The sequence below is a fragment of the Pseudomonas qingdaonensis genome, assembly GCF_018398475.1.
Classification (GTDB): domain Bacteria; phylum Pseudomonadota; class Gammaproteobacteria; order Pseudomonadales; family Pseudomonadaceae; genus Aquipseudomonas; species Aquipseudomonas palmensis.
Map to the genome: position 1 here is coordinate 1,325,236 of NZ_CP074676.1, position 53,273 is coordinate 1,378,508.

General features: G+C 62.4%; 64 protein-coding genes and 2 pseudogenes (2 of these 66 only partly in view). 49 read left to right on the plus strand and 17 right to left on the minus strand.

Annotated elements, in window-relative coordinates; translation table 11 throughout:
• From pyrH to ispD, 21 genes are all read left to right on the plus strand, one after another.
• Positions 1-681, plus strand: the 3' portion of a protein-coding gene (gene pyrH, locus KH389_RS05950) for a UMP kinase (protein WP_038614006.1). Its footprint begins 63 nt before the window's first position; the window shows 681 of its 744 coding nt (coding positions 64-744); its start codon lies beyond the left edge, outside the window; it ends in the stop codon at positions 679-681.
• A complete protein-coding gene (gene frr, locus KH389_RS05955; protein ID WP_043863254.1) occupies positions 678-1,235 on the plus strand; it encodes a ribosome recycling factor in 558 nt (185 codons plus the stop codon). The genes pyrH and frr overlap by 4 nt, the downstream gene beginning before the upstream one ends.
• 18 nt (positions 1,236-1,253) lie before the next feature.
• Entirely contained in the window at positions 1,254-2,009 is a 756-nt protein-coding gene (uppS, locus tag KH389_RS05960) for a polyprenyl diphosphate synthase (protein ID WP_043863255.1), read from the plus strand.
• Positions 2,009-2,824: a phosphatidate cytidylyltransferase gene (locus KH389_RS05965; protein ID WP_054915002.1), complete on the plus strand. Its 816-nt coding sequence runs from the start codon at positions 2,009-2,011 to the stop codon at positions 2,822-2,824. Before uppS ends, KH389_RS05965 begins: the two co-directional genes overlap by 1 nt.
• Positions 2,821-4,011, plus strand: a complete 1,191-nt coding sequence (gene ispC, locus KH389_RS05970; RefSeq protein WP_043863257.1) for a 1-deoxy-D-xylulose-5-phosphate reductoisomerase — start codon at positions 2,821-2,823, stop codon at positions 4,009-4,011. Before KH389_RS05965 ends, ispC begins: the two co-directional genes overlap by 4 nt.
• Positions 4,012-4,068: 57 nt before the next feature.
• Entirely contained in the window at positions 4,069-5,421 is a 1,353-nt protein-coding gene (gene rseP / locus KH389_RS05975; RefSeq protein ID WP_213607022.1) for an RIP metalloprotease RseP, read from the plus strand.
• Positions 5,422-5,495: 74 nt separating this feature from the next.
• Positions 5,496-7,844, plus strand: a complete 2,349-nt coding sequence (gene bamA, locus KH389_RS05980; protein ID WP_043863259.1) for an outer membrane protein assembly factor BamA — start codon at positions 5,496-5,498, stop codon at positions 7,842-7,844.
• Between the two features lie 45 nt (positions 7,845-7,889).
• On the plus strand, positions 7,890-8,393 hold the full coding sequence (locus KH389_RS05985) for an OmpH/Skp family outer membrane protein (protein ID WP_043863260.1): 504 nt from the start codon (positions 7,890-7,892) through the stop codon (positions 8,391-8,393).
• Positions 8,394-8,395: 2 nt separating this feature from the next.
• Positions 8,396-9,451, plus strand: coding sequence for a UDP-3-O-(3-hydroxymyristoyl)glucosamine N-acyltransferase (gene lpxD, locus KH389_RS05990; RefSeq protein WP_058541488.1), 1,056 nt, complete (start codon positions 8,396-8,398; stop codon positions 9,449-9,451).
• A gap of 112 nt (positions 9,452-9,563) precedes the next feature.
• On the plus strand, positions 9,564-10,004 hold the full coding sequence (fabZ, locus tag KH389_RS05995; protein ID WP_038613986.1) for a 3-hydroxyacyl-ACP dehydratase FabZ: 441 nt from the start codon (positions 9,564-9,566) through the stop codon (positions 10,002-10,004).
• Positions 10,001-10,777, plus strand: a complete 777-nt coding sequence (gene lpxA, locus KH389_RS06000; RefSeq protein WP_088514540.1) for an acyl-ACP--UDP-N-acetylglucosamine O-acyltransferase — start codon at positions 10,001-10,003, stop codon at positions 10,775-10,777. Before fabZ ends, lpxA begins: the two co-directional genes overlap by 4 nt.
• Position 10,778: 1 nt before the next feature.
• Positions 10,779-11,906, plus strand: coding sequence for a lipid-A-disaccharide synthase (gene lpxB / locus KH389_RS06005; protein ID WP_213607023.1), 1,128 nt, complete (start codon positions 10,779-10,781; stop codon positions 11,904-11,906).
• The gene (gene rnhB, locus KH389_RS06010; RefSeq protein ID WP_210014264.1) at positions 11,907-12,536 is read left to right on the plus strand and encodes a ribonuclease HII; all 630 of its coding nucleotides are present in this window, start codon (positions 11,907-11,909) and stop codon (positions 12,534-12,536) included. It abuts the gene before it with no gap.
• Positions 12,537-12,638: 102 nt separating this feature from the next.
• On the plus strand, positions 12,639-16,160 hold the full coding sequence (dnaE, locus tag KH389_RS06015; protein WP_213607024.1) for a DNA polymerase III subunit alpha: 3,522 nt from the start codon (positions 12,639-12,641) through the stop codon (positions 16,158-16,160).
• 106 nt (positions 16,161-16,266) lie between these two features.
• Entirely contained in the window at positions 16,267-17,214 is a 948-nt protein-coding gene (locus KH389_RS06020; RefSeq protein WP_043863266.1) for an acetyl-CoA carboxylase carboxyltransferase subunit alpha, read from the plus strand.
• 63 nt (positions 17,215-17,277) lie between these two features.
• Positions 17,278-18,561: a tRNA lysidine(34) synthetase TilS gene (gene tilS / locus KH389_RS06025; RefSeq protein ID WP_213607025.1), complete on the plus strand. Its 1,284-nt coding sequence runs from the start codon at positions 17,278-17,280 to the stop codon at positions 18,559-18,561.
• A gap of 271 nt (positions 18,562-18,832) precedes the next feature.
• Positions 18,833-20,461 carry a CTP synthase gene (locus KH389_RS06030; protein WP_043863268.1) on the plus strand — a complete coding sequence of 543 codons (1,629 nt, stop codon included), beginning with the start codon at positions 18,833-18,835 and terminating at the stop codon, positions 20,459-20,461.
• Between the two features lie 3 nt (positions 20,462-20,464).
• Positions 20,465-21,310, plus strand: coding sequence for a 3-deoxy-8-phosphooctulonate synthase (gene kdsA / locus KH389_RS06035; RefSeq protein WP_213607026.1), 846 nt, complete (start codon positions 20,465-20,467; stop codon positions 21,308-21,310).
• Between the two features lie 155 nt (positions 21,311-21,465).
• Positions 21,466-22,755: a phosphopyruvate hydratase gene (eno, locus tag KH389_RS06040; protein ID WP_043863270.1), complete on the plus strand. Its 1,290-nt coding sequence runs from the start codon at positions 21,466-21,468 to the stop codon at positions 22,753-22,755.
• A gap of 160 nt (positions 22,756-22,915) precedes the next feature.
• A complete protein-coding gene (gene ftsB, locus KH389_RS06045; protein WP_043863271.1) occupies positions 22,916-23,194 on the plus strand; it encodes a cell division protein FtsB in 279 nt (92 codons plus the stop codon).
• Positions 23,191-23,901 carry a 2-C-methyl-D-erythritol 4-phosphate cytidylyltransferase gene (gene ispD, locus KH389_RS06050; protein ID WP_213607027.1) on the plus strand — a complete coding sequence of 237 codons (711 nt, stop codon included), beginning with the start codon at positions 23,191-23,193 and terminating at the stop codon, positions 23,899-23,901. The genes ftsB and ispD overlap by 4 nt, the downstream gene beginning before the upstream one ends.
• A 94-nt stretch (positions 23,902-23,995) precedes the next feature.
• Here the strand turns inward: ispD and KH389_RS06055 are convergent, their stop codons facing one another.
• Positions 23,996-24,892, minus strand: coding sequence for a LysR substrate-binding domain-containing protein (locus KH389_RS06055; protein ID WP_123752971.1), 897 nt, complete (start codon positions 24,890-24,892; stop codon positions 23,996-23,998).
• 106 nt (positions 24,893-24,998) lie between these two features.
• On the opposite strand from KH389_RS06055, the gene KH389_RS06060 reads away from it, so the two are divergent.
• From KH389_RS06060 to rpoS, 8 genes are all read left to right on the plus strand, one after another.
• On the plus strand, positions 24,999-26,111 hold the full coding sequence (locus KH389_RS06060) for an S-(hydroxymethyl)glutathione dehydrogenase/class III alcohol dehydrogenase (RefSeq protein WP_043863274.1): 1,113 nt from the start codon (positions 24,999-25,001) through the stop codon (positions 26,109-26,111).
• 8 nt (positions 26,112-26,119) lie between these two features.
• Positions 26,120-26,968 carry an S-formylglutathione hydrolase gene (gene fghA, locus KH389_RS06065; protein WP_043863275.1) on the plus strand — a complete coding sequence of 283 codons (849 nt, stop codon included), beginning with the start codon at positions 26,120-26,122 and terminating at the stop codon, positions 26,966-26,968.
• A 76-nt stretch (positions 26,969-27,044) separates the two neighbouring features.
• Positions 27,045-27,518: a 2-C-methyl-D-erythritol 2,4-cyclodiphosphate synthase gene (gene ispF / locus KH389_RS06070; protein WP_043863276.1), complete on the plus strand. Its 474-nt coding sequence runs from the start codon at positions 27,045-27,047 to the stop codon at positions 27,516-27,518.
• Positions 27,515-28,573 (plus strand): tRNA pseudouridine(13) synthase TruD, encoded by a 1,059-nt coding sequence (gene truD / locus KH389_RS06075; RefSeq protein WP_213607028.1) that lies wholly within the window; start codon positions 27,515-27,517, stop codon positions 28,571-28,573. Before ispF ends, truD begins: the two co-directional genes overlap by 4 nt.
• Positions 28,561-29,310 carry a 5'/3'-nucleotidase SurE gene (gene surE / locus KH389_RS06080; RefSeq protein ID WP_043863278.1) on the plus strand — a complete coding sequence of 250 codons (750 nt, stop codon included), beginning with the start codon at positions 28,561-28,563 and terminating at the stop codon, positions 29,308-29,310. The genes truD and surE overlap by 13 nt, the downstream gene beginning before the upstream one ends.
• A complete protein-coding gene (locus KH389_RS06085) occupies positions 29,310-29,987 on the plus strand; it encodes a protein-L-isoaspartate(D-aspartate) O-methyltransferase (RefSeq protein ID WP_162484879.1) in 678 nt (225 codons plus the stop codon). The genes surE and KH389_RS06085 overlap by 1 nt, the downstream gene beginning before the upstream one ends.
• Positions 29,988-30,161: 174 nt before the next feature.
• The gene (locus tag KH389_RS06090) at positions 30,162-31,022 is read left to right on the plus strand and encodes a peptidoglycan DD-metalloendopeptidase family protein (protein ID WP_213607029.1); all 861 of its coding nucleotides are present in this window, start codon (positions 30,162-30,164) and stop codon (positions 31,020-31,022) included.
• A 108-nt stretch (positions 31,023-31,130) separates the two neighbouring features.
• Positions 31,131-32,138 (plus strand): RNA polymerase sigma factor RpoS, encoded by a 1,008-nt coding sequence (gene rpoS / locus KH389_RS06095; RefSeq protein WP_054914992.1) that lies wholly within the window; start codon positions 31,131-31,133, stop codon positions 32,136-32,138.
• Between the two features lie 536 nt (positions 32,139-32,674).
• On the opposite strand, the gene fdxA is transcribed toward rpoS, so the two are convergent.
• The 14 genes and pseudogenes from fdxA to KH389_RS06165 all read right to left on the minus strand — a co-directional run bounded on the left by fdxA (position 32,675) and on the right by KH389_RS06165 (position 42,000).
• Positions 32,675-32,998 (minus strand): ferredoxin FdxA, encoded by a 324-nt coding sequence (gene fdxA / locus KH389_RS06100; protein WP_043863281.1) that lies wholly within the window; start codon positions 32,996-32,998, stop codon positions 32,675-32,677.
• Between the two features lie 139 nt (positions 32,999-33,137).
• On the minus strand, positions 33,138-35,705 hold the full coding sequence (mutS, locus tag KH389_RS06105; RefSeq protein WP_213607030.1) for a DNA mismatch repair protein MutS: 2,568 nt from the start codon (positions 35,703-35,705) through the stop codon (positions 33,138-33,140).
• A gap of 50 nt (positions 35,706-35,755) precedes the next feature.
• Positions 35,756-36,733: a tyrosine-type recombinase/integrase gene (locus KH389_RS06110; protein WP_213607031.1), complete on the minus strand. Its 978-nt coding sequence runs from the start codon at positions 36,731-36,733 to the stop codon at positions 35,756-35,758.
• An 11-nt stretch (positions 36,734-36,744) separates the two neighbouring features.
• Complete coding sequence (locus KH389_RS06115) at positions 36,745-36,942, minus strand: DUF4224 domain-containing protein (protein WP_213607032.1); 198 nt, start codon at positions 36,940-36,942, stop codon at positions 36,745-36,747.
• A gap of 53 nt (positions 36,943-36,995) precedes the next feature.
• Positions 36,996-37,316, minus strand: a complete 321-nt coding sequence (locus tag KH389_RS06120; RefSeq protein WP_213607033.1) for a hypothetical protein — start codon at positions 37,314-37,316, stop codon at positions 36,996-36,998.
• Positions 37,313-37,477 (minus strand): hypothetical protein, encoded by a 165-nt coding sequence (locus KH389_RS06125; protein WP_213607034.1) that lies wholly within the window; start codon positions 37,475-37,477, stop codon positions 37,313-37,315. Before KH389_RS06125 ends, KH389_RS06120 begins: the two co-directional genes overlap by 4 nt.
• Entirely contained in the window at positions 37,474-38,208 is a 735-nt protein-coding gene (locus KH389_RS06130) for a hypothetical protein (protein ID WP_213607035.1), read from the minus strand. The genes KH389_RS06125 and KH389_RS06130 overlap by 4 nt, the downstream gene beginning before the upstream one ends.
• A complete protein-coding gene (locus KH389_RS06135; RefSeq protein ID WP_213607036.1) occupies positions 38,205-38,348 on the minus strand; it encodes a hypothetical protein in 144 nt (47 codons plus the stop codon). Before KH389_RS06135 ends, KH389_RS06130 begins: the two co-directional genes overlap by 4 nt.
• Entirely contained in the window at positions 38,345-39,007 is a 663-nt protein-coding gene (locus KH389_RS27240; RefSeq protein WP_244988683.1) for a hypothetical protein, read from the minus strand. Before KH389_RS27240 ends, KH389_RS06135 begins: the two co-directional genes overlap by 4 nt.
• Before the next feature lie 151 nt (positions 39,008-39,158).
• Positions 39,159-39,308: pseudogene (gene csrA, locus KH389_RS27245) on the minus strand (carbon storage regulator CsrA); the annotation flags it as partial.
• A 60-nt stretch (positions 39,309-39,368) separates the two neighbouring features.
• Positions 39,369-39,968 (minus strand): Lcl C-terminal domain-containing protein, encoded by a 600-nt coding sequence (locus KH389_RS06150; RefSeq protein WP_213607038.1) that lies wholly within the window; start codon positions 39,966-39,968, stop codon positions 39,369-39,371.
• A gap of 137 nt (positions 39,969-40,105) precedes the next feature.
• Complete coding sequence (locus KH389_RS06155) at positions 40,106-40,621, minus strand: Rha family transcriptional regulator (protein ID WP_213607039.1); 516 nt, start codon at positions 40,619-40,621, stop codon at positions 40,106-40,108.
• Between the two features lie 96 nt (positions 40,622-40,717).
• Positions 40,718-41,113, minus strand: a complete 396-nt coding sequence (locus tag KH389_RS06160; protein WP_213607040.1) for a helix-turn-helix domain-containing protein — start codon at positions 41,111-41,113, stop codon at positions 40,718-40,720.
• A gap of 128 nt (positions 41,114-41,241) precedes the next feature.
• Positions 41,242-42,000, minus strand: coding sequence for a S24 family peptidase (locus KH389_RS06165; protein WP_213607041.1), 759 nt, complete (start codon positions 41,998-42,000; stop codon positions 41,242-41,244).
• 98 nt (positions 42,001-42,098) lie between these two features.
• Between KH389_RS06165 and KH389_RS27685 the strand changes: the two genes are divergently transcribed.
• The 19 genes and pseudogenes from KH389_RS27685 (at position 42,099) to KH389_RS06255 (ending at position 51,807) form a co-directional block, all read left to right on the plus strand.
• On the plus strand, positions 42,099-42,425 hold the full coding sequence (locus tag KH389_RS27685; RefSeq protein ID WP_213607042.1) for a transcriptional regulator: 327 nt from the start codon (positions 42,099-42,101) through the stop codon (positions 42,423-42,425).
• Positions 42,422-42,967, plus strand: a complete 546-nt coding sequence (locus KH389_RS06175; protein ID WP_213607043.1) for a KilA-N domain-containing protein — start codon at positions 42,422-42,424, stop codon at positions 42,965-42,967. Before KH389_RS27685 ends, KH389_RS06175 begins: the two co-directional genes overlap by 4 nt.
• 125 nt (positions 42,968-43,092) lie before the next feature.
• Positions 43,093-43,413 (plus strand): hypothetical protein, encoded by a 321-nt coding sequence (locus KH389_RS06180; RefSeq protein ID WP_213607044.1) that lies wholly within the window; start codon positions 43,093-43,095, stop codon positions 43,411-43,413.
• Positions 43,410-43,721, plus strand: a complete 312-nt coding sequence (locus KH389_RS06185; protein ID WP_213607045.1) for a hypothetical protein — start codon at positions 43,410-43,412, stop codon at positions 43,719-43,721. Before KH389_RS06180 ends, KH389_RS06185 begins: the two co-directional genes overlap by 4 nt.
• Positions 43,718-43,984, plus strand: coding sequence for a hypothetical protein (locus tag KH389_RS06190; RefSeq protein ID WP_213607046.1), 267 nt, complete (start codon positions 43,718-43,720; stop codon positions 43,982-43,984). The genes KH389_RS06185 and KH389_RS06190 overlap by 4 nt, the downstream gene beginning before the upstream one ends.
• Positions 43,981-44,466, plus strand: coding sequence for a Cro/CI family transcriptional regulator (locus tag KH389_RS27550; RefSeq protein ID WP_338053204.1), 486 nt, complete (start codon positions 43,981-43,983; stop codon positions 44,464-44,466). The genes KH389_RS06190 and KH389_RS27550 overlap by 4 nt, the downstream gene beginning before the upstream one ends.
• Positions 44,463-45,212 carry a Rha family transcriptional regulator gene (locus tag KH389_RS06200; RefSeq protein WP_213607047.1) on the plus strand — a complete coding sequence of 250 codons (750 nt, stop codon included), beginning with the start codon at positions 44,463-44,465 and terminating at the stop codon, positions 45,210-45,212. Before KH389_RS27550 ends, KH389_RS06200 begins: the two co-directional genes overlap by 4 nt.
• Entirely contained in the window at positions 45,209-45,520 is a 312-nt protein-coding gene (locus tag KH389_RS06205) for a hypothetical protein (RefSeq protein WP_213607048.1), read from the plus strand. The genes KH389_RS06200 and KH389_RS06205 overlap by 4 nt, the downstream gene beginning before the upstream one ends.
• Positions 45,517-46,080 (plus strand): hypothetical protein, encoded by a 564-nt coding sequence (locus KH389_RS06210; protein ID WP_213607049.1) that lies wholly within the window; start codon positions 45,517-45,519, stop codon positions 46,078-46,080. Before KH389_RS06205 ends, KH389_RS06210 begins: the two co-directional genes overlap by 4 nt.
• Positions 46,077-46,304, plus strand: a complete 228-nt coding sequence (locus KH389_RS06215) for a hypothetical protein (RefSeq protein WP_213607050.1) — start codon at positions 46,077-46,079, stop codon at positions 46,302-46,304. Before KH389_RS06210 ends, KH389_RS06215 begins: the two co-directional genes overlap by 4 nt.
• A gap of 45 nt (positions 46,305-46,349) precedes the next feature.
• Positions 46,350-46,448, plus strand: a pseudogene (locus KH389_RS27555) (helix-turn-helix domain-containing protein); the annotation flags it as partial.
• Between the two features lie 297 nt (positions 46,449-46,745).
• Entirely contained in the window at positions 46,746-47,066 is a 321-nt protein-coding gene (locus tag KH389_RS27560; protein WP_338053215.1) for a hypothetical protein, read from the plus strand.
• A gap of 73 nt (positions 47,067-47,139) precedes the next feature.
• Complete coding sequence (locus KH389_RS06225; protein ID WP_244988685.1) at positions 47,140-47,871, plus strand: ATP-binding protein; 732 nt, start codon at positions 47,140-47,142, stop codon at positions 47,869-47,871.
• Positions 47,868-49,280 (plus strand): replicative DNA helicase, encoded by a 1,413-nt coding sequence (locus tag KH389_RS06230; RefSeq protein WP_213607052.1) that lies wholly within the window; start codon positions 47,868-47,870, stop codon positions 49,278-49,280. The genes KH389_RS06225 and KH389_RS06230 overlap by 4 nt, the downstream gene beginning before the upstream one ends.
• Positions 49,267-49,821, plus strand: a complete 555-nt coding sequence (locus KH389_RS06235) for a hypothetical protein (protein WP_213607053.1) — start codon at positions 49,267-49,269, stop codon at positions 49,819-49,821. Before KH389_RS06230 ends, KH389_RS06235 begins: the two co-directional genes overlap by 14 nt.
• The gene (locus KH389_RS06240) at positions 49,818-50,381 is read left to right on the plus strand and encodes a hypothetical protein (protein ID WP_244988686.1); all 564 of its coding nucleotides are present in this window, start codon (positions 49,818-49,820) and stop codon (positions 50,379-50,381) included. Before KH389_RS06235 ends, KH389_RS06240 begins: the two co-directional genes overlap by 4 nt.
• A complete protein-coding gene (locus tag KH389_RS06245; RefSeq protein WP_213607054.1) occupies positions 50,378-50,677 on the plus strand; it encodes a hypothetical protein in 300 nt (99 codons plus the stop codon). The genes KH389_RS06240 and KH389_RS06245 overlap by 4 nt, the downstream gene beginning before the upstream one ends.
• Positions 50,674-51,222, plus strand: a complete 549-nt coding sequence (locus KH389_RS06250; protein ID WP_213607055.1) for a hypothetical protein — start codon at positions 50,674-50,676, stop codon at positions 51,220-51,222. Before KH389_RS06245 ends, KH389_RS06250 begins: the two co-directional genes overlap by 4 nt.
• Positions 51,223-51,582: 360 nt before the next feature.
• Entirely contained in the window at positions 51,583-51,807 is a 225-nt protein-coding gene (locus KH389_RS06255; protein ID WP_054915224.1) for a hypothetical protein, read from the plus strand.
• 290 nt (positions 51,808-52,097) lie between these two features.
• Here KH389_RS06255 and KH389_RS27690 read toward each other — a convergent pair whose 3' ends face one another.
• Both KH389_RS27690 and KH389_RS27250 read right to left on the minus strand, forming a co-directional pair.
• The gene (locus KH389_RS27690) at positions 52,098-52,286 is read right to left on the minus strand and encodes an ECs_2282 family putative zinc-binding protein (protein WP_420831955.1); all 189 of its coding nucleotides are present in this window, start codon (positions 52,284-52,286) and stop codon (positions 52,098-52,100) included.
• Positions 52,287-52,702: 416 nt separating this feature from the next.
• Positions 52,703-52,936 (minus strand): DUF6555 family protein, encoded by a 234-nt coding sequence (locus KH389_RS27250; protein WP_009685285.1) that lies wholly within the window; start codon positions 52,934-52,936, stop codon positions 52,703-52,705.
• Positions 52,937-53,057: 121 nt separating this feature from the next.
• On the opposite strand from KH389_RS27250, the gene KH389_RS06265 reads away from it, so the two are divergent.
• On the plus strand, positions 53,058-53,273 hold the 5' portion of the coding sequence (locus KH389_RS06265) for a chemotaxis protein (protein WP_095064330.1). 156 nt of this gene lie beyond the right edge of the window; 216 of the gene's 372 nt are visible here — the first part of the coding sequence; its start codon is at positions 53,058-53,060; its stop codon lies off the right edge, out of view.

The following is a 53,273-nucleotide window of genomic DNA, read 5'->3' on the forward strand; positions in this document are numbered from 1 at the left end:
GAGGCCCTGATGGGCTCGGAAGAGTTCGGCATCGACCCCAAGGTGCTGGATCGCATGGCGCTGGAAGTCGGCCAGCTGGTCGGTATCGGTGTGCAGGTCGGCCTGGTGATCGGTGGCGGCAACCTGTTCCGTGGCGCGGCGCTCAGCGCAGCGGGCATGGATCGCGTTACCGGCGACCACATGGGTATGCTGGCCACGGTAATGAATGCGCTGGCCATGCGCGATGCGCTGGAGCGCGCCAACATCACCGCCATCGTCATGTCGGCGATCTCCATGGTAGGCGTGACCGATCACTATGATCGCCGCAAGGCCATGCGCCACCTGAACTCGAAAGAAGTGGTAATTTTCGCGGCCGGTACCGGCAACCCGTTCTTCACCACCGACTCCGCCGCCTGCCTGCGCGCCATCGAAATCGATGCCGACGTGGTATTGAAGGCAACCAAGGTCGATGGTGTATACACTGCAGACCCATTCAAAGACCCGCATGCCGAGAAGTTCGATCATCTTACCTACGATGAAGTGCTGGATCGCAAGCTGGGCGTGATGGACCTGACAGCTATCTGTCTGTGCCGAGACCACAAGATGCCGTTGCGCGTCTTCAACATGAACAAGCCTGGCGCCCTGCTGAACATCGTGCATGGTGGCGCTGAAGGGACCCTGATCGAGGAAGTTCAAAAATGATCAACGAAATCAAGAAAGACGCCCAAGCGCGTATGCAGAAATCCCTGGAGTCTCTGGCTTATGCGTTCGGCCAGATTCGTACCGGCAAGGCACACCCCAGCATCCTGGCAAGCGTGATGGTGCCTTACTACGGTACCGACACCCCGATCAGCGGCGTGGCCAACGTCACCGTGAAAGATTCGCGCACCCTGCAAGTCGTGGCGTTCGAGCGCAACATGCTCGCTGCCGTCGACAAGGCCATCCAGAGCGCCGGTTTGAATCTCAATCCGACCAACCTGGGTGAGCTGCTGCTGATCAGCATGCCAGCCCTGACCGAAGAAACCCGCAAGGGCTTCACCAAGCAGGCGCGCAGTGCAGCCGAAGACGCGCGCGTTGCTGTGCGCAACATTCGCCGCGATGCTCTGGGTGAACTGAAGAAGCTGGTCAAGGACAAGGAAATCAGTGAAGACGAAGAGCGTCGCGCCATTGCTGATATCGACAAGCTGACCAAAGATACCGAGGCCCAGATCACCAAGGCCACCGAAGAGAAAGAAAAGGACCTGATGGCCGTTTAAGGGCCGGGACTTTTTTCAATGGAAAAGACCAAGCAGGGTGTGCCTCCATCGGTGCCGCGCCATGTCGCGATCATCATGGATGGAAATAATCGCTGGGCGAAGAAGCGCCTGTTGCCCGGCGTTGCCGGGCACAAGGCAGGCGTGGATGCGGTGCGCGCGGTCATCGAGGTGTGCGCCGAGGCCAAGGTCGAGGTCCTGACCCTGTTCGCGTTCTCCAGCGAGAACTGGCAGCGCCCGGCCGACGAGGTCGGTGCGCTGATGGAGCTGTTCTTCTCGGCGCTGCGCCGCGAGGCCAGGCGGCTCAACGAGAACAACATCAGCCTGCGCATCATCGGTGATCGCTCGCGCTTTCACCCTGAATTGCAGGCTGCCATGCGCGAGGCCGAGGCGCTGACCGCAGGCAGCAATCGCTTCATCCTGCAGATCGCCGCCAACTACGGTGGTCAGTGGGATATCGCCCAGGCCGCCCAGCGCCTGGCGCGTGAAGTGCAGGCCGGGCATCTGCGCCCGGAAGACATCACCCCCGAGTTGCTGCAGCCGTGCCTGGCGACAGGCGATCTGCCGTTGCCCGACCTGTGCATCCGCACCGGTGGCGAGCACCGCATCAGCAACTTCCTGCTGTGGCAGCTGGCGTACGCCGAGCTGTATTTCTCCGACCTGTTCTGGCCGGACTTCAAACACGAGGCCATGCGCACTGCATTGGCCGATTTCGCTTCGCGCCAGCGCCGCTTCGGTAAAACCAGCGAGCAGGTCGAGGCTGGAGCCCGTGCTTAATGCTTAAACAACGCATCATCACTGCGCTGATTCTGTTGCCGATTGCCCTGTGCGGGTTTTTCCTGCTCGACGGGGCGAACTTTGCCTTGTTCATCGGCCTGGTGGTCACCCTTGGGGCCTGGGAATGGGCCCGCCTGGCCGGGCTGATCGCCCAGGGCCTGCGCGTTGCCTATGCCGTGGTGGTCGCCGGCCTGCTGATGCTGCTGCACCTGATGCCGGAGCTGGCACCCTGGGTGCTGGGCGTTTCGGTGCTGTGGTGGGCGCTGGCCACCTGGCTGGTGCTGACCTACCCGCGTACCAGCGAGCTGTGGGCCAGTGTGGCCTGCCGCCTGCTGATCGGCCTGCTGGTGCTGTTGCCGGCCTGGCAAGGCCTGGTGCTGATCAAGCACTGGCCCCTGGGCAACTGGCTGATCATGGCGGTGATGGTCCTGGTATGGGGCGCCGATATCGGCGCCTACTTCTCGGGCCGGGCCTTTGGCAAGCGCAAGCTGGCGCCGCAGGTCAGCCCCGGCAAGAGCTGGGAAGGTGTCTACGGTGGCCTGGCGCTGAGCCTGGTGATCACGGCGGTGGTGGGCGTGACCCGCGAGTGGAGCGCCGGCGAGCTGATCCTCGGTCTGTTCGGTGCCGCCGTCGTGGTACTGGTGTCGGTGGTCGGCGACCTGACCGAAAGCATGTTCAAGCGCCGTTCCGGAATCAAGGACAGCAGCAACCTGCTGCCGGGGCATGGTGGGGTACTGGATCGCATCGACAGCCTCACGGCTGCCATCCCGCTGTTTGCCGTGCTGCTGTGGGCCGCCAACTGGGGCGCGCTGTGAGCCGCCCGCAACGGATCACGGTGCTGGGCGCCACAGGTTCCATTGGCCTGAGCACACTGGACGTGATTGCCCGTCACCCCGAGCGCTACCAGGCCTATGCCCTGAGCGGCTATTCGCGCCTGGGCGAGCTGCTGGCCCTTTGCCTGCGCCATGCTCCGGTGTTTGCCGTGGTGCCGGGCGATGAGGCCGCGCAGCAGTTGCAGGCCGACCTGCGTGCTGCGGGGTCGAGTACCGAGGTGCTGGTGGGCGAGCAGGGCCTGTGCCAGGTGGCGGCCGACCCGCAGGTGGATGCGGTGATGGCGGCCATCGTCGGTGCGGCGGGGTTGCGTCCGACCCTGGCCGCAGTGGAGGCGGGCAAGAAGGTGCTGCTGGCCAACAAGGAGGCGCTGGTGATGTCCGGCGCCCTGTTCATGCAGGCCGTGCAGCGCAGTGGTGCGGTACTGCTGCCGATCGACAGCGAGCACAACGCGATCTTCCAGTGCCTGCCCGGTGACTATGCCCGCGGCCTGGCCCAGGTGGGTGTGCGGCGCATCCTGCTGACCGCTTCCGGTGGTCCGTTTCGTGAAACGCCGCAGGCCGAGCTGGAGCACGTCACCCCGGAGCAGGCCTGTGCGCACCCGAACTGGTCCATGGGGCGCAAGATCTCCGTCGACTCGGCCAGCATGATGAACAAGGGCCTGGAGCTGATCGAGGCGTGCTGGCTGTTCGATGCCAGGCCTGCCCAGGTCGAGGTGGTGGTCCACCCGCAAAGCGTGATTCACTCGCTGGTCGACTACGTCGATGGTTCGGTGCTGGCGCAGTTGGGCAACCCCGACATGCGCACGCCGATCGCCAACGCCCTGGCCTGGCCGCAGCGCATCGACTCGGGTGTGGCGCCGCTGGACCTGTTCGCCGTTGCCCGCCTGGATTTCCAGGCGCCGGACGAGCAGCGCTTTCCGTGTCTGCGCCTGGCGCGTGAAGCGGCGGACGCCGGCAACAGTGCCCCTGCGATGCTCAATGCGGCCAATGAAGTGGCCGTCGAGGCATTTCTTCAGCGGCGCATCCGCTTCCCGCAGATCCCGAGTATCATCGAGCACGTGCTCAACCAGGAAGCGGTCGTTGCCGTGCCGACGCTGGAGGCGGTGTTTGCAGCCGACCAGCGTGCACGCAGCCTGGCCGGGCACTGGTTGGATCGTCACGGGGTCTGAGGTGCGACGTCGCCACGGGTTGCGCCCGCTCCCGCTGAACGCTATTCGGAGAAAGACATGAGTGCGCTCTACATGATTATCGGCACCCTGGTCGCATTGGGCGTGCTGGTCACCTTTCACGAGTTCGGTCACTTCTGGGTGGCGCGGCGCTGCGGCGTCAAGGTTTTGCGGTTTTCCGTAGGGTTCGGCATGCCGCTGGTGCGCTGGCATGACCGCCATGGTACCGAGTTCGTGGTGGCCGCCATTCCCCTGGGCGGCTACGTGAAGATGCTCGACGAGCGCGAAGGCGAAGTGCCTGCCGACCAGCTGGAGCAGTCGTTCAACCGCAAGAGCGTGCGCCAGCGCATCGCTATCGTCGCCGCCGGCCCCATCGCCAACTTTCTGCTGGCCATCGTGTTCTTCTGGGCACTGGCCATGCTTGGCAGCCAGCAGGCGCGGCCGGTCATCGGCGTGGTCGAGGCTGGCAGCCTGGCGGCTGCCGCAGGCCTTAGCGCCGGCCAGGAGATCGTCGCGGTCGACGGCAAGCCGACCAACGGCTGGGCAGCGGTCAACCTGCAGCTGGTGCGCCGGCTGGGTGAAAGCGGCGCGCTGCAGGTCAGCGTGCGTGAAGAGGGTGCCAGCACCGACAGCAGCCATGTGCTCAAGCTCGATGCCTGGCTCAAGGGTGCCGACGAGCCCGACCCGATCCGCTCCCTGGGCATCCGCCCATGGCGCCCGGCGCTGGTGCCGGTGCTGGCCGAACTTGATCCCAAGGGGCCGGCCCAGGCCGCCGGTCTGAAAACCGGCGACCGCCTGCTGGCACTCGACGGCAAGGCGCTTGACGATTGGCAGCAGGTGGTGGACACCGTGCGCGGCCGTGCCGGCAGCCGCATCGTGCTGAGCGTGGCGCGTGACGGGGCGACGCTGGAGTTGCCGGTAACCCTCGCCAGCCGTGGCGAAGGCCAGAATGCCAGTGGTTACCTGGGGGCGGGCGTGGCGCCGGTGGAGTGGCCTGCGGCCATGTTGCGCGAGGTCAGTTATGGCCCGCTGCAGGGCCTGGGCGAGGGTGTTTCGCGCACCTGGAACATGAGCGTGCTGACCCTCGATTCGCTGAAGAAAATGCTGTTCGGCGAGCTCTCGGTAAAAAACTTGAGCGGACCGATAACCATTGCTAAAGTGGCGGGCGCTTCGGCCCAGTCCGGCGTTGGGGATTTCCTGAATTTCCTCGCCTACCTGAGCATTAGCCTGGGGGTTCTTAATTTGCTGCCCATTCCTGTACTGGATGGGGGGCATTTGCTGTTTTACCTGATCGAATGGGCGCGTGGTCGTCCGCTTTCGGATCGGGTGCAAGGTTGGGGGGTCCAGATCGGTATCAGTTTGGTAGTCGGGGTGATGTTGCTTGCCCTGATCAACGATTTGGGTCGACTGTAACGCTTCGCTCAATTGCGAACCTGCCGCGTCCCGCGGTGGGTCGTTTATTGCCAGTTGGAATAAGAAAGGACTTCATGAAACGTCTGCTGCTAACTGCGGTTCTCGCCGTACTGATGATCGCTGAAGTTCACGCCGAGTCCTTCACCATCTCCGATATTCGTGTCAATGGTCTGCAGCGGGTTTCCGCGGGCAGCGTGTTCGGCGCCTTGCCATTGAACGTTGGGGACGAGGCCGATGATCGGCGCCTGGTGGATTCCACCCGTGCGCTGTTCAAGACCGGCTTCTTCCAGGACATCCAACTGGGTCGCGACGGCAACGTCCTGATCATCACCGTGGTCGAGCGTCCTTCCGTCTCGAGCATCGAGATCGAAGGCAACAAGGCCATCAGCACCGAAGACCTGATGAAGGGTCTGAAGCAGTCGGGCCTGGCCGAAGGTGAAATTTTCCAGCGTGCCACCCTCGAAGGTGTGCGCAACGAGCTGCAGCGCCAGTACGTGGCCCAGGGCCGCTACTCGGCCGAGGTCGACGCCGAGGTGGTGCCGCAACCGCGCAACCGCGTAGGTCTGAAAATCAAGATCAACGAAGGCACCGTCGCTGCCATCCAGCACATCAACGTGGTGGGCAACACCAAGTTCAGCGACGACGAGCTGGCCAGCCTGTTCGAGCTCAAGACCACCAACTGGCTGTCGTTCTTCAAGAACGACGACAAGTATGCCCGCGAAAAACTGTCCGGTGACCTTGAGCGCCTGCGCTCCTACTACCTGGACCGCGGCTACATCAACATGGACATCGCCTCCACCCAGGTGTCGATCACCCCGGACAAGAAGCACGTCTACATCACCGTGAACGTCAACGAGGGCGAGAAGTACACCGTTCGTGACGTCAAGCTGTCCGGCGACCTGAAGGTGCCGGAAGACCAGGTCAAGGCACTGATGCTGGTGCAGCCTGGCCAGGTGTTCTCGCGCAAGGTGATGACCACCACCTCCGAGCTGATCACCCGCCGCCTGGGCAACGAAGGCTATACCTTCGCCAACGTCAACGGCGTGCCGCAGCCTCACGATGACGACCACACCGTCGACATCACCTTCGTCGTCGACCCGGGAAAGCGTGCCTACGTCAACCGCATCAACTTCCGTGGCAACACCAAGTCCGAGGACGAAGTGCTGCGCCGCGAGATGCGCCAGATGGAAGGTGGCTGGGCATCGACCTACCTGATCGACCAGTCCAAGACCCGCCTCGAGCGCCTGGGCTTCTTCAAGGAAGCCAACGTCGAGACCCCGGCCGTACCGGGCACCGACGACCAGGTCGACGTGAACTACAGCGTCGAAGAGCAGGCATCGGGTTCGATCACCGCCAGCGTCGGTTTCGCGCAGAGCGCCGGCCTGATCCTGGGTGGTTCGATCAGCCAGAACAACTTCCTGGGTACCGGTAACAAGGTCTCCATCGGCCTGACCCGTTCCGAATACCAGAGCCGCTACAACTTCGGCTTCGTGGACCCCTACTGGACTGCCGATGGCGTGAGCCTTGGCTACAACGCCTTCTACCGCACCACCGACTACGACGACCTCGACGTCGACGTGGCCAGCTATGCGGTGGACAGCCTGGGTGCGGGCGTCAGCGTCGGCTACCCGATCAGCGAGACTTCGCGCCTGACCTTCGGCCTCACCGCCCAGCAGGACAAGATCAAGACCGGTCGCTACACCGTTGACGAGATCTTCGACTTCGTCAAAAAGGAAGGCGACAACTACCTGAACTTCAAGGCATCGGCCGGCTGGTCGGAGTCCACCCTGAACAAGGGCGTGCTGGCTACCCGTGGTCACTCCCAGAGCCTGGTGCTCGAGGCGACCACCCCGGGCAGCGACCTGTCGTTCTTCAAGCTTGACTACCGTGGCCAGCTGTTCAAGCCGATCAACAACGACTACACCCTGCGTCTGCACACCGAACTGGGCTACGGCGACGGCTTCGGCGGCACCTCGGGCCTGCCGTTCTACGAGAACTACTACGCCGGTGGCTTCAACTCCGTGCGTGGCTTCAAGGACAGCAGCCTGGGCCCGCGCAGTACCCCGAGTAAAGGCAACAACCCTGGCACTGCGCGCGACCCGGACCAGGACCCACTGCCGTTCGGCGGCAACGTGCTGGTGCAGGGCGGCGTGGAACTGCTGTTCCCACTGCCGTTCGTCAAGGACCAGCGTTCGCTGCGCACCTCGGTTTTCTGGGACGTGGGTAACGTGTTCGACACCAACTGCGGCTCCAAGCCGGATTGCGAGAAGGTCGGCCTCAGCGGCCTGGCCAGTTCGGTCGGCCTGGGCGTGACCTGGATTACTGCACTGGGCCCGTTGAGCTTCAGCCTGGCGATGCCGGTCAAGAAGCCGGACGATGCCGATACCCAGGTGTTCCAATTCTCTCTGGGCCAGACCTTCTAAGGGTCTGCCCCGCGTAAACGACAACGGATTCTGTAGGAGTGCATCGTGCGTAAGTTGACTCAACTGGCTGTACTGGCTGCGACCCTGATCGCGACCCCGGCATTTGCCGAGATGAAAATTGCCGTCCTGAACTATCAGATGGCGCTGCTGGAATCGGACGCGGCCAAGAAGTACGCGGTCGATGCGGAGAAGAAATTCGGCCCGCAACTGACCAAGCTGAAAAACCTGGAAAGCAGCGCCAAGGGCATCCAGGACCGTCTGGTCAAGGGTGGCGACAAGATGGCCCAGGGCGAGCGCGAGCGTCTGGAGCTTGAATTCAAGCAAAAGGCCCGTGACTTCCAGTTCCAGTCCAAGGAGCTGAACGAAGCCAAGGCCGTTGCCGACCGCGAGATGCTCAAACAGCTCAAGCCCAAGCTCGACGGCGCAGTGGAGGAAGTGATCAAGAAGGGTGCTTTCGACCTGGTACTCGAGCGTGGCGCGGTCATTGATGTCAAGCCTCAGTACGACATCACCCGCCAGGTCATCGAGCGCATGAACCAGTCCCGTTGAACATGACTGCGACCATGAAACTCGGCCAGCTGGCCGAGTTCCTCGGGGCCACCCTCAGTGGCCCGGCGGAGCTCGACATCACTGGCCTTGCGACCCTGCACGAGGCTGGCCCGGGACAATTGAGCTTCCTGGCCAACCCGCAGTACCGCAAATTCCTGCCTGAGAGCAAGGCCGCTGCGGTCCTGCTCAAGGCTGCCGATGCCGAGGGCTTTGCCGGTCACGCGCTGATCGTTGCAGATCCCTACCTGGCCTACGCACGTGTTTCCCACCTGTTCGATCCAAAGCCCAGGGCTGTGGCGGGAGTTCATCCCAGCGCCGTGGTGGCTGCAGACGCACAGGTCGATGCCAGCGCCAGCATCGGTGCCTGTGCAGTGATCGAAAGCGGGGCGCAGATCGGCCCTGGCGTGACCATCGGTGCCCACTGCTTCATCGGTGCGCGCAGCGTGATCGGCGAAGGCGGCTGGCTGGCCCCGCGTGTCACGCTGTACCACGATGTGCATATCGGCAAGCGTGTGGTGATCCAGTCCGGCGCCGTGCTGGGGGGTGAAGGTTTCGGTTTCGCCAATGAAAAGGGCGTATGGCAGAAGATTGCCCAGATCGGCGGCGTGAGCATCGGCGACGATGTCGAGATCGGCGTGAACACCGCCATCGACCGCGGTGCACTGGCCGATACCCGTATCGGCAATGGCGTGAAACTCGACAACCAGATCCAGATCGCCCATAACGTACAGGTCGGCGACCACACGGCAATGGCCGCGTGTGTCGGTATTTCCGGCAGCACCAAGATCGGCAAGCATTGCACCATCGCCGGCGGTGTCGGCATGGTCGGGCATATTGATGTGTGTGATGGGGTGTTCGTCTCCGGGATGACCATGGTCACCCGTTCCATCACCGAGCCAGGTGCCTATTCGTCCGGTACGGCCATGCAGCCGCTGGGTGAGTGGCGCAAGAGTGCCGCGCGCATTCGCCAGCTGGATGAGATGGCCAAACGTCTTCAACAAGTGGAAAAGCGACTCGAGGCCGTGACCTCGGGCGACAAAGCTTCATCAGAAGGCTGATACCATTTCCTGATCAAGAGCGCCCAGCCGCTAGACTGCGCTCCTTGATTTGCTAAAGGAGCGCCGCTCGAACGTGCGCGCTCCCTATCTTTACTACAGGCTTCCCCCCGAAATGATGGACATCAACGAGATTCGCGAATATTTGCCTCACCGTTACCCGTTCCTGCTGGTGGACCGGGTGGTGGACTTGGACGTAGAGGCCCAGCGCATTCGTGCCTACAAGAATGTCAGCATCAACGAGCCTTTCTTCAACGGTCACTTCCCGGCGCACCCGATCATGCCCGGCGTGCTGATCATCGAAGCGATGGCCCAGGCAGCCGGCATCCTCGGTTTCAAGATGCTGGACGTCAAACCCGCGGACGGTACCCTGTACTACTTCGTCGGTTCCGACAAGTTGCGCTTTCGCCAGCCGGTGCTGCCGGGTGATCAACTGATCCTCGAAGCCAAGTTCATCAGCTGCAAGCGCCAGATCTGGAAGTTCGAGTGCCAGGCGTCGGTGGACGGCAAGCCGGTATGCTCGGCCGAGATCATCTGCGCGGAACGCAAACTATGAGTTTGATTGACCCTCGGGCAATCATCGATCCATCGGCAAAGATTGCCGACGGCGTCGAGGTCGGCCCATGGTCGATCGTCGGTGCCGGGGTCGAGATCGGGGAAGGGACCGTGATTGGTCCGCATGTGATTCTCAAAGGGCCGACCCGCATCGGCAAGCACAACCGCATCTACCAGTTCTCCTCTGTCGGCGAAGACACCCCTGACCTCAAGTACAAGGGTGAACCGACGCGCCTGGTGATCGGCGACCACAACGTGATCCGCGAAGGCGTGACCATTCACCGTGGCACCGTGCAGGACCGTAGCGAAACCACCCTGGGTGATCACAACCTGGTCATGGCCTATGCCCATATCGGGCACGACAGCGTGATCGGCAACCACTGCATCCTGGTCAACAACACCGCGCTGGCCGGGCATGTGCATGTGGGCGACTGGGCGATACTGTCCGGGTTTACCCTGGTACACCAGTTCTGCCATATCGGCGCCCACAGCTTTTCCGGCATGGGTACCGCCATCGGCAAGGATGTGCCGGCCTTCGTCACCGTGTTCGGCAACCCGGCCGAGGCGCGCAGCATGAACTTCGAAGGCATGCGCCGTCGCGGTTTCAGCGATGAAGCTATCCATGCCCTGCGCCGCGCCTACAAGGTGGTGTATCGCCAGAACCTGACGGTCGACCAGGCTATCGCCGAACTGGCCGAGCCCGCCCAGCAGTTCCCCGAGGTCGACCTGTTCGTCAAGTCGATCCAGAACTCCGCCCGCGGCATCACCCGCTGACATGGCGCAACTCTGTGTAGCGCTGGTGGCAGGCGAAGCCAGTGGCGATATTCTTGGCGCCGGCCTGATGCGTGCACTCAAGGCCCGCCTTCCGCAGGTACGCTTTATCGGCGTCGGCGGCCCATTGATGGAAGCCGAGGGGCTGAGTTCCTACTTTCCCATGGAGCGCCTGGCCGTCATGGGCCTGGTCGAAGTGCTGGGTCGCCTGCGCGAGCTGCTCAAGCGCCGCAAGCTGCTGATCCAGACGCTGATCGAGCAGAAGCCGGACGTGTTCATCGGTATCGATGCGCCCGACTTCACCCTCAACATCGAACTGAAACTGCGCCAGGCCGGCATCAAGACCGTGCACTACGTCAGCCCTTCTGTTTGGGCCTGGCGGCAGAAGCGTGTGCTGAAGATCCGCGAAGGCTGCGACCTGATGCTCACGCTGTTTCCGTTCGAGGCGCGGTTTTATGAAGAGCAGGGCGTGCCGGTGCGTTTCGTCGGCCACCCGCTGGCCGATACCATCCCGCTGCAGGCCGACCGCACTGCAGCGCGTGAAGCGCTGGGCCTGCCCGACGGACCCTTGGTGGCCCTGATGCCAGGCAGCCGTGGCGGCGAAGTAGGGCGCCTGGGTGCACTGTTTCTGGATACCGCACAGCGGCTTCGCGAGCTGGTGCCGGGGGTGCGCTTCGTCTCGCCCTGCGCCAACCCGGTGCGCCGTGCCCAGCTCGAACAGATGCTCGAAGGCCGCGACCTGCCACTGACCCTGCTCGACGGTCAGTCGCACCAGGCCCTGGCGGCCTGCGATGCGGTATTGATCGCCTCGGGCACCGCTACCCTGGAGGCGCTGTTGTTCAAGCGACCCATGGTGGTGGCGTACCGCGTGGCCCCGGTGACCTACTGGATTCTCAAGCGCCTGGTCAAAAGCCCTTATGTATCGCTGCCCAACCTGCTGGCCCAGCGCCTGCTGGTGCCCGAACTGCTGCAGGAGGCCGCCACCAGCGAGGCCCTGGCGCAGACCCTGGCACCACTGGTGAGCGGTGGCGAGCAGCAGACCGAGAGCTTCGATCAGATTCACCGTACCCTGCGCCGCGATGCCTCCAACCAGGCAGCCGACGCGGTACTGGCCTTGCTGGAACATCGATAAATGCAAATCGGACTGGATTTCAACCTGGTCGAAGACCTGGTCGCCGGGGTTGACGAAGTCGGCCGCGGCCCGCTGTGTGGCGCGGTGGTGACCGCTGCCGTGATCCTCGACCCGAGCCGGCCGATCCTGGGCCTGAACGATTCGAAAAAACTCACCGAGGCGCGCCGCGAAAAGCTCTTCGACGAGATCTGCGAGAAGGCCCTGAGCTTTCACATCGCCCGCGCCGAGGTCGACGAGATCGACCAGCTGAACATTCTGCATGCCACCATGCTGGCCATGCAGCGCGCGGTCGAAGGCCTGCACATCACGCCCAAGCTGGCACTGATCGACGGCAACCGTTGCCCCAAGCTCAACGTGCCATCAGCGCCGGTGGTCAAGGGTGACAGCCAGGTGCCGGCCATCGCTGCGGCCTCTATCCTGGCCAAGGTGACCCGTGACCGGGAAATGGCTGCCTTCGAGCTGATCTACCCTGGCTACGGCATCGGCGGGCACAAGGGCTACCCGACCCCGCTGCACCTTGAAGCCCTGGCCCGGCTTGGCCCCACGCCGATTCACCGGCGCTCGTTCGCCCCGGTAAGGGCTGCATTCGAGGCCCGTGGCCTGCAGGCCAACTGCCTGTTGCCGGTGTAGAGGCAACCCCCGTTCAGCCTGACCACTCCCGCGCAGGCTGTAGTTTTGATCGAGGCCCGGTACAATCCGGGCCTTGTTGTTTTGTGCTGCTATAGGATCATCATGTCGGCTTCTTTCGTTCATCTTCGCCTGCACACCGAATTCTCGCTGGTCGATGGCCTGGTGCGGATCAAGCCGCTGGTCAAGGCCCTGGCCGGGATGAACATGCCGGCGGTGGCCGTCACCGACCAGAGCAACATGTGCTCGCTGGTCAAGTTCTACAAGACCGCCATGGGCAGCGGGATCAAGCCGATCTGTGGGGCCGACCTGTGGCTGTCCAACGCCGACCCCGACCTGCCGCTGTCGCGCATCTGCCTGTTGGCGATGAACGCCAAGGGCTACCGCAACCTCACCGAGCTGATCTCCCGTGGCTGGATGGACGGCCAGCGCAATGGCGTGGTGGTCATCGAGCGCGAGTGGATCGCCCCGGCCAGCGAGGGCCTGATCGCCTTGTCGGCGGCCAGGGAAGGCGATATCGGCATGGCACTGCTGGGCAACAACCCGCAGGAAGCCGAGGCCCTGCTGCGCGACTGGATGGCGATGTTCCCCGATCGCTTCTATGTCGAGGTGCAGCGCACCAACCGCAGCGGCGACGAAGAGTATTTGCACGCCGCCGTGGCCCTTGCCGACCGCCTGGGCGCGCCGCTGGTGGCCACCAACGACGTGCGCTTCATCAAGCAGACCGACTACGACGCCCACGAAACCCGGGTGTGCATCGGCGAAGGCCGTGCCCTGGACGATCCGCGGCGTTCGCGCAACTACAGCGACCAGCAGTACCTGAAAAGCCCGGAAGAAATGGCCGAGCTGTTCAGCGACCTGCCCGACGCCCTGGCCAACACGGTCGAGATCGCCAAGCGCTGCAACATCGAGGTGCAGCTGGGCAAGCACTTCCTGCCCGACTTCCCCACGCCCAACGGCATGGGCATCGACGAATACCTGCGCCATGTGTCCCATGAAGGCCTGGAAGAGCGCCTGGCGGTGCTCTGGCCCAAGGACACCACGCCCAACTATGAAGAGAAGCGCCAGGTCTACCTCGACCGGCTGAAGTTCGAGCTGGACATCATCATCCAGATGGGCTTCCCCGGTTACTTCCTGATCGTTATGGACTTCATCAAGTGGGCCAAGAACAACGGCGTGCCGGTAGGTCCGGGCCGGGGGTCGGGTGCCGGCTCGCTGGTGGCCTACGTGCTGAAGATCACCGACCTCGACCCGCTGGCCTACGACCTGCTGTTCGAACGTTTCCTCAACCCTGAACGGGTCTCGATGCCCGACTTCGACGTCGACTTCTGCATGGACGGTCGCGACCGCGTGATCGAGTACGTGGCCGATGCCTACGGGCGCAATGCGGTGAGCCAGATCATCACCTTCGGCACCATGGCGGCCAAGGCGGTGGTGCGTGACGTGGCGCGGGTGCAGGGCAAGTCCTACGGCCTGGCCGACCGCCTGTCGAAGATGATTCCGTTCGAAGTCGGCATGACCCTGGAGAAGGCCTACGAGCAGGAGGAAATGCTGCGCGACTTCCTCAAGACCGACGAGGATGCCAAGGAAATCTGGGACATGGCCCTCAAGCTCGAGGGCGTTACCCGGGGCACCGGCAAGCACGCCGGTGGCGTGGTCATCGCGCCGACCAAACTCACCGACTTCTCGCCGATTGCCTGTGACGAAGAGGGCGGCGGCCTGGTAACCCAGTTCGACAAGGATGACGTGGAGGCGGCCGGCCTGGTGAAGTTCGACTTCCTCGGCCTGCGTACCCTGACCATCATCAAGTGGGCGATGGAGACGATCAACCGCGAGCAGGCCAAGGCCGGCCTGCCGGACCTGAACATCGACTTCATCCCGCTGGACGACAAGAAGACCTACGACCTGCTGCAGAAGGCCGAGACCACTGCGGTATTCCAGCTCGAGTCGCGCGGCATGAAGGAGCTGATCAAGAAGCTCAAGCCCGACTGCCTGGAAGACCTTATCGCACTGGTGGCACTGTTCCGCCCGGGCCCACTGCAATCGGGCATGGTGGACGACTTCATCAACCGCAAGCACGGCCGCGCCGAGCTGGCCTACCCGCACTCCGACTACCAGTACGAAGGCCTCAAGCCGGTACTGGCGCCGACCTACGGCATCATCCTGTACCAGGAACAGGTGATGCAGATCGCCCAGGTGATGGCCGGCTACACCCTCGGCGGTGCGGACATGCTGCGCCGGGCGATGGGCAAGAAGAAGCCCGAGGAAATGGCCAAGCAGCGTGGCGGTTTCATCGAAGGCTGCGCCACCAACAACATCGACCCGGACCTGGCGGGCAACATCTTCGACCTGGTGGAAAAATTCGCCGGTTACGGTTTCAACAAGTCCCACTCCGCCGCCTACGGCCTGGTGTCGTACCAGACCGCCTGGCTCAAGACCCATCACCCGGCCGCGTTCATGGCTGCGGTACTGTCGGCGGATATGCACAACACCGACAAGGTGGTGACCCTGATCGAGGAAGTGCGCAGCATGAAGCTGCGCCTCGATGCACCGGATGTGAACACCTCCGACTTCAAGTTCACGGTCAACGACGACGGCCGCATCGTGTATGGCCTGGGCGCGATCAAGGGCGTGGGCGAGGGCCCTGTCGACGCGATCGTCGAGGCGCGCAGCAGCGGACCATTCAAGGACCTGTTCGACTTCTGCGAGCGGGTCGACCTCAAGCGCATCAACAAGCGCACCCTCGATGCATTGATCCGCAGCGGTGCGCTGGACCGCCTGGGGCCGTTCTTCCACGACGAGATCAAGGCCTACCAGGCCAACATCGACCGTAACCGCGCGGTGCTGCTGGGGGCGATGGAAGAGGCGATCAAGTCGGCCGAACAGACCGCACGCACCCACGACAGCGGGCACTCGGACCTGTTCGGCGGGTTGTTCGTGGAGGCCGACGCCGACGTCTATGCCAACCACCGCAGCGCCCGCGAGCTGACCCTCAAGGAACGCCTGCGCGGCGAGAAGGACACCCTGGGCCTGTACCTGACCGGCCACCCGATCGACGAGTACGAAGGCGAGATCCGCCGTTTCGCCCGTCAGCGCATCATCGACCTCAAGCCGGCCCGCGATACCCAGACCGTGGCCGGCATGATCATTGCGCTGCGCGTGATGAAGAACAAGAAGGGCGACAAGATGGGCTTCGTGACCCTCGACGACCGCTCCGGGCGCATCGAGGCGTCGCTGTTTGCCGATGCGTTCATGGCCGCGCAGCCGTTGCTGCAGACCGACGCGATGGTGGTGGTCGAAGGGGAGGTCAGCAATGACGACTTCTCCGGTGGCCTGCGCCTGCGGGTCAAGCGCGTGATGAGCATGGAAGATGCACGTACCAACCTGGCCGAAAGCCTGCGCCTGAAGATCCATGCCGACGCCCTCAAGGGCGACCGCCTGGCGTGGCTGGGCGAGCTGTTCAAGCGCCATCGCGGCGCGTGCCCGATCAGCATGGAATACACCGGCAACGACGCGCGCGCCCTGCTGCAGTTTGGCGAAGGTTGGCGCATCGACCCCGCGGACGGACTGATTCAGGCCCTGCGTGACCAGTTCGGGCGTGAGAACGTCTTCCTGCAATATCGATGAATTGATGAATTTTTAATCTCGACCTGAATGCGCCTGATCCCTTAAGGTAGGGCGCCAAACGGATCAACCGGCCGGCCGCCTGGCCGTCGACCCAAGACGGATGCCTATGAACCCGAATTTTCTGGATTTCGAACAGCCGATTGCTGACCTGCAAGCCAAGATCGAAGAGCTGCGCCTGGTCGGCAATGACAACTCGCTGAACATCGGCGATGAAATCGCCCGTCTGCAAGACAAGAGCAGCACGCTGACCGAGAGCATTTTCGGCAACCTGACCAGCTGGCAGATCGCGCGCCTGGCGCGTCACCCGCGTCGTCCGTACACCCTGGACTACATCGACCACATCTTCACCGAGTTCGACGAGCTGCATGGCGACCGCCACTTCTCTGACGACGCCGCGATCGTTGGCGGCATCGCCCGCCTGGACGACCAGCCGGTGATGGTGATCGGTCATCAGAAAGGCCGTGAAGTGCGCGAGAAGGTACGCCGCAACTTCGGCATGCCACGCCCTGAAGGCTACCGCAAGGCGTGCCGTCTGATGGAAATGGCCGAACGCTTCAAGATGCCGATCCTGACCTTCATCGACACCCCGGGCGCCTACCCTGGCATCGACGCCGAAGAGCGCAACCAGAGCGAAGCGATTGCCTGGAACCTGCGCGTGATGGCTCGCCTGAAAACGCCGATCATCGCCACCGTGATCGGCGAAGGCGGTTCGGGCGGTGCACTGGCCATCGGCGTTTGCGACCAGCTGAACATGCTGCAGTACTCCACCTACGCGGTGATTTCGCCGGAAGGCTGCGCCTCGATCCTGTGGAAGACTGCCGAGAAGGCTGCTGACGCAGCCGAAGCGATGGGCATCACGGCCGAGCGCCTCAAGGGCCTGGGTATCGTTGACAAGGTGATCGGCGAACCACTGGGCGGCGCACACCGTGACCCGGCGGCAGCCTCGGCCAACATCCGCGCTTCGCTGATCGAGCAGTTGGACATGCTCAAGGCGTTCGACAACGACGCGCTGCTCAAGCGCCGTTATGATCGCCTGATGAGCTACGGGCTCTGATCTGAACTCATCGGTGGCCCTTTCGCTTCTGTAGGAGCCGGCTTTGCCGGCGAAGGGCCACCGATGATCGACCTGCGCAACACCCTGTCCCCCTGGCACCAAGCTACCGGCTGGTGCGTCGCCCTCTCTGGCGGCCTCGACTCCACCGTCCTGCTGCACCTGCTGGCCCAACAGCCGGCTGCGCCCCTTCGTGCCCTCCATGTCCACCACGGTCTGCAAGCCGCTGCCGATGCGTGGCCGGCCCACTGCCAGCGCCTGTGCGACAGCCTGGGCGTACCGCTGGACATCATCCATGTGCACGTCGCCCCTGGCGCCAGCCTGGAGCAGGGCGCCCGGGACGCGCGCTATGCAGCCTTCGCCCGGGCCCTGCGCCCGGGCGAACTGCTGCTGACCGGCCAGCACCGCGACGACCAGGCCGAGACGCTGCTGTTTCGGCTGTTGCGCGGTGCCGGCCTGCGTGGTCTGTCGGGGATGCCGGCGCAGCGGGCGCTGGGGCAGGGCAGCCTGCTGCGACCCTTGCTGGATACCCCGCGTGATGAACTGCTGGCCTACGCCACCGCGCATGGCCTGCACTGGATAGAAGACCCCAGCAACGATGACACCCAGTTCTCGCGCAACTACCTGCGCCACCAGGTGCTGCCGGCGCTGACCCGACGCTGGCCCCAGGCGGCGCGCAGCCTGGCGCGCAGCGCCGCGCACCTGGCCGAGGCGCAGGGCCTGCTCGATGAGGTGGCGCAGCAGGACCTCGCGCAAGCCTCGACCCCCGATGCCTTCGCCTGGTTGGGCTGCCCGTCGCTGGATCTGGAGGTGCTGCGCCAACTGTCCCCGGCACGCCAGCGCAACGCCCTGCAGTACTGGCTGGCGGCGCGCACGCGCCTGCCGGACACCCGCCACTGGTCGGGTTGGGAAGGCGTGCGCGATGCCGGCGGCGAAGGGCGTCCTGTATGGCGCCTGGCCGATGGCGAGCTGCACCGCAGTGGCCTGCGTATCTACTGGCTGGATGCGCACTGGCTCACGCCGCCGGCGCAGCCGGTGCCTTGGCTCGACCCGCGCCAGCCGCTTGCACTGCCCGGCAATGGCCAGTTGACACTAAGCGGCAGGTTGCCGCAGGGCCCGCTGCAGGTGCGCTATCGCCAGGGCGGCGAGAGGATGGCGGTCGAGGGTAGAGGCCATCGCGACCTCAAGCGGTTGCTCAACGAGCGCCAGCTACCCTTGTTCGCCCGCCAGCGCGTGCCGCTGCTGTACCGCGACGGGCAGTTGCTGGCGGTGGCCAACCTGCCGGGGCTGGGGCTTGCCGACGGGCAACTGCACTGGTGCGTACCGACAAGCGCGCAAGGTTTGAGATGAAAGGGACATTCCGGTAGACTACGCTCCCTTCTTGATACAACTTCTGTGACTTCATCTGAATCACGGCAGTTGCCGATTACCAAGCAGTTTTTTGCTGGGCGATTCTAAAAATGTTTAGCGAGCTCCTTACCGGGTTTTCAACCCCCGGTCTGACCAGGCGCGGCAGTTTTTTAAGATGCACTGTGATTGACGCAGGTGATCGGGGGCTTCGGCCTTCCTTCGCTTTCCCCGGCGGCACTGACCGCTTTAACGCAGACTTCTAGGGTTTTTCATGACGCGCTACATATTCGTCACGGGCGGTGTTGTTTCTTCATTGGGGAAAGGCATTGCCTCGGCTTCATTGGCGGCCATCCTGGAGGCGCGGGGGCTCAAGGTCACCATGCTCAAGCTGGACCCGTACATCAACGTCGACCCGGGCACCATGAGCCCGTTCCAGCACGGTGAGGTGTTCGTCACCCACGACGGCGCCGAGACCGACCTGGACCTGGGCCACTACGAGCGGTTCATCCGCACGACCATGACCCAGAACAACAACTTCACCACCGGCCGCGTGTACGAGCACGTGCTGCGCAAGGAGCGCCGTGGTGACTACCTGGGTGCCACCATCCAGGTGATCCCGCACATCACCGACGAAATCAAGCGCCGCATCATCAAGGGCGCCGGCGATGCCGACGTGGCCATGGTCGAGATCGGCGGTACCGTGGGTGACATCGAGTCGCAACCGTTCCTCGAGGCCATCCGCCAGCTGCGCTTCGAAGTGGGCGCCAAGCGCGCGATGCTGATGCACCTGACCCTGGTGCCGTACATCGCCACCGCCGGCGAGACCAAGACCAAGCCTACCCAGCACTCGGTCAAGGAGCTGCGCTCCATCGGCCTGCAGCCGGACGTGCTGGTGTGCCGTTCCGATCACCCGATCGACAGCTCGTCGCGCCGCAAGATCGCGCAGTTCACCAACGTTGAAGAACGTGCGGTGATCGCGCTGGAAGACGCCGACACCATCTACAAGATCCCGGGCATCCTGCACTCCCAGGGCCTGGACGACTTCGTCGTCGAGCGTTTCGGCCTGCAGTGCGGCAGCGCCGACCTGTCCGAGTGGGACGCGGTGGTCGATGCCAAGCTCAACCCCGAGCACGAAGTCACCATCGCCATGGTCGGCAAATACATGGAGCTGCTCGATGCCTACAAGTCGCTGATCGAAGCGATGAGCCATGCCGGCATCAGCAACCGCACCAAGGTCAACCTGCGCTACATCGACTCCGAAGACATCGAGAACCAGGGCACCGGCCTGCTCGAAGGCGTGGACGCCATCCTGGTACCGGGCGGTTTCGGCCTGCGCGGCGTGGAAGGCAAGATCACTGCCGTTCAATACGCTCGCGAGAACAAGGTGCCATACCTGGGGATCTGCCTGGGCATGCAGGTGGCGGTCATCGAATTCGCCCGCAACGTGATGGGCTGGAAGGACGCCAACTCCACCGAGTTCGATCGCGCCAGCGGTCACCCTGTGGTGGGCCTGATCACCGAGTGGGAAGATGCCACCGGCGCTGTCGAGACCCGTACCGAAGCCTCGGACCTTGGCGGCACCATGCGTCTGGGCGCCCAGGAGTGCCAGCTGCAAAGCGGCTCCAAGGTGCACGACTGCTACGCCAAGGACGTGATCGTCGAGCGTCACCGTCACCGCTACGAGGTCAACAACAACCTGCTGCCGCAACTGATCGAGGCGGGCCTGGTGGTCTCGGGTCGTTCCGGCGACGGCGCACTGGTCGAAGTGGTCGAGTCCAAGGACCATCCGTGGTTCGTGGCCTGCCAGTTCCACCCGGAGTTCACCTCTACCCCGCGTGACGGCCACCCGCTGTTCAGCGGCTTCGTCAAAGCTGCATTGGCTCAAAAGAACAAGGCCTGATCCATGACCCAGAAGATCATTCGCGTCGGTAACATCGAGATCGCCAACGACAAGCCGTTCGTCCTGTTCGGCGGCATGAACGTGCTGGAATCCCGTGACCTGGCCCTGAAGGTCTGCGAAGAGTACGTGCGGGTTACCGAGAAGCTCGGTGTCCCCTACGTGTTCAAGGCCAGCTTCGACAAGGCCAACCGTTCGTCGATCAACTCCTACCGCGGCCCTGGCCTGGAAGAGGGGATGAAGATCTTCGAAGAGATCAAGCGCACCTTCAACGTGCCGGTGATCACCGACGTGCACGAGCCGCACCAGGCGCAGGCCGTGGCCGACGTGTGCGACATCATCCAGCTGCCGGCCTTCCTGTCGCGCCAGACTGACCTTGTTGTCGCGATGGCCAAAACCGGCGCGGTGATCAACATCAAGAAGGCGCAGTTCCTCGCACCCCAGGAGATGAAGCACATCCTGAGCAAGTGCGAAGAGGCCGGCAACGACCAACTGATCCTCTGCGAGCGTGGTTCGAGCTTCGGCTACAACAACCTGGTGGTGGACATGCTCGGCTTCGGCATCATGAAGCAGTTCGAGTACCCGGTGTTCTTCGACGTGACCCATGCCCTGCAGATGCCGGGTGGTCGCGCCGATTCCGCAGGTGGCCGCCGTGCCCAGGTCACCGACCTGGCCAAGGCCGGCCTCAGTCAGGGGCTGGCGGGCCTGTTCCTCGAGGCCCACCCGGACCCTGACAATGCCAAGTGCGACGGCCCGTGCGCCCTGCGCCTGGACAAACTGGAGCCATTCCTGGCCCAGCTCAAGCAACTGGACGAACTGGTCAAGAGTTTTCCGACGGTAGAAACCGCGTAAACCTCGATTCTCCGGTAAAGTACCGCCCGTTCATCCCCTGACCCCCGGGTCAGGGGCTTGTCCTCGTCAGGCCTGCCCGTGCGCCGACCGCCTGTGACGGACCCGGTTTTTTTCTCAGCTGCGTTGTTTTCGTCAATTCTGGAGTGCTTACAACAATGGCAAAAATCGTCGACATCAAAGGTCGTGAAGTTCTCGATTCGCGCGGTAACCCTACCGTCGAAGCGGACGTACTGCTCGACAACGGCATCATCGGCAGCGCCTGTGCGCCGTCGGGTGCTTCCACTGGCTCGCGCGAAGCGCTGGAGCTGCGTGATGGCGACAAGAGCCGTTACATGGGCAAGGGCGTACTGAAGGCCGTCGCCAACATCAACGGCCCGATCCGCGACCTGCTGCTGGGCAAGGACCCGGTCGAGCAAAAAGCGCTCGACCTGGCGATGATCAAGCTCGACGGTACTGAAAACAAAGGCAACCTGGGCGCCAACGCCATCCTCGCCGTGTCCCTGGCTGCCGCCAAGGCCGCTGCACAGGACCAGGACCTGCCGCTGTACGCGCACATCGCAAACCTCAATGGCACCCCTGGCCAGTACTCGATGCCGGTCCCGATGATGAACATCATCAACGGCGGCGAGCACGCCGACAACAACGTCGACATCCAGGAGTTCATGGTGCAGCCGGTCGGCGCCAAGACCTTCTCCGACGCGCTGCGCATGGGCACCGAGATCTTCCACCACCTCAAGGCAGTACTGAAGGCCCGTGGCCTGAACACCGCCGTGGGTGACGAGGGTGGTTTCGCACCTAACCTGGCTTCCAACGAAGACGCGCTGTCGGCCATCGCCGAAGCCATCGCCAACGCCGGCTACACCCTGGGCACCGACGTGACCCTGGCGCTGGACTGTGCGGCCAGCGAGTTCTACGAGGACGGCAAGTACAACCTGTCCGGTGAAGGCAAGTCGTTCGATGCAGCCGGTTTTGCCGACTACCTCAAGGGCCTGACCGAGCGTTTCCCGATCATCTCGATCGAAGACGGCCTGGACGAGTCCGACTGGGCTGGCTGGAAGATCCTGACCGACAAGATCGGCGACAAGGTGCAACTGGTCGGTGACGACCTGTTCGTGACCAACACCAAGATCCTGAAGGAAGGCATCGACAAGAAGATCGCCAACTCGATCCTGATCAAGTTCAACCAGATCGGCACCCTGACCGAAACCCTGGAAGCCATCCAGATGGCCAAGGCCGCCGGTTATACCGCGGTGATCTCGCACCGTTCGGGCGAAACCGAAGATTCGACCATTGCCGACCTGGCCGTGGGTACCGCTGCCGGCCAGATCAAGACCGGTTCGCTGTGCCGCTCCGACCGCGTCTCCAAGTACAACCAATTGCTGCGTATCGAAGAGCAACTGGGCAGCAAGGCTGTGTACCGTGGTCGCGGCGAGTTTCGCGGCTAAGCCAGAGATGGTAAAAAGGCCGCAGTGTGAGGCTGAAAGACGCAGCTAATCTTTCAGCAACCCTGTGCAGCAAGTGCTTTCCCCACAAAGCCTGGCTTCGGTCAGGCTTCGTGCCATCAGCCCCTTGTGCACGGGCGGCCTTTTTCCAGTGGATACCCTGATGCGTAGTCCCTATTGGTTGTTCCTCGTCTTGCTCCTGTTGCTGGGTGGCCTGCAGTACCGTCTGTGGGTGGGCAACGGCAGCCTGGCCCAGGTTGCCGACCTCAAGCAGCAGATCGCCGACCAGCACGCTGAAAACGAGCGTCTGCTGGAGCGTAACCGCGTGCTTGATGCCGAAGTGCTGGAGTTGAAGAAAGGTATGGAAACCGTCGAAGAACGCGCTCGTCATGAGCTGGGTATGGTCAAGGAGGGTGAAACCCTCTACCAGTTGGCCCAATGACGGCGTCCCTGCCTGCCTTCTGGGCAGTGATTCCTGCCGCGGGTGTTGGTGCCCGCATGGCGGCCGACCGTCCCAAGCAGTACCTGCAGCTGGGCGGGCGGACGATTCTCGAGCATAGCCTCGACTGTTTTCTCGACCATCCATGCCTCAAGGGCGTGGTGGTCAGCATTGCTGCCGACGACCCTTACTGGCCGGGCCTGGCCTGCGCCAGCGATACGCGCATCCAGCGTGCGGCAGGTGGGCGCGAGCGTGCCGATTCGGTGCTCAACGCCTTGCTGCTGCTGCATGCCCAGGGCGCGGCCGACAACGACTGGGTGCTGGTGCACGATGCGGCGCGGCCGAACCTGGCGCGCGACGACCTTGACCGCCTGCTGGGCGAGCTGGCGAATGACCCGGTGGGCGGGCTGCTGGCGGTGCCGGCGCGCGACACGCTCAAGCGTGCCGATGCCAACGGGCGGGTAAGCGCCACCATCGACCGCAGCACGGTGTGGCAGGCGTACACCCCGCAGATGTTCCGCCTGGGGGTATTGCACCGTGCGCTGGCAGACAGCCTGGTGGCGGACGTGGCGATCACCGACGAGGCGTCGGCCATCGAATGGTCCGGGCAGGCGCCGCGCCTGGTCGAAGGGCGCAACGACAATATCAAGGTGACGCGACCGGAAGACCTGGAGTGGCTGAGACAGCGCTGGGCTCATCGCGGCAATTGACCGCGGTGGCCCATTCGCTGGCAAGCCAGCCCACACAAGGGACTGCAGCACGTTCAGGGGCTGGTGAACTGCCTGTGGGAGCCCGCGACGTTTTCTACACGCTGCGGTACTCAGGCAGCTGTCCCAACTTCTCCCGTAGATAATCCACCAGCTTGCGCACCTTCGGCGACAGGTGCCGCTGTTGCGGGTACAACGCCCACACCGCCGTATTCGGCGGCTGATGCGCTTCAAGCAGCGACACCAACGCGCCACTGCCCAGATGCTCCAGCACGTAGTAGTCCGGCAACTGGCACAGGCCCATCCCCTGCAGCGCCGCATCCAGCACCGCCTGCCCGCTGTTGCAGCGCCAGTTGCCCTGCACCCGCTGACTGATTTCCCGGCCCTCCTGCTGCAAGGCCCAGATATCCGTGCTGCCGATCAGGCAGTTGTGCCGCGCCAGCTCCGACACGCTGTGGGGCCGCCCATAGCGCTCCAGGTACGCTGGCGAGGCGCACAGGTACATGCGCCGTGGGGCCAGGCGTGCCGCCACCAGGCGTGACTCCTGCAACCGACCCAGGCGAATCGCCATGTCCATGCCTTCGTGCAGCAGGTCGAGGGTGCGGTTGGTCAGCTCGATGTCCACCCGCAACTGCGGGTACTGCGCCATGAAGCGGGTGACCAGCGGCACGATGAAGCGCTCGCCATAGGCCACCGCACAGGTCATGCGCAGCAGCCCCTTGGGCTCGCTGGTCAGGTCGCCTATGGCGCGCAGGGCCTCTTCGCGGCCATCCTGCAGGCGCTGGCAGTGCTGAAGAAAGGTCTGCCCGGCCTCGCTCAAGGTCACCTTGCGCGTGCTGCGGTACAAAAGGCGCGTCTGCAGGCGATCTTCCAGGCGCGCCACCGCGCGGCTCACGTGCGACGACGATACCCCCAGGCGCTCGGCTGCCGCAGTGAACTGGCCCGTTTCGGCCACCGCGACGAATTCGTCGATCCCTTCCCAGCGGCTGCTCATCGATTATCCCTGCATGGCAATAATGTTTTGTGTTTGGCTCGATTATTAATCAAAAGACGATGAATTACACTTCACGCCTGAACTGAAACCTTTGTGGAGAACCTTGATGATCAAGTCCCGTGCTGCCGTTGCCTTCGAAGCCAAGAAACCGCTGGAGATCGTCGAAGTCGACGTGGCCATGCCCAAGGCCGGCGAAGTGCTGTTGCGCGTGGTCGCCAGCGGCGTCTGCCACACCGACGCCTACACGCTGTCGGGCGCCGACCCGGAAGGCATCTTCCCGTCCATCCTGGGCCATGAAGGCGGCGCCATCGTCGAGGCCATCGGTGAGGGCGTGACCTCGGTGGCGGTGGGCGATCACGTGATCCCGCTCTACACCCCGGAATGTCGCCAGTGCAAGTTCTGCAAGTCGGGCAAGACCAACCTGTGCCAGGCCATCCGCGCGACCCAGGGCAAGGGCCTGATGCCCGACGGCACCACCCGTTTTGCCTACAAGGGTCAGCCGCTATTCCACTACATGGGCACCTCGACCTTTTCCGAATACACCGTGCTGCCGGAAATTTCCGTGGCCAAGATCCAGAAAGAGGCCCCGCTGGAGAAGGTGTGCCTGCTCGGTTGCGGCGTGACCACCGGTATCGGTGCGGTACTCAATACCGCCAAGGTCAAGCCGGGTGACACCGTGGCCATCTTCGGCCTGGGCGGCATCGGCCTGTCGGCCGTGATCGGTGCGGTCAAGGCCAAGGCCAGCCGCATCATCGCCATCGACATCAACCCGGCCAAGTTCGAGATCGCACGCCAGCTGGGTGCCACCGACTGCATCAACCCCAAGGACTACGATCGCCCGATCCAGGAAGTGATCGTGGACCTGACCGATGGCGGCGTGGACTTCTCGTTCGAGTGCATCGGCAACGTGCAACTGATGCGTGCGGCCCTGGAGTGCTGCCACAAGGGCTGGGGCGAGTCGGTGATCATCGGCGTCGCCGGTGCCGGCCAGGAGATCGCAACGCGTCCGTTCCAGCTGGTCACCGGCCGCGTCTGGCGCGGCTCGGCATTCGGTGGCGTGCGTGGTCGCACCGAGCTGCCAAGCTATGTGGACATGGCCGAACAGGGCGAGATCCCGCTGGACACCTTCATTACCCACACCATGGGCCTGGAAGACATCAACAAGGCCTTCGACCTGATGCATGAAGGCAAGAGCATCCGCAGCGTCATCCACTTCTGAGGTCTGCCATGAGCCTGGAAAACATCTCCTGCCAGAAGAGCTTCGGCGGCTGGCACAAGCGCTACCGGCACCGCTCCAGCGTGCTGGGGTGCGACATGGTGTTTGCCGTGTACCTGCCGCCGCAGGCGGAGCAGGGCGGCAAGCTGCCGGTGCTGTACTGGCTGAGCGGGCTGACCTGCACCGACGAGAACTTCATGCAGAAGGCCGGCGCGCACAAGCTTGCCGCCGAGCTCGGCCTGATCATCGTGGCGCCGGACACCAGCCCGCGCGGGCCACAGGTACCGGACGACCCGGACGGCGCCTGGGACTTCGGCCTGGGCGCGGGGTTCTACCTCAATGCCACCGAACAGCCGTGGGCCGAGCACTACCGCATGCACGACTATGTGGTGGATGAGCTGCCGGCACTGGTGGAGGCGCATTTCCCGGCCTCCGCTGCGCGCAGCATCAGCGGTCACTCCATGGGTGGGCACGGCGCGCTGGTGTGCGCCTTGCGCAACCCCGGGCGCTATGTGTCGGTGTCGGCGTTCTCGCCCATCGGCAACCCGATGGACTGCCCCTGGGGCCAGAAGGCGTTCAGTCGCTACCTGGGCGAGGAGCGTTCACGCTGGCGCGAATGGGATGCCAGCGTGCTGATCGCGCAGGCGCAGGAAACGCTGCCGCTGCTGGTCGACCAGGGCGATCGCGACGACTTCCTGCAAACCCAGCTCAAGCCCGAAGTGCTGGCCCAGGCCGCGCAGGCGGCTGGCTACCCGCTGACGTTGCGCCTGCAGCCTGGCTACGACCACAGCTACTACTTCATCGCCAGCTTCATCGATGACCACCTGCGCCACCATGCGGCGGCATTGGGGCGGGCGTAGGGCTAGTCCTACAAATAAGCCAAACCCCCGGCAAAGCAGGTAGAATCACGCCCTGACTCAATCAGGGCGTTTTTTTATGCGTATTGGCCACGGCTACGATGTGCACCGCTTCGCGGAAGGCGATTTCATCACCTTGGGTGGGGTGCGCATTGCGCACAAGTTCGGCCTGCTGGCCCATTCCGACGGCGATGTGCTGCTGCACGCGCTGAGCGATGCACTGCTGGGCGCCGCCGCGCTGGGTGACATCGGCAAGCATTTCCCCGATACCGACCCGCAGTTCAAGGGCGCCGACAGCCGCGTGCTGCTGCGCCACATCCTGTCGATCATCCATGCCAAGGGCTGGAAGGTGGGCAACGTCGACGCCACCATCGTGGCCCAGGCACCCCGGATGGCCGCGCACATCGAAACCATGCGTACCCTGATCGCCCAGGACCTGCAGGTCGAGCTCGACCAGGTCAACGTCAAGGCCACCACCGAAGAGAAGCTCGGCTTCACCGGCCGTGAAGAAGGCATCGCCGTTCACGCCGTCGCGTTGTTGCTGCGCGCATGACCGAACTCGAACTGCTCGGCCCGCAGGCAGCCGGGCCGGCGCTGGGCAGCGCCATCCTCAAGGCCACGGCCGAAGATTTCCAGGTCGATGAAGTGCTCGACATTCCCCTGTCGGGTGAAGGCGAGCACTTGTGGCTGTGGGTCGAGAAACGCGACCTCAATACCGAGGAGGCCGCCCGCCGCCTGGCCCGCGCCGCCGGCGTACCGCTGCGCACCGTGAGCTATGCCGGCCTCAAGGACCGTCAGGCGCTGACTCGCCAATGGTTCAGCCTGCACCTGCCGGGCAAGGCCGACCCTGACCTGAGCGCGGCTGAAAACGAAACCCTGAGCATCCTCAGACACACCCGCCACTCGCGCAAACTCCAGCGTGGCGCGCACTCGGCCAACGGCTTCACCCTGCGCCTCACAGCGCTCAGCGCCGATCACCAGGCCCTGGACGCGCGCCTCGAGCAATTGCGCATACAAGGCGTGCCCAACTACTTCGGCAGCCAGCGATTTGGCTTTGCGGGCGGCAACGTGCACGATGCGCGCCAGTGGGCCGAGCGCAAGGCCCTGCCCGAGCAGCGCAATGTGCGCTCGCGGCTGCTGTCCAGCGCACGCAGCTACCTGTTCAACCGGGTGCTGGCCGAGCGGGTTGCCGATGGCAGCTGGCAACAGGCTCAGGTCGGCGACCTGCTGGCGTTCACCGACAGCCGCAGCTTTTTCGCGGCGGGCGAGGCCGAGTGCAGCGATCCGCGCCTGGCAATACTCGACCTGCACCCTACCGGGCCGCTGTGGGGCGAGGGCCTGCCGGCCACCAGTGGGGCAGGCGGTGCGATCGAGCAACACGTGGCCGAACAGGAGGCAGCCCTGTGCCAATGGCTGGGCAATGCCAACCTCAAACAGGAACGGCGCATTCTGCGGCTGCCCATTGGCGGCTTGACGTGGCATTATCCCGAGCCTGATATCCTGCAACTGGAATTCGTCCTTCCGGCCGGATGCTTCGCCACCGTGGTGGTGCGCGAACTCGTCGATCTGGTGCCGGCAGGGCAGACGGACAGCCCATGCGTATTCTGATTTCGAACGACGACGGGGTCACCGCACCCGGTCTCGCCGCGCTGCATGCTGCGCTGGCGGATTATGCCGAGTGCGTGGTGATTGCCCCGGACCAGGACAAGAGCGGCGCCAGCAGTTCGCTGACGCTCGACCGCCCGCTGCATCCGCAGACCCTGGCCAACGGCTACATCAGCCTCAACGGCACACCGACCGATTGCGTGCACCTGGGCCTGAACGGGCTGCTGGAGCATCCGCCGGACATGGTCGTCTCGGGTATCAACCTGGGCGCCAACCTGGGCGATGACGTGCTGTACTCGGGCACGGTCGCCGCGGCGCTGGAAGGTCGATTCCTGGGGGGCACCTCGTTTGCCTTCTCGCTGCTCTCGCGCCTGCCGGACAACCTGCCCACTGCCGCCTATTTCGCGCGCAAGCTGGTCGAGGCGCATGCAAGCCTTGAGCTGCCACCGCGCACCGTACTCAATGTGAACATTCCCAACCTGCCGCTGGAGCACATCCGTGGCATCCAGCTGACACGCCTGGGGCATCGTGCACGTGCGGCGGCGCCGACCAAGGTGGTCAACCCGCGCGGCAAGGAAGGCTACTGGATCGCGGTGGCCGGCGACGCCGAGGATGGCGGCCCGGGTACCGATTTTCACGCGGTGATGCAGGGCTATGTCTCGATCACCCCGCTACAGCTTGACCGCACCTTCAACGATGCCTTCGACCGTCTCGAGGGTTGGCTGGAGGGGCTGCTCTGATGCGAGAGCCGGAGGATCTGATGCGCCATGGTATCGGTTTTACTTCGCAACGAACCCGTGAACGGCTGATCCAGCGTTTGATCGAGGAAGGCATCAAGGACCAGCGGGTGCTCGAGGCCTTGCGCAACATCCCGCGGCACATGTTCGTCGACGAGGCGCTGTCGCACCGTGCGTATGAAGATACCGCCCTGCCCATCGGCAACAACCAGACCATCTCGCAGCCGTTCATGGTCGCGTACATGAGCGAGGTGCTGCTGGAGGACGGTCCGCTGGACAAGGTGCTGGAGATCGGCACCGGGTCTGGCTACCAGACAGCAGTGCTGTCCAGGCTGGTGGAGCGGGTGTTCTCGGTAGAGCGCATCAAGCCCCTGCAGGACCGCGCCAAGGAACGGCTGGTCGAGTTGAACCTGCGCAACCAGGTGTTCCGCTGGGGCGACGGTTTCGAGGGATGGCCGGCACTGGCCCCCTACAATGGCATCATCGTCACCGCCGGCGCACCCGAAGTGCCCCAGGCCTTGCTCGACCAGCTGGCACCGGGCGGGCGCATGGTGATACCGGTGGGCGCCAGTGGCGAGACACAGCAATTGCTGTTGATCGTGCGCGAAGAACAGGGCTTCTCGCGGCGCAAACTGTGTGACGTACGCTTCGTGCCGTTGCTCAATGGAACATTGAGCTGAGTCGATTTTTTTCGCGGGCGTCGAATTCCCGGTGCATTGCCGGGTCTATGGGGCGTGCGGTTTCTTGAACGATCGCACAACCTGGCAAGCAGTTGATCTGCATTGCCTGTGCGCTCGGTTATAATTGCAACAATATTGCATTCCTACATCGGTCACCACATAAGGGAGCGGCGGGTGAGTCACACAGTCATTCGGCAGCGCATGGGTCTATCGAGCTTAAAGCTTCTGGTGATTGCACTCGCCTTGGGAACCCTGGTTTCAGGGTGTTCCAGTTCATCTTCGAGCAGCGTGCGGGTGGTCGACCGCAACAGCGCCGCGCCCAAGCGCCCGGTGGTCACTACGGGGCAGTACGTGGTTCGCCCGGGCGATACGCTGTTCTCGATTGCCTTTCGCTACGGCTGGGACTACAAGGAGCTCGCTGCGCGCAACGGTATCCCGGCGCCCTATACCATCCGGCCCGGCCAGGCGATCCGCTTCGGCTCCAGCACGGCTACCAGCAGCGGCTCGCGGGTCGTCACCTCCACCTCGCCCTCCAGCAAGACCACGGTCACCCGTCGTCCGGCAGGTACCCCGGCACCGGCAAAAACCACGTCTTCAGGCGGTACCAGCGCGCCGCCCGTCGTCGCCACCACCCCTGTCCAGGTGCCGGCTTCGGAGCGTTCGGCCGGTGGCTGGGCATGGCCGGCCAACGGTGTGCTGATTGGAAAATTCGCTTCAAACGGTAGTTTGAATAAAGGCATTGATATCGCCGGTGATTTGGGACAGCCTGTTTTTGCTGCGTCGGATGGTTCCGTTGTGTACGCCGGAAGTGGCTTGCGGGGCTACGGTGAACTGGTAATCATCAAGCACAGCGATACCTACGTCAGTGCCTACGGTCACAACCGCAGGCTGTTGGTTCGGGAGGGACAGCAGGTCAAGGTTGGGCAGACAATTGCCGAAATGGGGTCCACGGGCACCGACCGGGTGAAGCTTCACTTCGAGATTCGCCGCCAGGGCAAACCTGTAGATCCGTTGCAATTCCTGCCACGTCGTTGATAAGCATGTACCCGGCCTGTTCCTTCGCGTAGTGGGGACAGGCTCAGCGTTGCCAAGGATAAAGGCGCCGCTTGAGTCTGAGTTCGAACTCAGCAAAGGACTATAACAATGGCTCTCAGTAAAGAAGTGCCGGAGTTTGACATCGACGATGAGGTGCTCCTTATGGAAACCGGCATCGTTTTGGAAACGGATGTGGTGTCAGACGAACCTGCTGTATCTCCGGTTCGGACCCGGGCCAAACAAGGCTCACCGCTCAAACAGCACAAGTACATCGATTACACTCGAGCACTTGATGCAACTCAGCTCTACCTCAACGAAATCGGCTTTTCGCCCCTGCTTTCCCCGGAAGAAGAAGTTCATTTTGCGCGTTTGTCGCAAAGTGGCGACCCTGCCGGGCGCAAACGCATGATCGAAAGCAACCTGCGCCTGGTGGTGAAGATTGCGCGCCGCTACGTCAACCGCGGTCTATCGCTGCTCGACCTGATCGAAGAGGGCAACCTGGGCCTGATTCGCGCAGTCGAGAAGTTCGACCCCGAGCGTGGGTTCCGTTTCTCGACCTACGCCACCTGGTGGATCCGGCAGACCATCGAACGCGCCATCATGAACCAGACGCGCACCATTCGCCTGCCGATCCATGTGGTCAAGGAACTGAACGTCTACCTGCGTGCAGCACGCGAGCTGACCCAGAAACTCGATCACGAGCCCTCACCGGAAGAGATCGCCAACCTGCTGGAAAAACCCGTAGGCGAGGTCAAGCGCATGCTCGGCCTGAACGAGCGCGTGTCTTCGGTGGACGTTTCACTGGGCCCGGACTCGGACAAGACCCTGCTCGATACCCTCACCGACGATCGTCCCACCGACCCCTGCGAGCTGTTGCAGGACGACGACCTGTCCCAGAGCATCGACCTGTGGCTGAGCGAACTGACCGACAAGCAGCGTGAGGTGGTGATTCGCCGCTTTGGCCTGCGCGGGCATGAGAGCAGCACCCTGGAGGATGTTGGCCTGGAGATTGGTCTTACCCGGGAGCGGGTACGTCAGATCCAGGTGGAGGGCCTCAAGCGGCTGCGGGAGATCCTGGAGAAGAACGGTCTGTCCAGCGAGTCGCTGTTCCAGTAACTGCGACGGCTGCGAAAAGGCGCCTCGACCCAGTCGAGGCGTTTTTGTTCGTGGCTGTCTCAAGCGCTCAGACACGCGCAGAAACACCGATACCACGGCGGCAACCTTTCCCGGTTGCGTATTGTTATTGGATTTGTAGGTTATCGCTTACAAGATCCGTAAGCCTTTACATCAAGAGGGTGTAAATTTCAGTCGGCTTTGACGTGGTATTTTATTTAACCAATTGATATTGAAAGAGTTTATTGTGAGGTGACGTCACCTTCAGGACTTTTTTTGAGAGCTTTTACCAGTTGCTCTGCCGGCTGCAGGGGATAGTATCTGAGCTGTGTCTACGGACTGACACAGGTTCTCAAGGATGAGCGCCAAGGACATCGCGGGATGCGATTCATCAGGATGATGATAGGGAATACAGGGACTACGGAAAAAAATGTGGGCGGGTCATACCGCCCCTTTTTTTTGCCTGCGAAAAAGTGGCTGGCCCTGCAGCGAACATAAAAAAAGGCCCCGAAGGGCCTTTTTCATTGATCCGGCGTCGATCAACGCTCCAGATCTGCAATCTTGCCCGGCTTGCCATCCCACTCTGCAGCGTCTGGCATCGAATCCTTCTTCTCGGTGATGTTCGGCCAGATTTCGGCCAGCTCGGCGTTGAGCTCGATGAAGTTTTCCATGCCGGCCGGCACTTCATCTTCCGAGAAGATCGCAACGGCGGGGCACTCAGGCTCGCACAGTGCACAGTCGATGCACTCATCCGGGTGAATGACCAGGAAGTTCGGGCCTTCGTAGAAGCAGTCCACCGGACAGACTTCTACACAGTCGGTGTACTTGCACTTGATGCAGTTGTCGGTGACGACGAAGGTCATTTCTAATTTTCTCCTCAGGCGACGGCAGCGTTCCCTTCCAGACAGGGCCGCTCGGTTCGGTAGGTCGGCAGCGAGCCAGGCTAATAACTCGCTGCCCCGCCGAACCGCGCGGGATTCTATCAGTTTGTGCGATGGGGCGTTATAACAGAGTCTTTAGTGTATAGAGCATTTCGATAGCTTGGCGTGGCGTCAGGTTGTCCACGTCGAGCTTGCCGATCTTCTCGATCACCGGATGCGGCAGGCTGGCGAACAGGTCGCTCTGGTGCGGCGTGCTGGGCGCTCCCGGGCTTGCTGGCGCGGTTTCGTGGGGCAGGCTGTTGGTTTCCAGGCGGCCCAGGTGCTCGCGGGCTCGCTGGATCACCGGTGCCGGCACGCCTGCCAGTTGTGCCACTGCCAGGCCGTAGCTCTGGCTGGCAGGCCCTGGCAGCACATGGTGCAGGAACACGATGCGTTCGTTGTGCTCGGTAGCGTTCAGGTGCACGTTGGCCACCAGCGGCTCGCTTTCGGGCAGCACGGTCAGTTCGAAGTAGTGCGTGGCAAACAGCGTGTAGGCGCGCAGCTGGGCCAGGCGCTCGGCGGCGGCCCAGGCCAGCGAGAGGCCGTCGAAGGTACTGGTGCCGCGGCCCACTTCGTCCATCAGCACCAGGCTGCGTTCGGTGGCGTTGTGCAGGATGTTGGCGGTTTCGCTCATCTCCACCATGAAGGTAGAGCGCCCGCCGGCCAGGTCGTCGCTGGAACCGATACGGGTGAAGATGCGGTCCACCAGCGACAGCTCGCAGCTGGCGGCCGGCACGAAGCTGCCGATATGCGCCAGCAGCACGATCAGTGCGGTCTGGCGCATGTAGGTGGACTTACCACCCATGTTCGGGCCGGTGATCACCAGCATGCGCGTGTTGTCGTCCAGGCCCAGGTCGTTGGCCACGAACGGCGTGGTCAACACCTGCTCGACCACCGGGTGGCGACCCTGGCTGATGCGCATGCACGGTTCGTCGACGAATGTCGGGCAGTTGAGGTCAAGGTTCAGCGCACGCTCGGCCAGGTTGCTGACCACATCCAGTTCGGCCAGCGCCGCGGCGGTGTCCTGCAGCGGGGCCAGGTGGCCGATCAGGGTTTCGAGCAACGCATCGTAGAGCATCTTCTCGCGCGCCAGGGCGCGGCTCTTGGCCGACAGCGCCTTGTCTTCGAACGTCTTGAGCTCGGGGGTGATGAAGCGCTCGGCGCCCTTGAGGGTCTGGCGGCGGATGTAATCGGCCGGCGCCTGTTCGGCCTGCTTGCTCGGCAGCTCGATGAAGTAGCCATGCACGCGGTTGTAGCCGACCTTGAGGTTGGCAAGGCCCGTGCGGGCCTTTTCGCGGGCTTCGAGGTCGATCAGGAACTGCCCGGCGTTCTCGCTCATCGACAGCAGGTCGTCGAGCTCGGCGTCATAGCCGACCTTGAGCACGCCGCCATCACGGATCACCGCAGGCGGGTTGTCGATGATCGCCTTCTGCAGCAGGTCGGCCAGTTCCGGGTAGGTACCGGCGATGGCCGCCAGGCGCGCCAGATGCGGTGCCTCCAGCTCGGCCATGGCGTTCTGCAGTTCAGGCAGCGCGCCAAGCGCGTCGCGCAGGCGCGCCAGGTCCCGTGGGCGAGCATTGCGCAGGCCGATACGGGCGAGAATCCGCTCGATATCGCCGATGTCCTTCAGTTGCGGTTGCAGCTTCTCGAAGCGGTAGCCGTCGAGTAGGCAGCGAATCGAGCTCTGGCGGGCCTGCAGCACCTTCAGGTCACGCAGCGGCCGGTTCAGCCAGCGGGTCAGCAGGCGGCTGCCCATGGCGGTCTGACAGCGGTCGATCACCGATTGCAGAGTGTTGTCGCGGCCCCCGGCCAGGTTGACGTCCAGCTCCAGGTTGCGCCGGCTGGCGCCGTCTAGCACCACGGTGTCGTCCAGCCGCTCGTGCTTGAGGCTGCGCAGGTGCGGCAGGGCGGTGCGCTGGGTTTCCTTGGCGTAGGCGAGCAGGCAGCCGGCGGCGCCGATGGCCAGGGTCAGCTTCTCGCAGCCGAAGCCCTTGAGGTCCTGGGTTGCGAACTGCTGGCACAGGCTCTTGCGCGCCGAGTCACGGTCGAAGTCCCATGGTGCGCGGCGGCGCGAGCCACGGCGCTTCTCGGCGGGCAGGCCCTGGGGCCAGTCGTCGGGGATCAGCAGCTCCACGGGGTTGACCCGCTCGAGCTCGGCCAGCAGGTTTTCCCAGCCCTTGAACTCCTGCACGGTGAAGTTGCCGCTGGTGATATCCAGCACGGCCAGGCCGAACAGGCGTTCGTCACCCAGTACGGCGGCGATCAGGTTGTCGCGGCGCTCGTCGAGCAGGGCTTCGTCGCTGACCGTGCCTGGGGTGATGATGCGCACCACCTGGCGTTCCACCGGGCCCTTGCTGGTGGCCGGGTCGCCGATCTGCTCGCAGATCACCACCGATTCGCCCAGCTTCACCAGCTTGGCCAGGTAGCCTTCGGCGGCGTGGTAGGGGATACCGCACATGGGGATCGACTGGCCCGCCGACTGCCCGCGGGCGGTCAGGGTGATATCCAGCAGTTTGGCGGCCTTCTTCGCGTCTTCGTAGAAGATCTCGTAGAAATCGCCCATGCGGTAGAACATCAGCTGGTCCGGGTGCTGGTTCTTCAGCTTCCAGTACTGCTGCATCATCGGGGTGTGTTGGGAAAGGTCAGACATTCAAGGCCTTGCAGCTGTGTGTCTATTAGACAGTTGCGAATTGTCTAATACTACAGGCTTTTTCGTGGCATTGCTGGCGGCTGAGCGATGTCGATTTCCCTCAGTCGAAGGTACCGCTTTGTCATTTTGGGGTCGGTGTGGCCGCCAAGCTTTTGCGCATCGTTTCCTTGTCGGTCGGTATCGGTCAGCGACTTGGCCCTCAGGTCATGGATGGTTGCCCCTTCTATGTTTGCCTTCACGCAAGCCGATCTGAATGCTTGCTTTACCGTTTCATAGGAGACGGGCTTGCCGCCAGACCTTGCGCAGAACAGGGTCAGCCCGCGCACTCGCCGGGGTAGCGCTTTAATCCGTCCGAGAAGATCTTCCAGGTCAGGGCTCATGGCCACGACTAATTTTGCCCCGGTTTTTTGCTGCTCAAAAGCTATGCCAGCAGGGGAGATATCGGCCAGCCGGATTGATAGCACGTCACTAATTCTCTGGCCGGTCAGGTAGCACATTTCAAAAATAGAGCGCATGTAATCTGACGCGCCGGCGCAGATCGCCGAGAACTCATCGTCAGTGATGTATCGGTCGCGCTTCTTTTCGGCGTGCCGCTTGATGCCGATGCATGGGTTTGAATCAACCACCTGCTGTTCCAGGGCATAGGCAAAGACCATCCGCAGGAACGAGATCACGCGGTTTGACATGTTCGGCGTGTCCGCCATGTGCAGTTTCAGCTTGGCAACATGGCGCGGAAGGACCTGGCGCGGCTCAAACTCGGCGAGGTACTCCTTGAGTCGCGCAGCGGCAGCCTCGTACTGCTTGACGGTGTTGTCGGCCAGTCGGTGCTTCATTGCATCCAGCGCCTCATCAATCAGCTTTGCCATCCCGCCTTTTCCGCTCCCTCCCACCAGCCTGGCATAGGCCAGCAAAGCGTCTTGATAGTCGCTACCCAGACGCTCCCACTTTCCCTTTCGCACCAGGTAATAAGCCCCGTGCTTCATGTACATGCACGGCGGTAGGTGCCGGTCTTTCTTTCGTGGTCTCATCGCTCTTGCCCCTACCCAAGCCTTAGCTCGGGACCTTTCTTGTGTTCGACCTGCCCGCCAAGGCGAGCAATAACTACTTGTCGCAGCACCTTTGGCTTGCCGTCAGCATCCAGCACGTAGCCGAACCTCTCCGCCTCAAGCCACCTGATCTGCTCCTTGGCCCTGACGTAGCCGGTCATATCGGCCACCTCATCTGATGTCATGAACATGGGTCGCCTCCACTTCGGCTAGCGCGTCAGGTTCTGGTTGTCACGCCAATCTGTCACGACAGCACCCCTGTAGCCCGCGCGGCGGCAGCGACGATAAAGAACGACACCAAGAAGCACGACGCCGCGAGCATCGGGTGGTCGCTGTAGATCAGCGCGTAGAGCTGGAATCCAGTGCTGGGCAAGCTGATCCACCAGTAGCGCAGAATCCGCTCGCCAACTTCGCCAGCTACGACCCCAGATGCCCAACCGATCCAGGCCATGGCGTTGAGCGCCACGGCGACGTAGAAGGCGAAGCGGCTGAGCTGGGCACCGCCGAACAGCAGGGACAGGCTGATGATGGCGCTGATGGCCGTGGAGATAAGGGTCTGGATCATGATTGAGTCGCCTTCTGATCGAATGCGTGCAGTGCCTTGTCGAGCGCTACAACGGCCTGGTGCCGGGTGGCGCAGGTTGTCTCGGCGTAGATGCCTGGGCGGGAACCGCGAGCCGTCCAGCTCCCGTTCTTGTTCTGGGTTACCTCGATCACGGCGCTCATGCCCGACCTCCCGCCAGCGCCGCCAGCTCAGCCACCAGGGCCTCGGTGCGCCCGTAGAACTTCCCGGCGTCTTCGTTCACGAAACGCTCGAGCACGGTGGCCACCGCCTGCTGGTTGGCCAGGCCGCGCAGATCCGCCTCGGTGAGTGGCGTGTCTGTCGATGGCGCGTGCACGAAGGCCTCCTGACTGATCAGGAGGGTTCGCACCGGGCGGATGCCCTTGCACTTGCTCACCCAGTTCGTGTCGGGCACGCACCAGGGCAGCATGTGCAGGCACCAGGCCGTGGCGGCGTTGGACTTTTGGCTGCTGCTCCAGTACTCACGCAAACCAAATGCCTGATCGGCATCGTGATCTGGAACGTCACCGGCGCGCCCCCAGCCTTCGAGCTGGAGCAGGTTGCAGCGCAGCACCTGCAGCTCCTCGATCGACGGGATGTGCCAGCCCCAGGTGCCACGGATGTTCATGCCCAGCACCTTGCGGGCAATGGCGCTGCCCTCGGCGGCCATGGCCTGGGTGTTCGCCATCCCGTCAAAGCGCGACGTTGCCCCACGGATGCGCGGGCGCGGGCCTTCTTCTTGCCACCAGTGGGCAGCGACTTCGAGCTCTCGGCCTGAATCGATCACCGCATGCTCGGCGCCGTCGAAGAAGATCCGACCTGCGAAGAAGCCGCCGCCCAGGGGTTGGCCGACAGCGGGGAGGGCAGCCGGGGTGATTGCTCGACGCTTGCTCATGGCAGCCTCCGGAAGTGATCGGCCAGCACCCGGCGTCCATCCAGGCCGCACGCGGCAGACAAGTCCAGCACCTGGCCGAAGGTGGTTTGACGCTGCTGTAGGGCCTCCCACAGTTGCAACAGCAGGGATGCGCGGCTCATGGCTGCTGCTCCAGCACCACCGGCTGCTGCAAGGCTTCAAGGCGCAGCGCCGTGTCGATCTCACGGTCCAGTTCTTCAGTGCAGAACCACTTGTTTCCGCGCACCACCAGCAGGTCGTGATCAGGATCTTCCAAGCGTTCGCGATCACGCAGGTAGCGGTACCGGCGCGCGTCGTTGGCCAGGCTGACGTGCTCGTCGATGCTGAACCTTCCTGAAGTCTCGGACTTCTCCTCGGTCAATGTCGGCGCAAGCGTCCCCAGCAGTGGCCAGATCGCATCGAGGGCGGTGTCGAACTCCTCCCACATCTGCTCGCTTGGGTCGCCACCGTGATCGCAGACGGCGCGTAGCCCGCCGACTTTGATATTGATCAGGCGCAGGAGGTCATGCATCTCGCGAGCGTGCGCCACCAACAATGGGTGCATGCCCAGGGCGCGCTCGCAGTACTCCATGGCGTGCCCGTGCTCCTCGCGCTCCCGGCCAAGCTCTTGCGCCTTGGTTTCCCACTCAGCCTGCAGGTCGCCCTCGCTGGTGCCGGCGACCACGGCCAGTCCACGCCCGATGTAGACGTGCGCGTCGAGCTTGACGAAAGGCAGAATGTGTTCGAGGGTGCCGCCCTTGGCGGGGCGCAGCACCAGCGTGATGCGATCAGGCTGCGTCATGGCTCACCCCCGTGGGCTGAGCTTCGCGTTCCGCCTGCTCATCGGCCAGCAACTGCCGCCATTCGGTCTCGGTGCGATTCGCGTAGAGCGGCTCTGGCTCATCAGGTGGCGTTGGGGCTGGCGCATTTGGGCGCGGGATGCCAGCAGCTTTGCGCACGGCGATTTCCTGGCGATCCACCGCAATTCCCTTCGGCGCCTCGATGGCCAAGCGAACCTGGTTACCCTTGATACCCAAGACAACGACAGTGACGCTGTCGCCGATCTGGATAGATTCGCCTGCATGACGACTGAGAATGAGCATGATCAAACTCCCTGTGACTGGTAGTGGCACCGGGGCTGTCGCCCCAGTGGAAGGAATGAATTACTGAAGGAATCTGCGGACGGGGCGGACACGGAGCTCGTCGTCCTTGACGTTGAAGCCCTGATAGCCATCAGCGAAGTCCACGTTGAATGCGCTGCTGGCGGAGCGCTGCGAACTCGACCAGTACCACTCAGTCTCAAAGTGCTCGGGAATGTTGGCCCAGGCGTGACTCAGCTCGGCAATGGCAGGCAGGTAGAAGTCGCTGTGACCGTCGCAGGTGAAGCCGAAGGCTGCCCCGGCAGCCGGGTGAGAGCCGTTGCGTCCGGTAAGTACGAGCGTGTTCTGGCGACCATCGGTCCGGCTGGTGGCCTCGACCTCGGTGCCGTGCTCGCCATAGGCGTGCTTGCCTACGTCTTGAGCCGCGAAGATCACATGGCACAGACCCTCGGCGTACTGGCGAATGCCGGCGTAGATGCCGCCCTGGCCAGGCCAGTATTCGCCGATCGCAGGCGGGGTGAGCTTCGGCGCTGCAGCCTGGGCCTGCGCAGGCTCCTTCGCGGCGCTGAGCAGGGCGCCGAACAGGGCCGATGCGGCGGGACTGACTGCTGGCGGCATGGCCAGGGTGACGTTGATGGTGCCGATCAGTGGGGCATGCTCCATGTGGATCTCCTTTTTTAATCGGAAAGGTGATGGTTTTCATCACCTATGGTTTTTTCAGGCAAGCCGATAGCCCGCCGAGTAACTTGGCTTTCGAGTGAAGTTGCGGTGTTACTTGGGCGGAAGTTACGCCCGACATATCAGTGAAGCTGCAGTACCTGCTGCCCATCCTTTTCAAGCTGGATGATCTTTCCCTCAATGGCAGGCTTCTTGAGCTGCCATCGGCGCATCGTCTTCCCTGCAAGACTCGCCAGGCCCTTCTCCTGCTTGAACTCAGCCATCAGCAGGTGCCGCTGTTGTTCAAACGACAGGGAGCGGCCCTGTAACTCACGGGCCATACGGTTGAAAGCCTCAATGAAAGCTTCCTTCCAGGCAGCGGCCTTTTCGCCGGTGAAGCCCATGGCCAAGAAGGTGAAGCCGTCCTTTGTCATGTTGAACGTTCGCTGAGGTCGGCCGTACTCGTCGTGGTAAAAGATCTCCTCAAAATTGAGGAGACGGAATTTTGCCGAGCATTTGACGTTATCGATGGCGCGTAACACGTTGTCGTGGCGCTTTCCGAAACGCTTGGCCACTTTCACCGAGTCAGCGGTCGGCTCGTCGCCGTCGCAGCTCACTAGCTCGCGGTAGTCGGCCTCGGTCAAAATCAAATCAGTCATCCAGTTTCTCCTCGAATAGAGCCATCGCTTGCGCATCCATTCGCTGTGCTGGTTGGTCACCGCGCAGGGCTCTCGTTGGAAAGCCCTCGACGCCGACTAAGCCGCTACCTGGTATTGCTCAACCCTACGCGCCGCAACGCGAAGCTCGACCCGGCGCTCGCTATTTCCGCCTCGGCGCACTCGAAACATCTGGTCGTCACCGATCATTCCGTGGATGGCCATTAGTAGGGCCAGAGCGGTGGTAGCCGGGCTGATGACACCTCGACGGAAGGCTTCGGCAACCAAGGCCGCTCGACGAGTTACGCCCCACTTGGTACCCAGGCACATCAAGCGCTTTTTGATGCCGTCCTCGCTGACCCCCAATAGACGAGCAGCTTCTTTCCCCGAAGCCCCGCCTGCGATTGCCAGCAGGCACTCCAGCTCACGCGGAGCTGCGCCATGGCCGAGGAGGCCCTGCCAGTTGCCGACGGTGATCGAGGTCGAGGTGGTCATGGTGGTAGCTCCTTGCCGTTGGTTAATGTGGCAAAGAGTACCAATTGGATAATTTTGGTCAATCCTTTTTGGTAAATATTTTTCCCAAAAAAAAGCCCGCTCGACGGCGGGCCATTTACCAGCAGGGTTCAGACTCTGTTTCCACTCCACACAAAAACCACCCTTCCCAAGATCTGAACCCGCTCCTCTAGATCCTCGGGAACCATGATCTCTTTGTATTTTGGGTTGTCGGACACGATCCGAATCCCATCCACCTCCCGCTGAATTCTCTTTACCAGCAGCGACGTGCTCATGGCGATCAGGTAGACAGCATCGTAGGAAACTGAATCCACACCAGTGTCGATCAGAAGCAGGTCACCATGCTTGATAGTCGGAAACATCGACTCGCCCATCCCGGTGATGATTCTCAAATTCGATATTTCGGTCATGGTGACTGTTCGGCGCAGCCACTCGACCTCAAGAGACATCCTGCTGGCCACAACCTCGGTTTCGGGGGCGAAGCGCCCTGGACCCATCGACGCCTCGACATCCATCACTGGGATATCAACATGCCCGCTGTATCTCTCGATCTTTTGGGCGAGACGAACTGGGATATCCAAGTGAACAGGCGAGATCGCATCTGGGTTGGTCGCCGGGTCCCATGCCCCGCCAGCCTCAAGCTTTGTGAGAGGGGTATCGAGGTAACCAGGATCGATCCCCAGCGATCTCTCAATATCCCGCGCCATGGATTCTCCAATGTTCCTTGAGTGGGCGGGATTGTCTGAAAACAGCCTTGACACGTACGAAGCAGGCTTGCCAATAGCCTCGGCCAGAGAGGACTTGCGTCCGCTGAACATTGTGAGAAGGAGTTTATGAAGGCGGTGGCGCCGGATGTCTTTGATTTCCATGTCTGAAATGTACCTTTTATTTCCCATTAGGGAAATTACCTTGAATTGGTACATTTTCTGAGTAAGCTAGGGCGAAAATGCACCATTAGGTAAATTCAATGAACCTGGCCGACTTCCTAGAAACCTTGCCCAGGGGCGGAAAGAAAATCATCGCCTTGCGGCTTGGTGTGACCGCCTCCTACTTGTCTCGCCTCGTCTCGGGTGATCGGTCTGTAACCGCCGAGCGGGCTATCCAAATCGAAGAAGCAACCGACGGGGTCGTTACTCGTTTTGAGCTTCGCCCAGACATCCAGTGGACGCTCCCCAAGCGACCAAAGCGTAATGCCAAGTCGCCCCTATGGGAAACAAATGTACAGGTAGACCCTCGGCAATACAGCTCCACCGGTAGGGCTGTTGATCCATCCAGTATCGGAGGTGCGCAGTGAGCAACGTAATTTCATTGCCATTCGAGGGCGAACCGGTGCAGTTCAATCTGGATGGCTGGATCAATGCTACCCGCGCCGCAGCACGATTTGGAAAGGTTCCGAATGAGTGGCTGCGTCTTGCCTCCACCCGTGAATATCTCGAAAAGCTGGCCGCCAGTGCCTCAACTAGTAATGCGGGGAAATCCCGCATTACGTTCGTAACATCACGTCGAGGCAACTCCCCGGATAGCGGCACATGGATTCATCCACGGCTCGCTGTGAAGTTCTCACGATGGCTGTCCGTAGACTTTGAGCTCTGGGTTGACGAGCAGATCGACGCGCTTCTTCGGGGCAGCCTGTCTGCGATGGATACCCTAAACCGCGCCTGCAAGAAATTTGACGATCACAAAGACGTAGCGAGTGCCGCCGGTCGTGCACTGAATGCCTGGAAGCGTGAAAAACCAATCCTGATCGCTGAGGTCGAGCGCGGTCGTCAGTTGGTGCAAATGACCCTGGGCTTCGACGCCCCCAACACCAATCCCAAAAAGCAGGCGCTGCCATGAAGGTCTGCCCATCCCTGTTTTTGTTGAGCGGCTGAATCGCGCGCAACAAAAAGCCCGCTTCACAGGCGGGCTCTTTAACCGTCCCCGGCAAGGGACTTTTTGAATCTTCGTTCGAGGAGAACGATATGTCGCACCCAAAAAATAGCAAAACCCCACTTGCAGCGCAACTACCCCTGCTGCGCCCGATGGATTTCGGTGCCCATGAGTTCGAGGGCGATGCGGTCTTTCGCATCAATGCCGACGTTAATTTTATGGACGGGCTAACCCTGGCCGCGGGGCTCACGGAGGGCATACACCAGCTCACGCACAGACTTGCGCTTGCAGCCAACCTTGGAGAGGACATTCGAGTGAATGAGCTCAAGGCGCTGGCGTTCTTGGCTGATGCTGCGAATACCTTGAGCCGTAGCGCGCAGGTCGCCCTGGAGAAGTGGGAGGTTCAGCCATGACCTCGCCACTTGTAACCTCCTCCAGCACGTTCGGCCAGAACGGCCGGGAATTCTTCTTCGCAACAGTGCCCGGCGTCAGTTGCGCCGACGCCCTCAACTTGGCTAGTGCAAGCCTGTCTTCAGTCGAAGACCTGCTTGGTCAGCTTGTTCAGATCAAAGAAAGCTGCCACGTGGCTTTTGCAATCCGGGCCCTAGCAAGCCAGGCGAAGGCACTGATCGACTCAAGCGTTACGGCCTTCGAGCTGGCAGAAGTTCCCGCGCCACAAAACAAAACCTCGCCAGCTTGTGGTGCGGAGGTGTCGGCATGAGCAAGCACCCCCAAACCCTTGCCAGCCCGTTCGCTACTTACGGTCTCCACGATGTGCTGGAAGCCTCGGGCGGGATACCGCTGCATGAAGCTCTGGATGCTGCTACTGATCGCCTGGAGGCAGTGGTCGCTGGCCTGCGCGAGTTGATGCAGGAGCAGTCCGTTACTCATCACGCCACTCTCGTGTACTACGCCGCTGAGAGCGCTCTGGCGCTCGTCTACTCAGCTCACGCTGGCGTCGATCCGGCTGGAGGTGCTGCATGAGCATTGGAATCGCTGATTCTCGCGACCTTGCAGCAGCAGTCGCGCACGATGCAATTGACCAGCTCGCCGCAGCGGTTGACACCATCAACCAGCTTGAGGCGCTTTTGAAGGCTGCCCGCGTCGGTGCAGGCCGGGACACGGAGACGGCACGCCTTCTTGATCTGGGTATCTACGCGATCTCGGTTCAGACCAATGACTTCGATTATGCGCGGGAGATGCTACGTGGGCGCCTGGATAGCTCCGCGCCACAAAAGCCGTCCGCGTCAAAGCGTGGCGCGCCATGTCCAGATCGGCTACCCCTGAAGGTGTTTGCAGCGGGTCGTCAACATGAAGCTGCCCGTGACCTTGGCGTACAGCAGGCTGCGATCAGTAAAGCCATTCGAGTTGGTCGTGCCGTTTTCGTCACGCGCCAAGCTGATGGCTCCTACAGCGCAACAGAAGAGAAGCCTTTTCCATCTCCGCGCTCTGGAGGTGCTGTATGAACCTGGTCACCATCAAGGACGGCCAGGTCGTCACCACCACCCTTGCCATCGCCAAGGGTACTCGGAACGACCACGCCAGCGTTATCAAGCTGGCTCGCACCTATCAAGCCGATCTGGAGGAGTTTGGGCCAGTCGGATTTGAAATCCATGTGGTGACGCGCCCGCAAGGCGGGGGCACACCAGCAGAGTTCGCCATCCTCAATGAGCCGCAGGCCACGCTGCTACTCACCTACATGCGTAACTCCGAGATCGTCCGGGCCTTCAAGAAAAAGCTGGTTCGTGAGTTCTGGGAGCTAGTCCAAGAGCGCAACCGGGCCGGGTCATCCATGCCCGAGAACTACATTGAGGCTCTGGAGCACCTGCTGGCCTCGAAACGTTCGGAGCAGCTTGCGCTGGATCAGCGTGACCATGCGATCGCCACCAAGGCCGAGATCGGCACTCGCCGCGAAGCCACGGCCATGGCCACCGCATCCGCCGCGGTGCGCAGGGCTCAACAGCTTCAGGAGCAGCTTGGCCTCGGCACTCGCCAGGCGTCCGTGGTCGCGGTCGAGAAGGCCACCCGCCGCAACTTCGGCACTGCCGGTTACGTGCCGCTGCGCAAGTGGTGTACGGCGCGTGGCATCACTGCACCCAAAGTCATCCATCCCACCTTCGGCACGGTTCGCTCCTGGCCCGCTGGCGCCTGGATGGACGTTTACCAAATTGACCTGGCCGAGCTGTTCGGCGCTGCTGGAGAACACGAATGAAAGCCAAACCAACCTACCAGCAGCTGATGGAGCAGATTGCTGAAGCGGCCGTTGAGTTCCAACAGGCCGAGATACTGCGCAACGCCCTGAAGCGCGAACTGAGTGTGATGTATGCGACCTATTTCCGGGCTCATGGTCGCCCAGGTAATGGCGACCGCGCCCGCTTCGACCTTGAGGACCCGGCGTATCGCGGAGTGATCCAGTTCACCGAAGGGGCGTACAGCCGTTGGTTCGATCAGCGCGCCCTCACGACGAAGCTCAAGCGCCGGCTGCGCGGCCTGGTCGAGCGTCTGGAGCGTGCCCAATGAGCAAGGTGATCAACAAGGCCTATTTTGAGAGCTTCTCCAATGCGGCTCTGATGTTGTTGTCCTTCGAGGCCGTCATGGACGCAATCGAGGTGGTCAGCGACGGCGCCAAGATCCGCGAGTACGACGAAACCTATGTCGGCCTGGTCGGTGCGAGCCTGGCGCTGAGCGTTCTGTTCGAGCGGCAGACCGGCAATGATGCATCGGTCGTGTGTGGCGAGCACCTTGAGCAGGAGCGTCGGCATCTGCTGGAGGGGGGTGAGCCGCCAACCTTCAGCATTCCGATCGTCAACACTCTGCGCGAGCCACTGCGGCCCGAGGTTTTCGACCATCTGACCACTCTGCAGCTCGCCAGCGCGTCGTTCAACTATGCCGACAAGGTGTTCGAGACGATCAGCAACCACTCGCCCCAGGCGCTTGAAATGGCCGAGGCCAGAGTGTCTTCCCTGGATGCGGTGACAGCGCTTCGCTCACTCGTTCTGCGTCTGGCCGGTGGCTCGCTGACGGACTTGGCCGGTCATGTGACGAAGATCACCGGTGCCGGATCGGAGACCCTCCAATGACCAGACCGTATACCCCCCAGGCGCTCCAGCAGCACGCTGGCGCCTCGATCATTGCCGGACCCTGGCCTACCTATTCCCAGTTCAAGTATCTGCCAGAGCGCGAGCGCTGGGTGCTGTACGGATCTGCCAAGGACTACCGCGCCTCGCTGGAGGCCCAGGGCCTAGCGATGGCCGAGAGCTACGACGAATTCATCAAGCGGGTGACCGCTGAGCTGGAGATTTAACCCGTGAGCACCATTCTCATGAGCACTTGCTGGCCACTTCAGGGTATGAGTGCTACCCAGAAAGCCGTCCTGATATCTCTGGCCGACAACGCCAACGATGAGGGGGTCTGCTGGCCTTCGGTGCCTCGGATTGCATTGCGGACCTGCCTTTCTGACCGAGCCGTTCAGTCCGCTATCAAGTGGCTGCGTGAAGCAAATCTGTTGGAAGTGAAGGCCCGTAACGGCCGATCGACGATGTACACGCTAACCCCCGAAGCATATTCACCCCCGAACGAGGTTCACCCCGAGCCAGGTTCACCCGCCCCCGAAGGAGATGCACCACCACCCCCGAACGAGGTTCACCACACCCCCGAACCACGTTCACCCAGAACCGTAATAGAACCCAAAGGTGAACCATCAAAGAACCGTAAGAGGGGAGGTGACGGGTTCACGGTGGAGCAAATGCTTGAACTGGCACCTCCTGATCTGACCGAGCAAACCGCCCGTGATTACTTCCAGTTTCGGAAGAAGGTCAAGGGGCCGCTCAACGTAACGATCTGGAACACCGTGCTGGCTGAGCTTGACGAGTGCCGTGAAGCTGGAATCAACGCTGACAAGGCCATTGCTGAGGCAATGACGGCTGGCTGGCGCGGATTCAAGACATCCTGGCTGCTTGATCGGCTAAAGAAAAACGCCTGGAGCGCGCCTAGCTCTGGCGCTCAAAGCGCCGTCCTTCAAGTACCTGCCCACCACCAGGAGATGTACCCTGATGACTTCATCTAAATTCAGCTCGGAGCCACGGGTAACTGGCTCTCACACTGCTGACTGCCCGGTACCTGGGCATGACCAATACAAGGTGACCCGGGTCGAGCAGTTCGATGGCGACTGGAAGCAGACCGGCTGCCCGCGCTGCCAATGGGAGAATCTGAACCTCCAGTGTGAGACCAGCGTGCGGGACGCTGCATACGCAGCCAAGGAAGCCGATGAGCTGAACCGCGACCTGTTTGCCACTGGCATCACGCCGCGCTTCCGTGGGTGCACGTTCGACAACTTCATCACCAATGCCGAATCAGCCAAGGTCCGCGCCCAGTCTATCTGCCGGCGCTACGCCGAGGAGTTCGAAGAACACTACCGGGCTGGGCGCGCCCTGATGCTGCTGGGTGAGGTCGGGAACGGTAAAACCCACCTGGCATGCGCCATCCTCCAGTACGTCGTGCGGAAATACGGTGCAAAGGGCCTGATTGTCACCGCCGAGGCGATCATGCAGGCCGTGACGGACAGCTTCCGCAGCAATGCCGGGCCTTCGAAGTCCGACCTGCTGGCCGAGCTGGCTGCTGTCGACCTGCTGGTGATCGATGAGGTGGGCATGCACACGCCGCGCCCAGGCAAGGACTTCATGCCGAGCCTGCTGCATGAGGTGATCGACCGGCGCTATCAGCTTGTGCGTCCGACGATCCTTGTCAGCAATCAGGACCGCGACCAGTTGCCGTCCTACATCGGGCCTCGGGCTATGGACCGCCTGCGTGAGAGCGGTGGCCTGCTGGCGCCCTTCACCTGGGGCTCTGCTCGAGTTGGGGGTGGCGCATGATTAGCCAGGACTATCTGGACTGCATGCAGAATGAATCGCGCCTGCACAGCCCCGAGGCGGAGCACGCCCTCATCGGCGCAATGATTCACCAGTCGGCGCTCATCGATGACGTGAAGCTTGAGGTCGGTGATTTCTACCAGCCTGACTGCGCCGAGCTGTTCGAGCTGCTGCTGGCGCTCAAGTCGAAGGGGCGCCAGATCGACGTGGTAACGCTTTCGGATGCCCGTCCGAACCTGGCGGATGGGAGCAGCACGCTGGCCGTGGCCGCCCATATCGCCCACAACACCCCGAGCGTCGCCAACTTCGCGGAGTACGCCCGGATCGTGAAGCAGCGATCGGTGGCTCGCCGCGTGATCGCCGCGGCTCACATCATGACGGAGCGCCTGAAGGACGGGGAGCCGCTGGACGAAGTGTTGGCGCAGGGGCAGCAGGCCTGGGTTTCCCTGGAGGCGGAAGGGGTCGATTCGCGCAAGCGTTATCGGTTCATCGGGGAGATTCTGCCAGAAGCCATCGATGGAGTTGACCGTAGGTTCAACCGTGAGGCGGTGCTCGGCTTCGACACTGGACTGCCATCTCTCGACAAGTTCATCCCTGGTATTTGCCCGGGGCACATGGTGGTGATTGCTGGCGCCCCTGGTAGCGGCAAAACGACCCTGGGCCTGGGTATCGCCGAGCGAGTGGCGCTTGTGGCCAAGTCCACCTCGCTGGTGTTCAGCCTCGAGATGACGGATGTGGAGCTTACAAACCGCTCGTTGGCGTCAGTCGGTAGCGTGCAGCTCAAGCACATCACCGAGGGGCACTCGATGGCGGACAGCGATTGGCCGGGCCTGACTTCTGCGGTCGGCCGGCTGAACGGGGCACCCCTGATCTTCTGCGACGACGCCTCCCTGACGATGCGAGATATCCGGCAGATCTGCCGCACGGTTAAGCGCGAGCACGGCCTGGGCTCTGTCACGCTGGACTATATCGGACTGATCAACGGAGAGGGCAAGTCGGCCAGCCGGTACGAGCAGGTCACCGACATCAGCAAGTCGATCAAGCGTTTGGCCAAGGAACTCGGGGTTCCGGTGATGGTGCTGGCGCAGCTCAACCGCGGGCCGGCCAACCGGGCCAACAAGCGGCCGACCAAGAGCGACCTGCGCGATTCTGGCCAGATCGAAGCCGACGCTGATGTGGTGGTGCTGGTCCACCGAGACAGCGAATCCGAGGAAGGGCAGTCAGGCGTCACCGAACTGATCGTGGACAAGAACCGCCACGGGGAGACCGGCTTCTGCCGTGTTCAGCACCAGGGTGCGTACCACAGGTTTGCCGAGCTGGTCGGGTATCAGCCAAGCAGCGAAGAAGTCGAAATAGGCAGGACATTTGCCGGCCGCCACCGCACCAAAGGAGCACAGCATGATTCCTTCTAATTTCGGGCCGCGCGATGGCGCCCGCAAATCCACAACCCCGGTCGTCTCGGTGACTGTGACCAAGCGCGCTGCCGCCGAAAAGCCCACCACCGTCGCAAGCCAGGAGCCACGGGGCTCCAGCCGTGATTCTATGCTGGAAAACGGGCATTCCCCCACCACCAGGGTAACCAGCAGCGCCGCCTACGGGCCAATCGAGCTGCCTGCTACCTTGGCCGAATGCGAAGCTCTGCATGAGCGACTGGTCACTGACTCGATTCGCCTGGAGCTCGCGCTGAGCCAGGCTCAGGAGAGCTCGACCCAAGGGCGACCATACGACCGCAGCTGGTACAACCGGGCCAGAGCCGCGCTCAAGCACATCAACCATGACCGCACCCGCCTGTTGTACCGGTGCGGCCAGTTGCGCAAGGAGGCCAAGACCCAAACCCAGCAGCACCTGGATCGGGTCATCCTCGATGTGATCAAGGAAGCACTCCCGGCCGACCAGTTCATGGGGTATGTACGCATCGCTGAGGCGCGCGCGGCGTCGGGGGTGGGCAAGTGAACCCGCTCAAGCTGTTTGCCAGGTTGCTGGCGCCGGTGCACGAGCCGAAAGGGTATCAGCCCGAGGTGAAGATCACTGACGGGATTGCCGTGTTACCGCCGGGCTTGCAAGTGGTCGAGGTTAAGCGCTATCCCGAGGCCGAGCGCATCGCCGCTTCACTGCGCGACTTCCCAGGCGACTGGGGTTGGGAGCACAAAGGGTACACGCTCAAGCACGCGCCGACTGGGTTTGTGTTGTGGGTAGCCAACGAGGACTACGGCCTGAGCGAGCGCTCGAGCGGACATACTTCGAAGTTCTCAGCGCCGGAGCAGGCGATCATCTGGCCCGCTGCCCAGGCCTGGCTGGCGTCTCACAAGGTCGGATTCACCGGCCGGCTGCCAAAGGTGAAGATCACGGGCCGCAAGGGGGCTTGGTGGTGCGTCGCCGAATCCCATCCATGGGCTGGCGTTGGCGACTCGCCTGCTGAGGCCTACCGGTCTTGGGCAAGGGCTGTATCGATCGAGGTGCGCACCGACAAGTGCCCCGGTGAAATTCTGCACGTATGGAGTTCCGCACGATGAGTAGAGTTACTGCGGCGCTGCCGCGAAAGAGCATGCAAGAGCACGAGCGCAAGTTCCTGAAGATCGCTGGTGAAGGCCTGGCCCAAGAGAAGCTTGGCGGCCCCGCCGCTCTAGCTTGCCTGCTCGATATCGTCGCCAGTTGGCACGCCACCCGGGTGGACATTGAGTTCGGCGAGTACTGCAAGCGCTGGGTGCAGGAGGGGAACGCCAAGAGCAAAGTAGCCGATCGCCTGCTGCGCGACCTGCTGGGACTGGATGACAACCCACCACCTCGCCGAATCCGGAGGGCTGCATGAGCGTTTACCGTGACGCCGAACACGGCGTGGTCCGGGCCATGACCCTGGACGCCATATCGCTCCACAAGGGGGCGGCGTGGCAGGGCAAGTACGAGCCTCCAGGATCCTCTCCGGGCAAGAGTGACAATCCTTGCCCCCTGGATCGCTTCGACCAGCTCACGCAGGACGCCATGACTCGGTCGCTGCTTCGTAGGGTGCTGTTGCCGTTGCACTGGAACCTGCTTGAAGCGTTCTACAAGGTAGACAACAGCAAGTCGCTCCAGCAGGAGAGGGCGCTCGCCATTCAGTACGTGGCCAGGGCTGCGCCGGGTAAGGCCCATTGGCTGTTCCGGCAGAAGTGCGTGACAGCCTGGGCGGTCACCAACTTGCCAGATGGGTTCATGGTGCTTCACACCTGGGACAATCTCGACTCGCCCACCCCTGAGAAAACACTGTACCGATGGAGGTCAGATATCAGGCGCTGGCTCAAGCATGAACTGGACAGGGCGTTCGCCTCAGCAGCGGTGGTTCTGAGCGAGGCAGGTCTCATTGCAGAATCCACTTGACGCGGTGAGAAAATGAGAATCTAATTCACCACATTGCGGTTCTGCGTCTTCTTGATGAGAACCACGCGAAAGCCCGGCCACAGCGCTGGGCTTTTTCGTTTCTAAAGCCCAACCATCGTGCTGGGCTTTTTCGTTATGCAGATGACCCGCCCAGGCAGCTGGGCTAAGTCGGTAGTGGCATCGATCAAAGCCGTGCGCTCCCTGATCGGTTACGCGATGAGAGGCTGGGGTACGCGACCCAGCGATCCAGCCCGTCAAGCCGGGTAAGCACCGGCCCTCTGCACCCTTGAAATCAAGCCCCGAGTTGCCCACACATTTCACTGAGCGCAGAATGCAGCTTTGAGTGAAGGAGCGTTCAGCATGGTGTTGCGTGGCATGGCGCAGATGCATTTCGATGACTTGGCTGAGAGGTTCCAAGATCTGGTTCGCACTTTCGGTGGCTCTGAACCGGTAGAGTTCGTATGGGTTGTGTTCTACCAAGGTCGGGTGTTTGGCGCTTATCCGCTCGCAGAGCAGGCCCTTGTGAAGATCACCGAAATTGAGCACTGCATCAGCGTTGATGAAGTTCCCGCCCCGCAGGCGTGAAACCCTATCTGCACTGAGCTTTTACGGTTTACCAGTGACGCGCGCCCCCAGCTGACGTGGCGGTTGAAGCGATTGCGTGGCAGTATTGACACCCGAACTGCACATGCCCGTGGCAACACGGGTCGGCAAGGTAGTTCGGGATACCCGGTCGAAAGGCCGGGTTTTTTTATTGAAGCCTCGGCATTTGCCGGGGCTTTTTCGTATCTGGAGGCTGTATGGAAAAGCTACAACTCGCCGTAGAGGTTGAGGGCGCCGCTGACTTCCTGCGCCCTCTGGCTGAAGCGCTCAAGTCACTTGAAAAGTTTCCCGAGCTGCCGTTGCAAGTCTTTCGTGACCTTGTCGCCCACAGCCTTCATGAGCTTTCCGTAAGTCTCGACAGCGCCGCACTTGCCGCAGGTGACCTTCGAGTTGTTGTTCGGCCTAGCCGGAACCTCGAACTTGTCACTGCCGCACTTGGCGCACTTGAGGGTTACCTTCATCGTTTTTCGCTCCGTGAAACGTCTTGTGTGGAAACTCGACGATAGCACGGGGCCATCTTTTCACGTATCCAAGGGCTCGCCAGTTCGACGGGTCATTTTGTTTCTGGAGCACCACCTATGGCCGAGCCAAGTACCGGCGCCCTCGCAGTGACCGGCGTACTTGCCAGCGTCGGCCTGGGTGCCCCGGCATAGCTAATCATCCCCCTCAATGCGTACATCCGAGATACCCAAATCTGCGACCGCAATGCGGAGATCATCATGTGATAAGCGGCACGGCGCGCGCGCCTCAGACAAGGGGTCAGCGGGGGCATGCAGACGGAGGAGAGCGGTCAGCACATTGTCTTCGTTCGGCGTGCTAGACCAATCGCATATCCAGAATCTGGTATGGCCTTTGAGGTTGTAGTCGATGCGGTATTTCATAGGTTGCCGGACCTCCGCCATTGGACGTCAGTTATGCCGAAGCGCTCAGCAGCAGGCCGAGAGACTTTTCTGATATCCGAAGCAGTGAACTTAGGGATGACTCCAACGCCGGCTTCGCAGGCAGCCCAGTGCCAGGCCTCAGCGTTATCCATCCTCTCGGCGCGGACGATGAATTCGCGAGCTTCTCCATGGAGGTGATAAGCGACCACATAGATGTTACTGACGGGCATTTACTAGTTCATTCTAGCGAAGCCAGATCGGCCAACATTCCTTTTAACCCCTAGGGATTCCGGGGGCAAGCATCCGGCCGGTTTAACGCCGGAGCACAATTCTCACGTACGGAGCAAGCAAATGGACCCAACCGACCTCGGCCCAGGCACAGCTACCTGGCTGGGCGGAACGGGCACCGTATTGCTGGGTGGTTTCCTCTGGCTGCGCAAGTTCCTCTCCAAGGACGCTGCTGACCGCGCAATGGATAACGCCGACATCGGCACCGTGCGCCGGCTGAATGAACTCCTCGACTCCGAGCGCGAGGCCCGCAAGCTTGCCGAGGCCCGCGCCGACCAG

What these genes read in the sequence shown, in the direction of transcription:
- ftsB (WP_043863271.1), top strand. Translation starts at nt 22,916, where the DNA reads ATGCGTAGTCCCTATTGGTTGTTCCTCGTCTTGCTCCTGTTGCTGGGT.
- rnhB (WP_210014264.1), top strand. Translation starts at nt 11,907, where the DNA reads ATGCAAATCGGACTGGATTTCAACCTGGTCGAAGACCTGGTCGCCGGG.
- ispF (WP_043863276.1), top strand. Translation starts at nt 27,045, where the DNA reads ATGCGTATTGGCCACGGCTACGATGTGCACCGCTTCGCGGAAGGCGAT.
- dnaE (WP_213607024.1), top strand. Translation starts at nt 12,639, where the DNA reads ATGTCGGCTTCTTTCGTTCATCTTCGCCTGCACACCGAATTCTCGCTG.
- KH389_RS27240 (WP_244988683.1), bottom strand. Translation starts at nt 39,007, where the DNA reads ATGACGCAGCCTGATCGCATCACGCTGGTGCTGCGCCCCGCCAAGGGC.
- KH389_RS06185 (WP_213607045.1), top strand. Translation starts at nt 43,410, where the DNA reads ATGACCTCGCCACTTGTAACCTCCTCCAGCACGTTCGGCCAGAACGGC.
- KH389_RS06150 (WP_213607038.1), bottom strand. Translation starts at nt 39,968, where the DNA reads ATGGAGCATGCCCCACTGATCGGCACCATCAACGTCACCCTGGCCATG.
- KH389_RS27560 (WP_338053215.1), top strand. Translation starts at nt 46,746, where the DNA reads ATGCTTGAACTGGCACCTCCTGATCTGACCGAGCAAACCGCCCGTGAT.
- KH389_RS06085 (WP_162484879.1), top strand. Translation starts at nt 29,310, where the DNA reads ATGCGAGAGCCGGAGGATCTGATGCGCCATGGTATCGGTTTTACTTCG.
- KH389_RS06190 (WP_213607046.1), top strand. Translation starts at nt 43,718, where the DNA reads ATGAGCAAGCACCCCCAAACCCTTGCCAGCCCGTTCGCTACTTACGGT.
- KH389_RS05965 (WP_054915002.1), top strand. Translation starts at nt 2,009, where the DNA reads ATGCTTAAACAACGCATCATCACTGCGCTGATTCTGTTGCCGATTGCC.
- frr (WP_043863254.1), top strand. Translation starts at nt 678, where the DNA reads ATGATCAACGAAATCAAGAAAGACGCCCAAGCGCGTATGCAGAAATCC.
- KH389_RS06210 (WP_213607049.1), top strand. Translation starts at nt 45,517, where the DNA reads ATGAGCAAGGTGATCAACAAGGCCTATTTTGAGAGCTTCTCCAATGCG.
- KH389_RS06245 (WP_213607054.1), top strand. Translation starts at nt 50,378, where the DNA reads ATGAGTAGAGTTACTGCGGCGCTGCCGCGAAAGAGCATGCAAGAGCAC.
- KH389_RS06180 (WP_213607044.1), top strand. Translation starts at nt 43,093, where the DNA reads ATGTCGCACCCAAAAAATAGCAAAACCCCACTTGCAGCGCAACTACCC.
- KH389_RS06125 (WP_213607034.1), bottom strand. Translation starts at nt 37,477, where the DNA reads ATGAGCGCCGTGATCGAGGTAACCCAGAACAAGAACGGGAGCTGGACG.
- rseP (WP_213607022.1), top strand. Translation starts at nt 4,069, where the DNA reads ATGAGTGCGCTCTACATGATTATCGGCACCCTGGTCGCATTGGGCGTG.
- kdsA (WP_213607026.1), top strand. Translation starts at nt 20,465, where the DNA reads ATGACCCAGAAGATCATTCGCGTCGGTAACATCGAGATCGCCAACGAC.
- KH389_RS27550 (WP_338053204.1), top strand. Translation starts at nt 43,981, where the DNA reads ATGAGCATTGGAATCGCTGATTCTCGCGACCTTGCAGCAGCAGTCGCG.
- KH389_RS06030 (WP_043863268.1), top strand. Translation starts at nt 18,833, where the DNA reads ATGACGCGCTACATATTCGTCACGGGCGGTGTTGTTTCTTCATTGGGG.
- mutS (WP_213607030.1), bottom strand. Translation starts at nt 35,705, where the DNA reads ATGTCTGACCTTTCCCAACACACCCCGATGATGCAGCAGTACTGGAAG.
- KH389_RS06230 (WP_213607052.1), top strand. Translation starts at nt 47,868, where the DNA reads ATGATTAGCCAGGACTATCTGGACTGCATGCAGAATGAATCGCGCCTG.
- fabZ (WP_038613986.1), top strand. Translation starts at nt 9,564, where the DNA reads ATGATGGACATCAACGAGATTCGCGAATATTTGCCTCACCGTTACCCG.
- KH389_RS27685 (WP_213607042.1), top strand. Translation starts at nt 42,099, where the DNA reads ATGAACCTGGCCGACTTCCTAGAAACCTTGCCCAGGGGCGGAAAGAAA.
- lpxA (WP_088514540.1), top strand. Translation starts at nt 10,001, where the DNA reads ATGAGTTTGATTGACCCTCGGGCAATCATCGATCCATCGGCAAAGATT.
- KH389_RS06165 (WP_213607041.1), bottom strand. Translation starts at nt 42,000, where the DNA reads ATGGAAATCAAAGACATCCGGCGCCACCGCCTTCATAAACTCCTTCTC.
- KH389_RS06205 (WP_213607048.1), top strand. Translation starts at nt 45,209, where the DNA reads ATGAAAGCCAAACCAACCTACCAGCAGCTGATGGAGCAGATTGCTGAA.
- KH389_RS06200 (WP_213607047.1), top strand. Translation starts at nt 44,463, where the DNA reads ATGAACCTGGTCACCATCAAGGACGGCCAGGTCGTCACCACCACCCTT.
- KH389_RS06020 (WP_043863266.1), top strand. Translation starts at nt 16,267, where the DNA reads ATGAACCCGAATTTTCTGGATTTCGAACAGCCGATTGCTGACCTGCAA.
- eno (WP_043863270.1), top strand. Translation starts at nt 21,466, where the DNA reads ATGGCAAAAATCGTCGACATCAAAGGTCGTGAAGTTCTCGATTCGCGC.
- rpoS (WP_054914992.1), top strand. Translation starts at nt 31,131, where the DNA reads ATGGCTCTCAGTAAAGAAGTGCCGGAGTTTGACATCGACGATGAGGTG.
- uppS (WP_043863255.1), top strand. Translation starts at nt 1,254, where the DNA reads ATGGAAAAGACCAAGCAGGGTGTGCCTCCATCGGTGCCGCGCCATGTC.
- KH389_RS06135 (WP_213607036.1), bottom strand. Translation starts at nt 38,348, where the DNA reads ATGAGCCGCGCATCCCTGCTGTTGCAACTGTGGGAGGCCCTACAGCAG.
- KH389_RS06130 (WP_213607035.1), bottom strand. Translation starts at nt 38,208, where the DNA reads ATGAGCAAGCGTCGAGCAATCACCCCGGCTGCCCTCCCCGCTGTCGGC.
- KH389_RS27690 (WP_420831955.1), bottom strand. Translation starts at nt 52,286, where the DNA reads ATGAAGGTAACCCTCAAGTGCGCCAAGTGCGGCAGTGACAAGTTCGAG.
- KH389_RS06155 (WP_213607039.1), bottom strand. Translation starts at nt 40,621, where the DNA reads ATGACTGATTTGATTTTGACCGAGGCCGACTACCGCGAGCTAGTGAGC.
- lpxB (WP_213607023.1), top strand. Translation starts at nt 10,779, where the DNA reads ATGGCGCAACTCTGTGTAGCGCTGGTGGCAGGCGAAGCCAGTGGCGAT.
- KH389_RS06160 (WP_213607040.1), bottom strand. Translation starts at nt 41,113, where the DNA reads ATGACCACCTCGACCTCGATCACCGTCGGCAACTGGCAGGGCCTCCTC.
- KH389_RS27250 (WP_009685285.1), bottom strand. Translation starts at nt 52,936, where the DNA reads ATGCCCGTCAGTAACATCTATGTGGTCGCTTATCACCTCCATGGAGAA.
- surE (WP_043863278.1), top strand. Translation starts at nt 28,561, where the DNA reads ATGCGTATTCTGATTTCGAACGACGACGGGGTCACCGCACCCGGTCTC.
- KH389_RS06055 (WP_123752971.1), bottom strand. Translation starts at nt 24,892, where the DNA reads ATGAGCAGCCGCTGGGAAGGGATCGACGAATTCGTCGCGGTGGCCGAA.
- truD (WP_213607028.1), top strand. Translation starts at nt 27,515, where the DNA reads ATGACCGAACTCGAACTGCTCGGCCCGCAGGCAGCCGGGCCGGCGCTG.
- bamA (WP_043863259.1), top strand. Translation starts at nt 5,496, where the DNA reads ATGAAACGTCTGCTGCTAACTGCGGTTCTCGCCGTACTGATGATCGCT.
- KH389_RS06235 (WP_213607053.1), top strand. Translation starts at nt 49,267, where the DNA reads ATGATTCCTTCTAATTTCGGGCCGCGCGATGGCGCCCGCAAATCCACA.
- fghA (WP_043863275.1), top strand. Translation starts at nt 26,120, where the DNA reads ATGAGCCTGGAAAACATCTCCTGCCAGAAGAGCTTCGGCGGCTGGCAC.
- KH389_RS06120 (WP_213607033.1), bottom strand. Translation starts at nt 37,316, where the DNA reads ATGATCCAGACCCTTATCTCCACGGCCATCAGCGCCATCATCAGCCTG.
- KH389_RS06115 (WP_213607032.1), bottom strand. Translation starts at nt 36,942, where the DNA reads ATGTTCATGACATCAGATGAGGTGGCCGATATGACCGGCTACGTCAGG.
- KH389_RS06255 (WP_054915224.1), top strand. Translation starts at nt 51,583, where the DNA reads ATGGTGTTGCGTGGCATGGCGCAGATGCATTTCGATGACTTGGCTGAG.
- KH389_RS06215 (WP_213607050.1), top strand. Translation starts at nt 46,077, where the DNA reads ATGACCAGACCGTATACCCCCCAGGCGCTCCAGCAGCACGCTGGCGCC.
- tilS (WP_213607025.1), top strand. Translation starts at nt 17,278, where the DNA reads ATGATCGACCTGCGCAACACCCTGTCCCCCTGGCACCAAGCTACCGGC.
- ispD (WP_213607027.1), top strand. Translation starts at nt 23,191, where the DNA reads ATGACGGCGTCCCTGCCTGCCTTCTGGGCAGTGATTCCTGCCGCGGGT.
- KH389_RS06060 (WP_043863274.1), top strand. Translation starts at nt 24,999, where the DNA reads ATGATCAAGTCCCGTGCTGCCGTTGCCTTCGAAGCCAAGAAACCGCTG.
- KH389_RS06250 (WP_213607055.1), top strand. Translation starts at nt 50,674, where the DNA reads ATGAGCGTTTACCGTGACGCCGAACACGGCGTGGTCCGGGCCATGACC.
- KH389_RS06110 (WP_213607031.1), bottom strand. Translation starts at nt 36,733, where the DNA reads ATGAGACCACGAAAGAAAGACCGGCACCTACCGCCGTGCATGTACATG.
- lpxD (WP_058541488.1), top strand. Translation starts at nt 8,396, where the DNA reads ATGACTGCGACCATGAAACTCGGCCAGCTGGCCGAGTTCCTCGGGGCC.
- fdxA (WP_043863281.1), bottom strand. Translation starts at nt 32,998, where the DNA reads ATGACCTTCGTCGTCACCGACAACTGCATCAAGTGCAAGTACACCGAC.